The sequence below is a fragment of the bacterium genome, assembly GCA_035945995.1.
Lineage (GTDB): Bacteria > Sysuimicrobiota > Sysuimicrobiia > Sysuimicrobiales > Segetimicrobiaceae > DASSJF01.
In genome coordinates this window covers 1-55677 of the sequence record DASYZR010000033.1, presented here as the reverse complement: position 1 = coordinate 55677, position 55677 = coordinate 1, and the positions used below count along the sequence as shown (strand labels likewise).

Annotated in this window: 55 protein-coding genes, 2 tRNA genes and 1 other RNA gene; 12 read left to right on the top strand and 46 right to left on the bottom strand. The window is 69.3% G+C overall.

The annotated features are described in order from the left end of the window. Positions 1-162 precede the first annotated feature (162 nt). The 18 genes from VGZ23_03115 to VGZ23_03030 form a co-directional block, all read right to left on the bottom strand. The gene (locus VGZ23_03115; GenBank protein ID HEV2356585.1) at positions 163-930 is read right to left on the bottom strand and encodes an aldolase/citrate lyase family protein; all 768 of its coding nucleotides are present in this window, start codon (positions 928-930) and stop codon (positions 163-165) included. Positions 931-968: 38 nt separating this feature from the next. Next, on the bottom strand, positions 969-1961 hold the full coding sequence (locus tag VGZ23_03110; protein ID HEV2356584.1) for a D-glycerate dehydrogenase: 993 nt from the start codon (positions 1959-1961) through the stop codon (positions 969-971). A gap of 18 nt (positions 1962-1979) precedes the next feature. After that, entirely contained in the window at positions 1980-2894 is a 915-nt protein-coding gene (locus VGZ23_03105) for a TIM barrel protein (protein HEV2356583.1), read from the bottom strand. Further along, positions 2894-3796 carry a sugar phosphate isomerase/epimerase family protein gene (locus tag VGZ23_03100; protein HEV2356582.1) on the bottom strand — a complete coding sequence of 301 codons (903 nt, stop codon included), beginning with the start codon at positions 3794-3796 and terminating at the stop codon, positions 2894-2896. The genes VGZ23_03105 and VGZ23_03100 overlap by 1 nt, the downstream gene beginning before the upstream one ends. Further along, positions 3793-4758: a 3-dehydro-scyllo-inosose hydrolase gene (iolN, locus tag VGZ23_03095; GenBank protein HEV2356581.1), complete on the bottom strand. Its 966-nt coding sequence runs from the start codon at positions 4756-4758 to the stop codon at positions 3793-3795. The genes VGZ23_03100 and iolN overlap by 4 nt, the downstream gene beginning before the upstream one ends. Positions 4759-4828: 70 nt before the next feature. Further along, complete coding sequence (locus VGZ23_03090; GenBank protein HEV2356580.1) at positions 4829-5641, bottom strand: alpha/beta hydrolase; 813 nt, start codon at positions 5639-5641, stop codon at positions 4829-4831. Positions 5642-5661: 20 nt separating this feature from the next. Continuing rightward, complete coding sequence (locus VGZ23_03085) at positions 5662-6831, bottom strand: VIT1/CCC1 transporter family protein (GenBank protein HEV2356579.1); 1170 nt, start codon at positions 6829-6831, stop codon at positions 5662-5664. A 10-nt stretch (positions 6832-6841) separates the two neighbouring features. Next, the gene (locus VGZ23_03080; GenBank protein HEV2356578.1) at positions 6842-7702 is read right to left on the bottom strand and encodes a DNA-formamidopyrimidine glycosylase family protein; all 861 of its coding nucleotides are present in this window, start codon (positions 7700-7702) and stop codon (positions 6842-6844) included. Positions 7703-7753: 51 nt separating this feature from the next. Then, the gene (locus tag VGZ23_03075; protein ID HEV2356577.1) at positions 7754-8536 is read right to left on the bottom strand and encodes an LLM class flavin-dependent oxidoreductase; all 783 of its coding nucleotides are present in this window, start codon (positions 8534-8536) and stop codon (positions 7754-7756) included. Between the two features lie 27 nt (positions 8537-8563). After that, positions 8564-9361, bottom strand: coding sequence for a Cof-type HAD-IIB family hydrolase (locus VGZ23_03070; protein ID HEV2356576.1), 798 nt, complete (start codon positions 9359-9361; stop codon positions 8564-8566). A 23-nt stretch (positions 9362-9384) separates the two neighbouring features. Beyond that, positions 9385-10554: a scyllo-inosose 3-dehydrogenase gene (gene iolM, locus VGZ23_03065; GenBank protein ID HEV2356575.1), complete on the bottom strand. Its 1170-nt coding sequence runs from the start codon at positions 10552-10554 to the stop codon at positions 9385-9387. Between the two features lie 53 nt (positions 10555-10607). After that, positions 10608-10957: RNase P RNA component class A (gene rnpB / locus VGZ23_03060), an RNA gene on the bottom strand. A gap of 90 nt (positions 10958-11047) precedes the next feature. Next, positions 11048-11482 (bottom strand): periplasmic heavy metal sensor, encoded by a 435-nt coding sequence (locus VGZ23_03055; GenBank protein HEV2356574.1) that lies wholly within the window; start codon positions 11480-11482, stop codon positions 11048-11050. Between the two features lie 363 nt (positions 11483-11845). Next, a complete protein-coding gene (locus VGZ23_03050) occupies positions 11846-12364 on the bottom strand; it encodes an RNA polymerase sigma factor (protein HEV2356573.1) in 519 nt (172 codons plus the stop codon). 161 nt (positions 12365-12525) lie between these two features. Next, positions 12526-13005 carry a ribonuclease HI family protein gene (locus VGZ23_03045; GenBank protein HEV2356572.1) on the bottom strand — a complete coding sequence of 160 codons (480 nt, stop codon included), beginning with the start codon at positions 13003-13005 and terminating at the stop codon, positions 12526-12528. Then, entirely contained in the window at positions 13002-13763 is a 762-nt protein-coding gene (locus VGZ23_03040) for a C4-type zinc ribbon domain-containing protein (GenBank protein ID HEV2356571.1), read from the bottom strand. The genes VGZ23_03045 and VGZ23_03040 overlap by 4 nt, the downstream gene beginning before the upstream one ends. Continuing rightward, on the bottom strand, positions 13760-14959 hold the full coding sequence (locus tag VGZ23_03035; protein ID HEV2356570.1) for a choice-of-anchor tandem repeat NxxGxxAF-containing protein: 1200 nt from the start codon (positions 14957-14959) through the stop codon (positions 13760-13762). Before VGZ23_03035 ends, VGZ23_03040 begins: the two co-directional genes overlap by 4 nt. Before the next feature lie 98 nt (positions 14960-15057). After that, a complete protein-coding gene (locus VGZ23_03030) occupies positions 15058-16149 on the bottom strand; it encodes a DUF5009 domain-containing protein (protein HEV2356569.1) in 1092 nt (363 codons plus the stop codon). Between the two features lie 127 nt (positions 16150-16276). Here VGZ23_03030 and VGZ23_03025 point away from each other — a divergent pair, with 127 nt between their 5' ends. Then, a complete protein-coding gene (locus VGZ23_03025; protein HEV2356568.1) occupies positions 16277-17233 on the top strand; it encodes an amidohydrolase family protein in 957 nt (318 codons plus the stop codon). Here VGZ23_03025 and VGZ23_03020 read toward each other — a convergent pair. Together VGZ23_03020 and VGZ23_03015 are read right to left on the bottom strand one after the other, a co-directional pair. Further along, positions 17217-18425 carry a geranylgeranyl reductase family protein gene (locus VGZ23_03020; GenBank protein HEV2356567.1) on the bottom strand — a complete coding sequence of 403 codons (1209 nt, stop codon included), beginning with the start codon at positions 18423-18425 and terminating at the stop codon, positions 17217-17219. The genes VGZ23_03025 and VGZ23_03020 overlap by 17 nt on opposite strands. Beyond that, complete coding sequence (locus VGZ23_03015) at positions 18422-19252, bottom strand: class I SAM-dependent methyltransferase (protein HEV2356566.1); 831 nt, start codon at positions 19250-19252, stop codon at positions 18422-18424. Before VGZ23_03015 ends, VGZ23_03020 begins: the two co-directional genes overlap by 4 nt. A 53-nt stretch (positions 19253-19305) precedes the next feature. On the opposite strand from VGZ23_03015, the gene cofG reads away from it, so the two are divergent. Next, complete coding sequence (cofG, locus tag VGZ23_03010; GenBank protein ID HEV2356565.1) at positions 19306-20568, top strand: 7,8-didemethyl-8-hydroxy-5-deazariboflavin synthase CofG; 1263 nt, start codon at positions 19306-19308, stop codon at positions 20566-20568. Continuing rightward, the gene (gene cofH, locus VGZ23_03005) at positions 20546-21853 is read left to right on the top strand and encodes a 5-amino-6-(D-ribitylamino)uracil--L-tyrosine 4-hydroxyphenyl transferase CofH (protein ID HEV2356564.1); all 1308 of its coding nucleotides are present in this window, start codon (positions 20546-20548) and stop codon (positions 21851-21853) included. Before cofG ends, cofH begins: the two co-directional genes overlap by 23 nt. On the opposite strand, the gene cofC is transcribed toward cofH, so the two are convergent. The 15 genes from cofC to VGZ23_02930 form a co-directional block, all read right to left on the bottom strand. Beyond that, positions 21811-22440: a 2-phospho-L-lactate guanylyltransferase gene (gene cofC / locus VGZ23_03000; protein HEV2356563.1), complete on the bottom strand. Its 630-nt coding sequence runs from the start codon at positions 22438-22440 to the stop codon at positions 21811-21813. The genes cofH and cofC overlap by 43 nt on opposite strands. Continuing rightward, a complete protein-coding gene (gene cofD, locus VGZ23_02995) occupies positions 22437-23396 on the bottom strand; it encodes a 2-phospho-L-lactate transferase (GenBank protein ID HEV2356562.1) in 960 nt (319 codons plus the stop codon). Before cofD ends, cofC begins: the two co-directional genes overlap by 4 nt. 10 nt (positions 23397-23406) lie before the next feature. After that, the gene (locus VGZ23_02990; protein ID HEV2356561.1) at positions 23407-24030 is read right to left on the bottom strand and encodes a nitroreductase family protein; all 624 of its coding nucleotides are present in this window, start codon (positions 24028-24030) and stop codon (positions 23407-23409) included. A 77-nt stretch (positions 24031-24107) separates the two neighbouring features. Then, positions 24108-24353 carry a type II toxin-antitoxin system VapB family antitoxin gene (locus tag VGZ23_02985; GenBank protein ID HEV2356560.1) on the bottom strand — a complete coding sequence of 82 codons (246 nt, stop codon included), beginning with the start codon at positions 24351-24353 and terminating at the stop codon, positions 24108-24110. A 210-nt stretch (positions 24354-24563) separates the two neighbouring features. Then, on the bottom strand, positions 24564-26594 hold the full coding sequence (locus VGZ23_02980; protein ID HEV2356559.1) for an amylo-alpha-1,6-glucosidase: 2031 nt from the start codon (positions 26592-26594) through the stop codon (positions 24564-24566). Positions 26595-26597: 3 nt separating this feature from the next. After that, positions 26598-29279 carry a glucosidase gene (locus tag VGZ23_02975; GenBank protein HEV2356558.1) on the bottom strand — a complete coding sequence of 894 codons (2682 nt, stop codon included), beginning with the start codon at positions 29277-29279 and terminating at the stop codon, positions 26598-26600. Between the two features lie 7 nt (positions 29280-29286). Continuing rightward, positions 29287-30297 (bottom strand): zinc-binding dehydrogenase, encoded by a 1011-nt coding sequence (locus VGZ23_02970; GenBank protein ID HEV2356557.1) that lies wholly within the window; start codon positions 30295-30297, stop codon positions 29287-29289. Between the two features lie 13 nt (positions 30298-30310). Continuing rightward, positions 30311-30715, bottom strand: coding sequence for a type II toxin-antitoxin system VapC family toxin (locus tag VGZ23_02965; protein ID HEV2356556.1), 405 nt, complete (start codon positions 30713-30715; stop codon positions 30311-30313). Beyond that, on the bottom strand, positions 30703-30966 hold the full coding sequence (locus tag VGZ23_02960; protein ID HEV2356555.1) for a hypothetical protein: 264 nt from the start codon (positions 30964-30966) through the stop codon (positions 30703-30705). Before VGZ23_02960 ends, VGZ23_02965 begins: the two co-directional genes overlap by 13 nt. 36 nt (positions 30967-31002) lie before the next feature. After that, on the bottom strand, positions 31003-31281 hold the full coding sequence (locus VGZ23_02955; GenBank protein HEV2356554.1) for an ATP-binding cassette domain-containing protein: 279 nt from the start codon (positions 31279-31281) through the stop codon (positions 31003-31005). A 91-nt stretch (positions 31282-31372) separates the two neighbouring features. Further along, the gene (locus VGZ23_02950) at positions 31373-32698 is read right to left on the bottom strand and encodes an alkaline phosphatase family protein (GenBank protein HEV2356553.1); all 1326 of its coding nucleotides are present in this window, start codon (positions 32696-32698) and stop codon (positions 31373-31375) included. Beyond that, positions 32695-33090, bottom strand: a complete 396-nt coding sequence (locus tag VGZ23_02945) for an arsenate reductase ArsC (GenBank protein HEV2356552.1) — start codon at positions 33088-33090, stop codon at positions 32695-32697. The genes VGZ23_02950 and VGZ23_02945 overlap by 4 nt, the downstream gene beginning before the upstream one ends. A 213-nt stretch (positions 33091-33303) precedes the next feature. Beyond that, positions 33304-33579 (bottom strand): aquaporin, encoded by a 276-nt coding sequence (locus tag VGZ23_02940; protein ID HEV2356551.1) that lies wholly within the window; start codon positions 33577-33579, stop codon positions 33304-33306. Between the two features lie 83 nt (positions 33580-33662). Then, a complete protein-coding gene (locus tag VGZ23_02935; protein HEV2356550.1) occupies positions 33663-34055 on the bottom strand; it encodes a hypothetical protein in 393 nt (130 codons plus the stop codon). 203 nt (positions 34056-34258) lie between these two features. Beyond that, the gene (locus tag VGZ23_02930) at positions 34259-34978 is read right to left on the bottom strand and encodes a glycosyltransferase (GenBank protein HEV2356549.1); all 720 of its coding nucleotides are present in this window, start codon (positions 34976-34978) and stop codon (positions 34259-34261) included. 197 nt (positions 34979-35175) lie between these two features. Here VGZ23_02930 and VGZ23_02925 point away from each other — a divergent pair, with 197 nt between their 5' ends. Then, complete coding sequence (locus VGZ23_02925; protein HEV2356548.1) at positions 35176-36738, top strand: hypothetical protein; 1563 nt, start codon at positions 35176-35178, stop codon at positions 36736-36738. Between the two features lie 139 nt (positions 36739-36877). Next, complete coding sequence (locus tag VGZ23_02920; GenBank protein HEV2356547.1) at positions 36878-37105, top strand: hypothetical protein; 228 nt, start codon at positions 36878-36880, stop codon at positions 37103-37105. 31 nt (positions 37106-37136) lie between these two features. On the opposite strand, the gene VGZ23_02915 is transcribed toward VGZ23_02920, so the two are convergent. The 6 genes from VGZ23_02915 to ubiE form a co-directional block, all read right to left on the bottom strand. Next, positions 37137-37211: transfer RNA gene (locus tag VGZ23_02915), tRNA-Val, on the bottom strand. A gap of 22 nt (positions 37212-37233) precedes the next feature. Next, the gene (locus tag VGZ23_02910; GenBank protein HEV2356546.1) at positions 37234-39414 is read right to left on the bottom strand and encodes a hypothetical protein; all 2181 of its coding nucleotides are present in this window, start codon (positions 39412-39414) and stop codon (positions 37234-37236) included. Positions 39415-39449: 35 nt separating this feature from the next. Beyond that, positions 39450-40490: a GDP-mannose 4,6-dehydratase gene (gene gmd / locus VGZ23_02905; GenBank protein HEV2356545.1), complete on the bottom strand. Its 1041-nt coding sequence runs from the start codon at positions 40488-40490 to the stop codon at positions 39450-39452. 40 nt (positions 40491-40530) lie between these two features. Then, complete coding sequence (gene murA / locus VGZ23_02900) at positions 40531-41772, bottom strand: UDP-N-acetylglucosamine 1-carboxyvinyltransferase (GenBank protein HEV2356544.1); 1242 nt, start codon at positions 41770-41772, stop codon at positions 40531-40533. A 34-nt stretch (positions 41773-41806) separates the two neighbouring features. Beyond that, complete coding sequence (locus VGZ23_02895) at positions 41807-42088, bottom strand: IreB family regulatory phosphoprotein (GenBank protein HEV2356543.1); 282 nt, start codon at positions 42086-42088, stop codon at positions 41807-41809. Then, positions 42075-42878, bottom strand: a complete 804-nt coding sequence (gene ubiE / locus VGZ23_02890; protein HEV2356542.1) for a bifunctional demethylmenaquinone methyltransferase/2-methoxy-6-polyprenyl-1,4-benzoquinol methylase UbiE — start codon at positions 42876-42878, stop codon at positions 42075-42077. The genes VGZ23_02895 and ubiE overlap by 14 nt, the downstream gene beginning before the upstream one ends. A gap of 222 nt (positions 42879-43100) precedes the next feature. Here ubiE and VGZ23_02885 point away from each other — a divergent pair, with 222 nt between their 5' ends. From VGZ23_02885 to VGZ23_02855, 7 genes are all read left to right on the top strand, one after another. After that, the gene (locus tag VGZ23_02885) at positions 43101-44411 is read left to right on the top strand and encodes an ABC transporter substrate-binding protein (GenBank protein ID HEV2356541.1); all 1311 of its coding nucleotides are present in this window, start codon (positions 43101-43103) and stop codon (positions 44409-44411) included. A 107-nt stretch (positions 44412-44518) separates the two neighbouring features. Further along, on the top strand, positions 44519-45445 hold the full coding sequence (locus VGZ23_02880; protein HEV2356540.1) for a sugar ABC transporter permease: 927 nt from the start codon (positions 44519-44521) through the stop codon (positions 45443-45445). 2 nt (positions 45446-45447) lie between these two features. Then, positions 45448-46287, top strand: a complete 840-nt coding sequence (locus VGZ23_02875; protein ID HEV2356539.1) for a carbohydrate ABC transporter permease — start codon at positions 45448-45450, stop codon at positions 46285-46287. Between the two features lie 56 nt (positions 46288-46343). Beyond that, a complete protein-coding gene (locus VGZ23_02870) occupies positions 46344-47768 on the top strand; it encodes a DUF2079 domain-containing protein (protein ID HEV2356538.1) in 1425 nt (474 codons plus the stop codon). 112 nt (positions 47769-47880) lie between these two features. Continuing rightward, complete coding sequence (locus tag VGZ23_02865; GenBank protein ID HEV2356537.1) at positions 47881-48978, top strand: glycosyltransferase; 1098 nt, start codon at positions 47881-47883, stop codon at positions 48976-48978. 48 nt (positions 48979-49026) lie between these two features. Then, positions 49027-49100: transfer RNA gene (locus tag VGZ23_02860), tRNA-Ile, on the top strand. Positions 49101-49287: 187 nt separating this feature from the next. After that, positions 49288-49737 carry a MaoC family dehydratase gene (locus VGZ23_02855; protein ID HEV2356536.1) on the top strand — a complete coding sequence of 150 codons (450 nt, stop codon included), beginning with the start codon at positions 49288-49290 and terminating at the stop codon, positions 49735-49737. On the opposite strand, the gene VGZ23_02850 is transcribed toward VGZ23_02855, so the two are convergent. The 5 genes from VGZ23_02850 to VGZ23_02830 all read right to left on the bottom strand — a co-directional run. Then, positions 49738-52728, bottom strand: coding sequence for an MASE1 domain-containing protein (locus VGZ23_02850; GenBank protein ID HEV2356535.1), 2991 nt, complete (start codon positions 52726-52728; stop codon positions 49738-49740). Positions 52729-52845: 117 nt separating this feature from the next. Next, on the bottom strand, positions 52846-54135 hold the full coding sequence (locus VGZ23_02845) for a DCC1-like thiol-disulfide oxidoreductase family protein (GenBank protein ID HEV2356534.1): 1290 nt from the start codon (positions 54133-54135) through the stop codon (positions 52846-52848). Continuing rightward, positions 54132-54842, bottom strand: a complete 711-nt coding sequence (locus VGZ23_02840) for a DUF5819 family protein (protein ID HEV2356533.1) — start codon at positions 54840-54842, stop codon at positions 54132-54134. Before VGZ23_02840 ends, VGZ23_02845 begins: the two co-directional genes overlap by 4 nt. A 105-nt stretch (positions 54843-54947) precedes the next feature. Beyond that, positions 54948-55316 (bottom strand): GGDEF domain-containing protein, encoded by a 369-nt coding sequence (locus VGZ23_02835; protein ID HEV2356532.1) that lies wholly within the window; start codon positions 55314-55316, stop codon positions 54948-54950. Between the two features lie 144 nt (positions 55317-55460). Continuing rightward, on the bottom strand, positions 55461-55677 hold a 217-nt coding region (locus tag VGZ23_02830), incomplete at its 5' end, for a hypothetical protein (GenBank protein HEV2356531.1).

Sequence of the window (55677 nt, the reverse complement as noted above, 5' to 3'; positions counted from 1 at the left end):
TTGCCGCACGCGACGCAGTAGTAGCCCCGCTCCGGGACGAACGCCCCGCGGACGTGGGCCCAGCGGATCGTTACGTGGCTCACGACGTTGGGACGGCCGCACTGCGGACACCGCATCTCCATCTGCCGCGCGGTCACCTGTCCTCCACGACGAGTGGCGCCATTATAGCATCTCGGGCGATCGGGCCTCGCGCGCGGCGCGCAGCACCTCGCCGCCCGCCTGCGCGAGCAGCCGCGTCAGGTGCGTGTACGTGTAGCGAACGCCCCGCGCGATGAGCCCGGGAATCGCCTCCGGCGGCCCGGTCGAGCCCGCGGTCCGCCCGGCGGCGAGGATCGCGCGGAGGGTACCGTCGATCGCCGCGCGCACCTCGGGCACGTCCGTTCGCCCGGGATGGCCCATCGCCTGGGCGAGATCCGAGGGGCCCACGAAGAACACGTCGACGCCCGGTACTGCGAGAATCTCGGGAAGCGCCGCGAGCCCGTCGCGGTCTTCGATCTGCACGCAGACGAGCGTCTCCCGGTTGGACGCCTCCACGTAGTCGGCCGTCGACCCGCCGAAGCCGTAGCGGGCCGGCCGCGTGCCCGCGGCGAGGCCGCGGGTGCCGAGCGGATGGTACTTGACGGCCGCCACCGCGCGCCGCGCGTCGGCGGCGCTGCCGACATGCGGGACCTGCACGCCGAGCGCGCCCGCCTCGAGGACCGCGAGAATCGCCTCGGGGGTGTTCGCGGCCGGCCGGGCGATCGGCGTGCTCCCGGCCGCCTCCGCCGCCATGGCCATCAAGGCCACGGTTTCGGCGGTGAGGGTGCCGTGCTCGCAATCGATCAGCACCCAATCGAAGCCGAGCCGGCCCGCCATCTCGACGATCTGCGGCGACGGAATCATCACCGACAACCCGATCGCCGGCCGCCCCCCCAGAAGGGCGGCCTTCATGCGGTTCGCCATCACGATGGGATCGCCCCCGCCCGGGTTTAGCGCCGGTCGAGCGCCTCGCGGTTGACGACGTTCGGCGGCACCTCGCCGCGGACGCCGGCCAGGCAGTTCTCGACGGCCGTCCGCGCCATCTTGATCCGCGTCGCGATGCTGGCGCTGCCGAGATGCGGCGGCATGACGACGTTGTCGAGCTTGAGCAGCGGCTCGTCCATCGGCACCGGCTCGGTTTCGAAGACGTCGAGCCCGGCCGCCCAGATCTTGTTGTCGACGAGCGCCCGGTACAGCGCCCGCTGGTCGACGATGGGGCCGCGCGCGATGTTGACGAGCACGGCGGTCGGCTTCATCAGTCCCAGCTCCCGCTCGCCGATGAGGTGGCGGGTCTCCGCGTTGAGCGCCGCCGAGACGACGACGAAGTCCGACTCGCGCAGCAGCTCGTCGAGCGCCACGTGCCGCGCGCCGACGGCCCGCTCCTCGTCCTCCGGGACGCGATGACGGTTGCTGTAGAGCACCCGCATCCCGAACCCCGTCGACCGCCGCGCGAGGGCCCGGCCGATCCGGCCCATCCCCACGATGCCGAGCGTGGCGCCCCAGACGTCCTGGCCCGTAAACCCCATGATCTCCCACGTCTTCCAGCGGCCCGAGCGCGTGAACTTGTCGCCTTCGACGACGCGCCGCGCGGCTGCCATCAGAATCGCCCACCCCATGTCGGCCGTGGTCTCCGTCAACACCCCGGGGGTATTGGTGACGAAGATGCCCTTGCCCGTCGCCGCGGCCACGTCGATGTTGTCGTAGCCGACGGCGACCTGCGCGATCACCCGGCAGCGGGTCATGCGCTCGATCAGCTCGGCGTCCACCTTCTCGGTGATGAGACAGACGATGCCGTCGGCGTCCACGACTTCCCGCAGCAGGACGTCGCGCGCGACCGGCGTGTCGCCGCGGTCCCACCCGCGGACCTCGACCGGCGCCTGGCGCAGCACGCGGTCGGCCGGCTCCGGCAGGGGACGCGTCACGTAGATTCTCGGTGTGGCCATGGCCTCAACCTCCCTTGACTACAACAGCGCCCACGCGTCCGTGAAGACCCGCTTCGTCCCCGCGACGACCGTGGCGGTCGCCTCGCCGGGCAGCGGCTTGACCTCGAAGCTCAGGAACGGCCGTGCCCCCGCCCCGCCGAGGTAGCCGATCTCGAACAACACGCGCAGAAACTCGAGCACCTCCGGCGTGTCGTTCTCGCCGCCCTCGATGCCGAACCGCGGATGCACGTCGCCGTACGCGGGATGCGCACGGTCGCGCACTGCGCAGTTGCCGATGTGGGCGTGGACGAGATGGTCCCGCGCCGCCACCAGCGCGTCGCGGGTCCGTTCGCCGAGCAGCGGCAGATGGCTCAGGTCGAGCATCAGCCCGAACTCGGGCGCGGTCTCGCGCACCCGCTCGGAGATCGCAACGCACAGCGGGGTCGGCCCGGCGAGTGCTCGCTTCTCGATGGTCCGGTCGAAGGTCTCGAGTGCGATCCCGACGCCGCGGCCCCGCCCGTAGGCACAGATCTCGCGGAGGGACTCCACCAGCCGGTCGACGGCCCGGGCCAGGCCGGCGGGACCCGGATACGGTCCGCTCAACACGGCGACCCGGCGGGCGCCGAGGTCCACCGCCTGATCGATGCATCCCCGGACCAACGCCACGGCGCTCTGCCGCGCCTTCTCGTCGGCCGCGTTGAGATCAGACTTCGTCGTCAGCAACGCGGACTGCGCGCCGAACACCACGTCGAGATGCGCCTCCGCCAGCAGCACCGCCGCCTGCCGGCGCTGTTCCGCGTCGTGCACCCATCCCACCTCGACGGCTGTAAAGAACGGGTCCGACGCGAGCTCCCGCAGCGTCTCGACATACGGTCCGTCGCCCTTCATGACCGCCGGGTAGGCCATCGAGTGCACGATTCCCAGACGCAGATAGCGGCTCCATGGTTCCTGCATCACGTCACCTCCCGCGAATCCCCCGGGCCGGAGCGGGGCGTCTGGCCGTTGCCCGGCGCGCGGAGCGCCTCCACCGACCGCACCTCGGGGGCGGCCCGCGGGACGAGCCGCCGCAGCGCCCCGATCGTCTGCCAGGCGGCGTCGAGGACGCCCGGCGTCTGCAGAATTTCGGCCGACGCAAACCCGCCGTATCCCATTTCGCGCAGCGTCTGCACGACCGGCGCGAACGCGAGATGCCCCCATCCGGGCGCCCGCCGGTTGCTGTCGGCCATGTGAACGTGCCAGACGCGCGGCCCGCCCCGGCGCAGGGCGGCCGGGAGATCGGCCTCCTCGATGTTCATGTGAAAGGTATCCGGCAGCACGCCGACGTTGTCTTCCCCGAGACGGTTGAGGAGGTCGAGCACCTCGTCCACCGTGTTCAGCCAGTTGCTCTCGTACCGGTTGATCGGTTCGACGACGAGCCGCACGCCGGCCGTGCGGGCGGCCCGGGCGACCGTGCCGAGGCCCTGAACGACCCGCTCCTCCGCGACCGAACGATCGGTGCCGGCAGGAATCGGCCCGTGGATGAGCCCCACGATGAGGAGCGCCCCGAACCGCCGGGCGGCCGAGACCTGGCCCAGCAGCCGCGCAACGGCGCGAACGCGCACGTGTTCCTCGGGTGCGGTGAGACCCAGGCCTTCCTCTATGTAGGCCTGGCCCGTGCCGATGGCCGGCACGGCCACCCCCGCCCGCTCCGCGGCGGCCGCGAGCGGTTCGAGGTCGACCTGGGCCGGATCGCGGATCGCCAGCTCCACGCCGTCGAACCCGAGTCCGGCCAGCGCCGGGATGGTCTCGTAGACATCGGTCGACGCGACGGCCTGAAACTGTGTCGGGGACGCGGAAATCGCGTACGCGAGCTTCACGGGGGATAGCCGAGGCTGTAAATGCTCTTGCCGCCGGCCCGGGGGCCTTTGAGCACGGCCTCCAGTTCCGCGGGATCGCGTTCCGTCATCATCTCGATCGGCGGCAGCGTGCCGGGCGGGAACGTGCGGTGAACGTCCGTCACGAGGCGCTCCAGGTAATCGAGGAGCTGCTCCACCCCCGCGTACGCCTTCTCCGCGCGGGCGAGACTGCTCCGGCCGACGACGCCTTCGATGTACGCCTTGACCTCGATCGGTCCCGCGCCGACCTGACTGTACCAATTGATGGGACGGTTCAACAAATTGCCCGCCTTGTCCACGTGGTCCCCGGGCAGAAAGCCCTGCACGCGGTTGTCGGGCGCGTACCGCATGTCGATCAGATCAGGGAACAGCGCGAGCGACCAGGAGGTCTCGACCTCGTCGCCGTGGATGAACGGGGTCTCGTACGGTCCGCCTTCGCTCGTCAACCGGAAATGGTCCCGGATCGGATGGTACCAGTTGACCAGCAGCAGGAGGCTCGGCACGCGATACTTCTTGGCGAACTGGTGCATCGCGGTCGGGATCACGTACTCCTGGCCGTGGCCGTTCAAGAGAATCTGCTTGCGGAATCCGAGGTTCCAGAAGCCGGCGATCATCGCGCGGACGTAGCCGGCGAAGATCTCTTCCGGGACGACAATCGTGCCCTGCATCCCCAGGTGGTGATAGGGGTGCGAGCCGTACCAGACCGGCTGCGCGACCGTGCAGCCCGTGCGGGCCGCGACCTCCTCCGCCATCCGGCAGACGAGGAAGACGTCCTCGCCGAGCGGCGCGTGCGCGCCGTGGGTTTCCGTCGCGCCGAGCGGCACGATCAGGATGTCGTTCTTCTGGAGCCGTTCGTCGACTTCATGGCCGGTCATGTTCTGCAGGTAGATGCCGGTGCGCTTGTCCATGTGCCCGCCCGCCGGCGGGATCGTCCATTTGGCCACGCGTGACCTCCACGGAGATGCGTTTACCGCAAGACTTCGGGACGAACCCAGGGTTCCCTGGACGCGTCCCTCACGGGTCCGACGGCCGACTGCCCGCGAGCAGCGCGACCAGCGCGTCCGGATTGTCGGCGTTGAGCCAGTGTCCGCCGTCGACGCGATGGAGAACGACACGCCCTCCTGTCCGTCTGATCGCCTCGAGGCGCGCGGCGGATGATTCGCCGATGACGCTCGAGCGCGTCGCCGCTACGAAGTGCAGGTCGACGCCGGCGGGGGCGTGCTCGACCACATTCCAGAGGTCCGACCGGAAGAAGTCCCGCAGCAACTCCTCGAGCGCGGCGAAGTCGAGCCGCCAGCGATACCCGCCGCCCGCCCGGTCGAGGTTGGCGGCCATCCATTCCGCGACGCGGCGGTCGAACCCGAAGCGCCCGAGGGCCGCCACGAGCTCATCCCTCGAGCCAAACCGGCGCGGCAGGGCGTCGACCGCCCGCAGCATGTCCCAGGCGGCGCCCTGAGGTGCCGAGGCGGACGGATCGGCGTCGACGATCCACATCCCGCGCAGCTCGGGCGGACGGCGTTCGAGATACGTCAGCGCGACTTTGCCGCCGAAGGAATGTCCCAGCACCGCGCCCACCGGCGCATCCAACACCTCCCGGAGCCCGACGAGATCCGCCGCGCAACTCTCCAACGTGTGCGGCGGGGCCAGGCCCTGCGACGCGCCGTGCATCCGGAGGTCGACGAGGACGATGCCCCAATCGGGGCGCGCGGCCGCGAGCCGGCGGGCGACGGTGGCCCAATTGCGGCCGGCGCCGAAGATGCCGTGGAGCATCAGGAGCCAGGACCGCGGACGGGCGGCGGGATCCGCGACGAGGACGTGGTTGAGCACTGGACCCGCAGGGCGCGGGTTCAGGGCGAAACCCTGAACAACACCCCGAGGACGTACGTGGCGCCCCCCACGATCAGGCCGGCGGCGGTCATCTCCAGGCCGGACGACCACCAGCTGCGGAGCGTAAAGAGCGACTTCGCCGCCCCGACGAGAAAATGGGCCACGAGAGAAATCACCGCGGCCCACACCACCGCGGGGATGCCGTGGAGCCAGAAGAACGGCAGCACAGGAATGAACGCGCCGAGCCCGGTGCTCAACCCGGCGGCGATCCCGGCCTGCGTAGGATTCCCGCCTTCCCCCGTGCCGCCCAGTTCCTCGGTGACGAGGGTCCGGAGCATCGTCTCCGGCTGTTCGCCGAGCCGCTGGGCCAGCTCATCCGCCTCGCGTTCCGGCAGGCCCTTCAGCTGGTAGAACAGCGACAGCTCCTCGCGTTCTTCCGCGGGGTTTTCTTCGATCTCTCTCCGCTCGCCGGCAATGTTGGCCGCGGCCACTTCTGACGCGGACCGCTCGGCGAGGAAGGCGCCGACCGCCATGGACAGGGCCGAGGCGACCGCGCCCGCGAGCCCCGCGGTGAGCACGAAACTCGAGCCGCCGGTCGCGCCGGACACCCCGGCTACGATCCCAAAGACGGCGCCGAGCCCGTCGTTCGCGCCGTACACGGCGCCGGAGATCCAGCTGGCGCCGGTTTGATGCCACCGCTCGCGGCCCAGGATCCGCCGGAGGCGGCCCTCCGGCGTTTCCGCGCCGGCGACGGCGCCCGAGCGCATCTCGTCGGCGGCCAGCGAATGGGCGAGCTCGTCCTTTCGAATCTCACCGAACAGGCCGTCGGTCGCGGCGTCGCCGGTCGGCCGGCCGTAGAGGTCCGCGGCCTCATCGTTTTCGAGAGACTCCCGCCAGGCGAGGACTTTCTCCGTCGGCGCCAGCCGGATCTGGAGGCGCGTCCACAGCCGGAGGCGCACCGACGCGGGATCGGGGATCGCTACGCCGAGCTCCTTCAAACGGGCCTCGATACGCTCGCGATGCCCGCGTTCGCCGTCCGCCATCCGCCGGAGCACCGCCGCCCGCTTGGGATCGCGTTCCCGCGCCGCGAGCGCGTCGTAGGCGGCGCGGGCTTGGATCTCTCCCCGCCACGCGGACAGGAGACGGGCGACCGCCTCCTCGCGGTGGGCGCCGGACTCAGGCTGACTCATCCCCACCCTCCTACGCGAGCAACCGGGAGCGCCGGCGGTCGGCGTACACCTTGCCGCCGGCCTGGCACGCGGGACAGTAGTAGGTCTCCCGGTCCTCGTAGTAGATGACCGCGATGCGGGTGCCGCACCGCGGGCAGGACTCGCCGCCCCGACGATGCACCGCCAGGTGCGCCGGCGGCTCTTTCATCGGAAGCGCACCGGCGGCCGCGGCCCGGTGTGATGCGATGCCGCGCTCGAGCGTGGAGGTCACCGCTGCGTGGAGCCGCTCCACGTCGTCGCGCCCGAGGGCGGTCGTCATCGCCTGCGGGGAGAGGCGGGCCTCCCAGAGAATCTCGTCCGCGTAGGTGTTGCCGATCCCCGCGACGTACCGTTGAGTCACCAGAAACGCCTTGAGACGCATTCCGGCGGCGCCGAGCGCCCGCGCGAGCGCGTCGCGCGTCCACTCGGGGGACAAGGGCTCGAGACCGAGGCCGGCGAGCGGGGCCGCCGCGTCCAGGCGATCCGCGGGGTACACCCACAGGGCGGCGGCCTTCTTCGGGCCCATCTCGATCATGTGCAAATCCGGCCCCTGATCGAACGCGAGGACGAGCGCAAGGTCACGGACGGTGCGGCCGCCGCCGCGGGGGACCATGCGGAGCCGGCCGTTGCGCCTGAGGTGGATGACGGCCGCGAGGCCGCCGGAGAAATGCAGCACCAAGAGTTTGCCGCGCCGGCGCGCGCCCACGACCTGCCGTCCGCGAAGGTCCGCCACCGGTGGCGAGACGGTCTTGAGCACCGAGACGCCCCGGACGATCACGTCTTCGACGGTCCGGCCCGCGACAAGCGGCGCCAGGTTTTCCGCGACGATCGTGACAAACGGCAGCTCAGGCATCCGCGCGCACCGGACTGCGGCGGCCCGCGGACCGCATGCGGCCCAGGCCGGTCACGCCTCCGGCGGCCGCGCCGCGCGGACGACGGCGAGGTGATCGTCGACCGTGTCCGCGGCCGGCATGACGCGGACTACGACGTCGTCGACGACGCCGTCCCACGCCGCGAGCGCGTCGGCGACCCGCGCCGGCTCGTTGACCGCGATCGCGGTGTCGAGCGGAGCGGCGCCCATTCGGGCAAAATTCGCCGCGTACGCGGGAATGGTACCGTACCGAGCCGCCTCGCTCCGCAGCCGGTCGCGGGCGGAGGGACCGATCGCCACACGGACATACGCCAGGACGCGCGGCGCCGGACGTGGCGCCGCGGCGGCGCCTTCACGCACCCACTCCGCGGACCGGCGGGCGTGCGCGGGCGTCAACCAGTTGAGGAGCACGCCGTCGGCGAGTTCCCCGGCGAGCCGGCACATCTTCGGACCGAGGGCCGCCGCGATGACGCGACAGGACACGGCACCCCGGAGCTTGGCGATGCCTTCGCGCACGCGGCGCAGCGCGCCCGGGCCGGCGCCGCCGACGCCCAGCAGCAGGCGGTCGAGCGGCAGCGCGTTCGAGCGGACCCCGTCGATGATGCTCTCCGGCGGGCGGCTGTGGACCGGAATCACGCCGACGCCGAGGTCCGGTCGGCGCGTGTCCCGGGCGGCGAAGGCGAGCGCGGCCAAGCCGTCAATCGCCGGCGGGTGGTTCACCCAAAACGACCGATAACCCAGCGCCTCCGCCTCCCGGGCCGTGGCGCGCACCACATCCGCGCCGACACCGGCGAAGACCGCGATCCCCCGTCCCATCGGCCTGACCTCCCGGTCCTCACGACGTCAGTCGTGAAAGAACAGCCGCTCGATCACCACCCGCAGCCCTTCCTCTTCCGGGGGCGGGCAGGTCCAGGCCGCCGCGGCGATGACGTCCGGCGGACTCGTCTCCACCGCCACCCCGAGGCCCGCGGTCTGGATCATCGCCAAGTCGTTGTGCGCGTCCCCGACCGCCACGGTTTCGCCGACGGGGACGCCGACCGCCTCGGCCAGCACCGGCAGCGCCCGGCCCTTGTTGTTGCCGATGGGCAGAATCTCGAGATAGTCCTTCTGCGAGAAGACGCGGTTGACCGGCATCGGCAGCGCCCCGAGCGCCTCGTCGATGGCGCGCAGGTCCGGCGGCTCGCCGACGATCAGCATCTTGAGAGGATCTTCGTCCGGGGAGGCGTCGAGCAGCGCCTGAAAACTCGGCGTGTGCTGGATGACGAGCGGGCGATCCCGATGCGCGTACAAGGCGGTCTCGGGCGTGATCCGCTCCGCGTACACTTGACCGTGGAGGAACAGGAGCGGCGAAGTCTGAGGGAACCGCCGCAACACCGGCAGCACCGCGCGGGCCACGGCCTGCGGGAGCGCCGTCCGCCAGAGGACCCGGTCGTTCGTGAAGTCGTACACGAGGCCGCCGTTGTAGATGATGACCGGCGGATCGGCGCCGACGGCCTCGACGAACGGCTGCGTGGCCTGCCACGGCCGCCCGGTCGCGAGGCATACTTTTATCCCCCGCCCCTGCGCCCGGCGGATCGCGTCGATCACTCCCGGCCGGACGATCTTGTCCTCGGGGACCAGCGTGCCGTCGATATCGGTCACAAGGAGCCGGTAGCGGGAGGCGCTCAGATGCGGACCATCACTTTGCCGTCCTGACGCCTGCTCGCGCGCAGCACCGCGTCGCGGGCCTCGGCGAGCGGGAACCGGCTCGTGATGATCGGCCGGAGGTCGACGCGGCCGGACGCCATCAGGCGGATGACATTCTGAAACGTCCCGTAGCCGGAGTGGCCCTGCGCCCCGAAGACCTGGCCGGCGTGGGTCTGCAGGTGCTCCAGGTACATCGGCGCCCGCTCGGCCGCGCGACCGATAATCACGATCCGGCCGCCGATCGCAAGCGCCTGCTCCATCTCGGGCACGGTCCGCGTCGGCGCGCCGGCCGCTTCCACCAGCATGTCGGCCCCCCGGCCGCGGCTCGCCTGGAGGATGACCTCATGCGGACTCGAGCCGGCGCGCTCCACCTCGACGGGGCTGTGCACCTCGTCCGCGCCCACCTGCCGCGCGAGCGCCTGCCGCATCGGACTGACTTCGAACGCGACGACGTGGCTCGCGCCGGCGGCGCGGGCCAGCGCGATCGCCGCGAACCCGATCGGACCGGTGCCGAACACGGCGACGATGCCGCCCGGCCGGAATCCCCCACCCCGGACGAACATCCCGTTGTACGCGACGCTCGTCGGCTCGCACAGCGCCCCGGCTTCCGAGGCGGCGTCCTCGCTGCCGTACGCTTCCGCGAGCGCGCCGAGGGACCAGCAGTACTTCGCGCCGACCACCAGTTGATCGGCCATCGCGCCGTTGATCGTGAAGCCGATCTCCTCGAGATTTTCGCACTGGTTGGGCCACCCGTTGCGGCAGGGGATGCAGTGGCCGCACCAGATCATCTCCTCCACGGTGACGAGGTCGCCGGCGCGCAGATCCGTCACCTCGGCGCCGACTTCGACGACCTGGCCGCTCGTCTCGTGCCCGATGACGACGGGGAACTTTGTCAGCCCGGGATAGAGGATGTAGCCGTCCCGGTCGGTTTCGAGAAAGTGGACGTCGGACCCGCAGACTCCGCACGCCCGCGGCCGCAGGCGCACGTCCTGCGGGCCCAGCGGCGGCTCCGCGACGTCGACCAGTCCAAGCGAGGGATGCCGCCACACGCTCGATCCGGTAACGGCCTTGCCGGTCCGCTCCTCGAACTCGGACACGCGATAGTCGGGGCGGGGGGCCCACTCAGCCGCAAACTGCAGTCCCTTCACCGGACACCCTCCTCGGCCCGCGGCGCGGACACCGCGCGTGCACGAAAGATCACCATGGGAGCAGGCCGGTAAGCCGGGTTCTGTCGAGGGCGGCCATCTCTCTAGGACGCCGGTTGCCCGGCGCCTCCAGCAGTCTACCCGGGGATCGGCGGGCCGCCTCATCTCCCCCTACGTGACCTTGCTCCGGGTGGGGTTTGCCGAGCCGGCCGGTCACCCGGCCGCTGGTGCGCTCTTACCGCACCCTTGCACCCTTACCACCGCGCCGATCGAGCCGCGCGGCGGCGGTATGTTTCTGTGGCACTGTCCTCGGGGTCGCCCCCACTGGGCGTTACCCAGCACCCTGCCCTATGGAGCCCGGACTTTCCTCGGACGATACTCCGCCCGCGGCCGCCTGGCCTGCTCCCGGCCCACATGGTAACACGCTGCGGCTGGACGTTCAACCAACGAAGAGACCACGCGCCGGTTTGGCGCGTGGCCACGACCGGGACGCTGGTTATTTCCCCTGCAGTTTCTTCTTGATTTCTTGAAGGCGCCCTCGCTGCTCGGGAGTCAACGTATTCTTAATGCGGACCAGCAAGGTAATTTGAGCCCGTTTGATCTCGCGCTCGAGACCCAGCACCCTGTCGAGTTGCGCCTGAACCCTTTGCTCATCGACGCGGTCCTGCTTCAGGAGAGAGGCCATCGTCTCCATCTCACCCTGGAGCCGCCACTGCAACTCAGGAAACTGGGATTGCGCTTTGTGGATCTCTGCAATGATGAAGCTCTTTTGATCGTCGGTGAGCCGGATCGCCTGCTGATTTTGCATCACCAACTCCGGGGCGAAAAGGGCGTCACCGATCGGGTCGGGGGATTGTTGCCCCCAAAGAGGGGTCGCAACGAAGAAGAGCAGCGCAAGGCAGGACGCCACAACTTTCGATCGATTTGTCATCTTGAGCCTCCGCTCCCTTTCTCTGGTGTAACGAGTTTGATCTCTACCAAAGGCTCGTCGAGGCGTGGGACCGTTTTCAGCAGCGGGTCATCGAGAGATTTCAGTAGAGGCGCTGTAGGTGACTGCCACCCGGAGACAATATTCAGTTCCGGCGGCCTCGTGGGGTGCATGAAGAAGAACCCGAACACGCCAAGCAGACCAAGCGCGGCGGCGGCAGTAACTCGAGCGAGGCGCCGAGATCGGGAAGGCTTTCGCATGCGAGCCAACGCGCCTTCGCAGCTCCTGGAGAAGGGTGGTGCGATGCGCTCGTCCCGCCGCTTGAGCGCGTGGAAGAGTTCTCTCATTTCCCTTTCGTGCCGGTCGTCATTCATCCAAGATCTTGGATTCCTCCAACCACTGGCGGAGTCGTTTCTTGCCCCGGTCGTAATGCGTACGCGCGGAGCCGATTGAGATCCCCATCACATCCGCGGCTTCCTGCAGGCTAAAGCCATGATAGAAGACCAACTGCAAAACCTCTCGCTGCCGTTTCGGAAGCGCGGCAAGGGTGCTCCGCAACAGTGCGCGGATTTGCGACTGATGGGCCGCTTCGTCAAGATCTCCTTCCACGACGTGGTCGGTGTTCTTCCGACATTTGATCCACAGCAGCCTGCGCAGGATGGTGCGCCGGCGCTCTTCGACGGCCGTGTTGCGAATCACCGAAAAGAGCCACGTCTTGAACGTCGCCCTTCCATCGTATCTCGCCTTCCCGTCCAAAACTTTCAGGTAAACGGTCTGGAGCACGTCTTCGGCCTCTCGAAGATCATGCGAACAACAGCTGAGCGCCCACCCGTAGTTCTCACGATGGCTCCGCTCCAGGAGGGCCCGCAGCCCCCAAATATCCATTTACGGTCCTGTCGGATTCATTTGTCGACACATTAGTCGTCTCGCCCGGTCAATTGTATGACAGGGTCATCCTCGAAGTTTCTGGCGCGTGGTCAAATCGGAAATGCGGCGCCTGGGCCGCCTCGCCACTGGCGGTCCGGCCGCACTACCGGGAATCCGACTTAGCGCGGCGCGTCCAGCGCGCGATTGGCGAGCCCGTCCGCGGCCGCGTTCCGTGCCCTGGGAACGTGAAAGACGTGCACGCGGCTGAACCGGCGCATGCGGGCGAGCGCCTCCCGATGCAGCGGCGCCAGGGTTTCGTTGCGCACCTTGTACTCCCCGAGAATCTGCCGCACGAGCAGCTCGCTGTCGCTCTGCACGTGAACGGTGGACGCGCCCAACGCGGCCGCTTCGTCGAGGCCCCGCAGGAGAGCCTTGTACTCGGCCACGTTGTTGGTCGCGACGCCGATGCGCTCGGCGATCGTCTTGAGCGGCTCGCCGCCGGCCAGCACGAGAACGCCGATCGACGCGTGCCCCGGGTTGCCCCGCGAGGCGCCGTCGATGCAGATCGTCACGTCGGACGCCGCGGCGGGGACGTGCCCGGGTGCAGACGGCCGCCCCGTCTTCCGGCCGGCGGGGCGCCGGCGCGATCCCCCCGTCACCGCGCGCCGTCGGGCAGATACAAGATCCGGTGGCAGCGTTCGCAGGTCACCACGTCGCCGCCGCGCACGCGGGAGACGAACCGGGCCGGCACGTCGTTGTGGCAGCCACCGCAGAATCCGCCGACGATCGCCACCATCCCCACGCCGCCCTCCTGCGCCGCGATGCCGTCGTACTTCTTGAGCAGCCGGGGCTCGACGGCGGCGGCGAGCCTGGCCCGCTCGGCCTCCCGGGACCCGATCTCCGCCTCGAGCCGCCCGCGCTCACGGTCGTACACGGCGAGGTGCGCGGCGAGACGCTCTTCGAGCGCCCGTGCCTCCGCCTGCCGCGCCGCCAAATCGCCCTTGAGCCTCTCGACCTCGTCGAACAGCGCGAGAATTCGATCCTCCAGGTGATCGCGGGTCCGCGCGAGGATCGCGAGCTCCTCTTCGAGTCCGGCGAGCTCCTTGGGGTTCGAGACGCGGCCTCCGTAGAGGTCGCCGGACGCCTTCTTCTGCTTCGTCTCCGCCGTGGCCAGCTGCAGTTCGTGGTCGCGGAGCGTCGCGTGCGCGGCATGCAGCCGCGCGGCGGCGTCGTCTGCCGCCTGCCGGGCGGAGGCGGCCTCCGCCCGCAGCGCCGTACCGTCGTCCAGGGCGGCCCGCTCCGCGCGCAAGGCCGCCAGGCGCGCATCGACCTGCTGCACGGCCCACAGCGCGGCCAGGGCCGCCGTCCCGTCCGACGCCTCGACGGGCGGCCCCGACGGCGGTTCGGCGGCGCTCATCGCAGCGTCACCAGATAGATGCCGTGCCGGCCGTCGTCCGTCTCCGCGACGAACGCCGCCGCGCCGCGGCCGTTCACCACCGGCTGGCTGAAGGCGGCGAACCGGCCGCCGCCCGGCGCCGGATCTCCGGCCCGGGCGATCACCGCCACGCCCGACCGGCGGGCGAGGTAGATGCGGTGAGGAAACACGTCCGGAACACCCGGCTCAAAGATGACATCCTCCGCATTGTCCATCGCCGCGTTGACAAACGTGGTGAGCGACACGCCGGCCACCGTCTCGCCCTGCCGTGCGAGGGTCACCAGCACCGCGCGCCCGGTCGCGTACAGCGCCTCGCGGACCGCACTGTGCGCCGTGCGCCCGACGAACCCCACCGTGCCGGTGCTCGTGAGAGTCACGAACCCGAATTCGGTGAACGGACCGCCGACGGGCGCCGAGTCGTCCGTCGTCACGACGGGGACGACGCGGCCCTCGCTGAGCACGTACACGCCCTGCGTCGCGCGGTTGGTGGTCGCGGCGACGAACGCGATCTGGCCGCGGTCGTTCTCCGCCGGGGTGCCGTCCAAAAAGAACTGAAACAACCCGCCCGTCGGCGCGGGCTGCCCGCCCATCACGGCGGCGCTCGTCGTGCCTTCGATGTTCGTGAAGATTCCTTCCTGCCCCGTCCCGTTCGTGCGGCCGACGAATGCGATCACGTCGCGCCCGTTGATCGTGGGATTGGCGAAGTCGGTGAAGACGCCGCCGGTCGGGGCCGGCTGCCCTGTCGCCGCGATCGACGCCACCGTCCCGCTGCGCGCGGCGTAGAGGCCGAGCCGGGCATTCCGGTCGGTCGTCCGCCCCAGGAAGATCACGGTGCCGCGGTTATTCAGCACCACATCGCTGAACGTGGAGAACGTCCCGCCGGTCGCGGCCGCCCGGCCGGCCGCGACCAACGGGGACACGCGGCCGTCATGTCGCAGGTACAGCGCCTGCGCGGCCCGCCGCGCGCTCGTTTGTCCCCCGAAGGCGATGTCGCCGCGGTCGTTGAGCGCCGGATCGGACAGGACCGTGAACGTGCCGGCGCCGGGGGCCCGGTCGCCGGTCCGCACCAGGAGGCGGATACCGGCAACGGGACCCGGCACGGCTCCGCTCTGCGGCGCGGCCGCGGCGAGCACGGCGGCTCCGAGCACGACGAGCACGGCCGCGGGGAAACGTCGCATCGTTCCTCTATTCTATCCTAAGCTGAAGGTCCGCGCGGCGCCCGACGCCCGGGACGGCGCGATCCCCCGCGCCCGCGGCGAGAAGAGCGGGGACGGAGTTAGACGCGGACGAAGATGCGGGCGCGATACAGCGGCAACAGCACGAGCCACCAGAGGGCGGCGTAGATGCCGGTATAGACCCACAGCGTCGGCACGGTCCCCAGGCGCGCGAGGAGCGACGAGATGATCGCACTCTCGAGCGTGACGAACGCGCCGGCCGCCGTCCGCGCGTGCCAGGCGTCGAGGATCAGCACCTTGAACAGGACCGGCACCACGTAGGCGACGATCGCGTTCGCGCCGAGCACCGCGAGCGGGGCGGCGATCACGCGCCACCCCGCCACGTCGGCCAGGACGTAGAACAGCATCAGCAGGACCAGCCCGAGCCCGCCGGCGAGCAACGCGTAGGACGGGGTCCACAACGGCTTGCTGAGCGGGAGCACGGTGCCCCACGCCGACCCGCCCGCGGCGAGGACCAGGCCGCCCAGCCCGACCACGGCCACCGCGACCGCGGCCGGGATCTCCCGCCGGACACCCCGGCGGAGGACTTCGCCTGCCGCGCTCCCGATCAAGGCGAGCGCGGACGCCGGCGCGACCGACACCAGCCCCGCCAGATGGTAGTGCGTGAGATAGGTGTCGTTCAGATACTGGATGATGTTATGGCCCTGTTGGAGGACCCCGGGCGCCGACCCGGGCACGGGCACCAGGATCAGCAGGGCTGCGTGCGCGGCCAGCAGCGTGCCTGCGACCGCGAGTCGCGCCGCGATCGCGAGCCCGCCGAGGGCCGCCGCCACGAGATACGACAGTCCGAGCAGTTGCAGCACGTCGATGTTGAACGTCAGTTGGCGTGCCTCCAGGGAATTGAGCAGCACGCCGAACGTCACGAGCAGCGCGGCCCGGCGGACGATCCGCCAGAGGCGGAGCCACGCGCTTCCTCGAACGGCATGCCCCTGGGGCACGGCGATGCCCATCGCGAGCACAAACCACGGCAGGATCATGTCGGTGAACGTCACGCCCTGCCCCCAGGGCGCATGCATGAGCTGCCGGGGCGTCGCGGGGGTCCACGGCACGTTGTTGACGACAAGCATCCCGGCGATCACGGCGCCGCGGAACGCATCCAGAGAGAGGAGCCGGCGGGTCTTTGCATCGGGCATGCGCGTCGTCCCCCTGCTGCAATCCAACCCCAATCCGCTTCCATTATCCCCGCGTCGTGTGAAGGCGCCGTGAAGGGCGGCGGGGCCGTCCAGGGCCGCCTGTTGGTGGAAGCGCCGGCGCGCCGGCATCGTTCTCCGAAGCGAACCGATCAGTCTCGGACGGGAGGGTCACGCCACGTCAATCGTCGACGCCCACCTTCACCTCGCCACCGCTTCGATGTTCCATCGGCTGCGCGCCCGGCCGTGGGCGCTGCGGCCGCGGGCACGGGAGGCGCTCATGGGTGATGCGGGCCGCATCGCGCAGCGATTTGCCAAACTGGAGGGCATCACGCTTGCCGTCCACGCCGCGCGCTGGAAGGAAGCGTTCGACCGCGCCGGCGTGGCGACGGGCGTGTTCATCGCCATCGGCGAAGGCAACGAGGAACTGGCGGAGTTCGTGCGGCTGGCGCCGGACCGGTTCCAGGCCTGGGGCAGCGTGGCCGACCCGACCGCGGCGGACGCGGCCGGCGTGGTCCGCCGGTTCCGCGCGTGGGGGCTGCGGGGCCTCAAGCTGTATCCGCCGGTGCAGCGCTTCCAGGCCAACGACCGCGCGGTCTACCCGGTCTACGAGGCCGCCGCCGAGCAGGGACTCCCCGTCCTCTACCACTTCGGCATCACGGTGGCGCCGATCTACGATCTGGCCTACGCGAATCCGCTGCCGCTCTCGAGTGTCGCGCGGGACTTTCCGGAGATTACCTTCGGGATTGCGCACTGCGGCGCGGGCTTCCTGCGGGAAGCCCTGTTTCTCGCCTATCACACCGAAAACATCTGGACGGATACCTCCGGCACCAACAACTGGCGCGAGTTCACCCCGGGCGCGCCCGGACTCGATCAGGTCTTCCGCGACCTGCTGCGCGCGTACGGACCACGCCGCATCCTGTTCGGAACGGATTCCACCGCGTCCGACGAGTACCGCGAGGGGATCCTACGAGAACAGCGGCAGCTGTTCGAGGGCTTGGAGGTCTCCGACGCCGACCGGGCCGCCATCTTCGGCGGCAACGCCCGCCGCCTGCTGGGCCTGCCCGAGACTACCGCGCGAGCGTGAGGCGGGCCAGCGCCGCTCTGACGGACCCCGGCCCGAACGGCTCCCGGTGGCCCAGCACGACGTTGACCAGCGCCATCCTGAAGTCGTCGCGGTGGGAAGCCGCGCGCACGAGACGGTTGAGCACCGCCGGACGGCCGGAGACGTCGCGCAGCACCCGGCAGACCGCGAAGAGCCGCTCGAACCGGCGGCGCAGCGTGCGCTCGTACGCCGCACCGGCGGCGGCGAAGGCACCGGGCGATCGGTCGCCGTTCATGAGAAACGCCGCGGCGTGATCCGCGGCGATGCGTCCCGACTCGAGCGCATAGTCGATCCCCTCGCCGGTCAGCGGATTCACCAGGCCGGCCGCCTCACCGGCGAAGAGCACGCCGTCCGCCCACACCGCCGACGCGGGAAAGTCCACGCGGAGCGGGTAGCTCCGGATCGCCTCGACGGGACGGCTTCGGTCGAGACGGTCCGGCGCTTCCACCGTCTCTAAGAAACGCTCGCAGGCCTCGCGGGCGGACGATGCCCCTCGAGCATGCCGGCGCCGCGCGGCAAAGCCCACGCCGGCGTTCGCGGACGACGCCGTGACCGGGAAGATCCACCCGTACCCGGGGAGCGGAACGCCGGCGAATCGGATCTCAACGCGGGGGGCGTGCCGGGCGACGTACGTCCGCGCCGCCAGCATCATCGCCGGAAGGCGGGGCACGGCCCCGAGCCCGCGCGGCAGCACCAGCGACGCGCCGGTCGCCACGATCGCCATGCGCGCGCGATACGTCGCGGGGCGGCCGCCGCGCGCCGCGCGGAGCGTGACGCCGCCGTCGCCGCGGACGATGCCGTCCACCCGCACCCCGCCGTCGAACGACGCCCCGGCCTCGACCGCGCGCCGCCGAATTGCGTCGTCGAGGTGGACACGGGGAACGACCGCCATGCCCGGCGCGGGCACGGCCGCCGTCACCGCGGCACCGTCCGGTGCCACGACGTCGACGCGGGCGATCGGCTCCGCGGCGTACCGCAGCCGGTCGAACACCCCCATCTCGCGCAGGGCGGCCACGGCCCGCGGGGTCAGTCCGTCCCCGCACGTCTTCTCCCGCGGGAACTGCGCCTTGTCGAGCAGCAGGACGCACAGTCCGCGCGCGGCGAGTGCCACGGCCGCGCTCGACCCGGCCGGACCGGCGCCGACGACGACCGCGTCGTGGGTCCCGGCGGTCACCCGCGGTCCGCCGGCTTTGACGCGGTCACCGAGAACATTAATGGAAGGACGACGGTGCCTTCCGGAAACTGCCACAACCCGTCCGGGCGCGTCTCCATCCACGGGAACATCGCCCAGCCGGCGTACGGGTACTCGTCGAAGGACTCGAGGCGCAGGCCCGCGCGAAGCAGGGCTCCCAGGACCTCGGAGAGCGGATGGACCCACTGGTAGGTGACGCTGTCGAACGGCCCGTCCGGGGCCGCGTACGATCCCCGCCGCTCGCAGCGCAACGGCGCATCCCCGGGAAAGTACGGGAACGAGATCCGCAGCTCACGATCCGCCCGGGTGTCGTCGAACAGGAGCGGCAGCGGGTGGCCTTCGATGAGGCAGAAGCGACCGCCCGGACGCAGGAAGTGTGCGATCATCCGCCCCCAGCGGTCGAGATCGGGCAGCCAGCTGAGCACCCCGTGGGACGTGAAGACGACGTCGAACTCGCCCGGCAGCCGATCCGGCAGATCGTAGACGTCGCACTGCACGAATGTGGCCGGCACGCCGATCTCCGCCGCGAGCGCGCGCGCCGTTCCGATCGCCTCTCCCGAAAAATCCGCGCCGGTCACCGCCGCGCCGCGCCGGGCCCAGGTCAGTGTGTCCAGCCCGAAACGACACTGCAGGTGGAGCAGCGACTTGCCGGCGACGTCGCCGACGAGCCGCGTCTCGAGCGCGTCGAGCCCGCGCCGGCCCGCGCGCTGCCCCGCCCTGAACCCTTCGACGTCATAAAATGGCGACGCCACGTGATGGCGCGCCCAGACGTCCCACATGGCCTGGTTGGCGCGGAGATGGGGGTTCACGCGCTCAGTATACCGGAGTGGAGATCGCCCCGGCCGAAGCGTATGATGCTCGCGTGGACCGCGCGTTCGCATCCTACGCCCCCACCGCCGAGGTCGACCCGCCCCGCGCCGCGTCCGCCCGGGCCGTCGGCGCGATCTTGGATCGCGTGCTCGCCGGCGCCGCTCCGACCCGCGACGACGCGGCCCGCCTGATGGTCTGCGCGGCCGGCGATCTCGGCGCCGTCTGTGCGGCCGCGCGGCTCCTCCGCGCGCGGGGCACGGGACGCACGATCACGTTCTCGCCGAAGGTCTTTCTCCCGCTCACGCGCCTCTGCCGCGACACCTGCGGCTACTGCACGTTTCGCACCGATCCGCGGTCGGATCCCCGGCTGTACATGACGCCCGAGGAGGTGCTCGACCTGGCCCGCGCCGGGGCGCGCCTCGGCTGCACCGAGGCGCTGTTCACCCTCGGCGAGCGGCCGGAGCAGCGATTCCCCGAAGCGCGCGCCTGGCTTGCGCGGCGCGGCCACCGCAGTACGCTCTCCTACCTCCGCGAGGTGGCCGGGCTCGTCCTCCGCGAAACGTCCCTGTGGCCGCATCTCAACCCGGGCACGATGCGCCGCGACGAGATGGCGCCGCTCCGCGAGGTGAGCGCGTCAATGGGCCTCATGCTCGAGAACACGAGCGAGCGTCTGTGCCGGCCGGGCGGGCCGCACGAACACGCGCCGAGCAAGCGGCCGCGGGTACGGCTGCGGACGCTGGAGGCGGCCGGGGCGCTGAGGATTCCGTTCACGACCGGCCTGCTCATCGGCATCGGCGAAACCCTCGCCGAGCGCGTGGACACGCTGCTGGCGATCCGCGAGTCGCACGCGCGCTGGGGCCACGTGCAGGAGGTGATCGTGCAGAACTTCCGCGCCAAGCCGGCGACTCCGATGGCGGAGGCGCCGGAGCCGGGCGCGGACGACGTCGCGCGCACGGCGGCCGTGGCGCGCCTCATCCTCGGCCCGGAGATGAACATCCAGGTGCCGCCGAATCTCACCGCGCCGGGGTACGAGGTGTATCTCGAGGCGGGAATCAACGATTGGGGCGGGATCTCTCCGCTGACCATCGATTTCGTGAACCCGGAAGCGCCGTGGCCCCAGATCGGAGCGCTCCGCGCCCGGACCGAGGCGGCCGGCCTGGCGCTCCGGCCGCGCCTCGCCGTCTATCCGGAATACGTGCGCCGGCGCTCCGAATACATCGCGCCGCCCCTGCTCGAACGGCTGCGCGACGCCGCGGACGCCGACGGCTATGCCAAGGGAGGCCCCCTCTACGATGGACACCGGCACGGAACCTGACCCCGGCTCCTCGCTCGCGCGCCTCCTTGCGCACACCGGGCCCGCGGTGGCCCGTGCCCTCGACCGCGCGCTGTCCGGCGGCGACCTGACCGCCGAGGAGGCCGAGACCCTGCTTCGGGCCTCGGGGCGTGATGCGACCGCGCTCACGGCGGCCGCGGACGCCCTGCGCCGCGACACCGTCGGCGACGTCGTGACCTACGTCGTCAACCGCAACATCAACTTCACCAACGTGTGCATCAAGGGCTGCGGCTTCTGCGCCTTCAGCCGCGACTTCCGCGAAGAAGAAGGCTACTTCCTACCGGAAGAGGAGATCGTCCGGCGCGCGCAGGAGGCCTGGGACCTTGGCGCCACCGAGGTGTGCGTGCAGGCCGGCCTGCCGCCCAAGATGGACGGTGACCTGTACATCCGGCTCACCCGGAGGATCAAGGCGGCGCTCCCGGACATTCACATTCACGCGTTCTCGCCGGAAGAGGTGCTGTACGGCGCCGTCCGCTCGGGCCGCACGGTGCGCGACTACCTGCGCGAGCTCAGGGCCGCCGGCGTGGGCAGCCTGCCCGGGACGGCCGCCGAGATTCTGGACGACGAACTGCGGGACCGCCTCGCCCCCGGCCGGATCCGTACCGCGCAGTGGATCGAGGTCATCAGGACGGCGCACGAGCTCGGCATCCCCACGACGTCCACCATGATGTTTGGGCACGCGGAGACCCCGGCCCACCAGGCGCGCCACCTCGTGCTCCTGCGCGACCTGCAGCGCGGCTCGGGCGGATTCACCGAGTTCGTGCCCTTGAGCTTCGTCCACACGGAGGCCCCGATGTGGCGGCGGCGGCTCGTGGCGGGGCTCCGCCCGGGGCCGACGGGCCTGGAGGTCGTGCGCGTGCACGCGGCGGCCCGCATCGTGCTCGGCCGCGCGATCCCGAACCTCCAAGTCTCCTGGGTCAAGGAAGGCCCGCGGATGGCGCAGCTGCTGCTGGGCGCCGGCGCCAACGACGTCGGCGGGACGCTCATCAACGAGAGCATCTCCACGTCGGCCGGCGCCGGCTTCGGCCAACTCGTCCCCCCCTCCGAGCTGCGCCGCTGGATCCGCGATGCCGGCAGGATTCCGGCCGAGCGATTCACGACCTACAGGCTCCGCCGCGTGTTCGATGGGACGGAGCCGGATGCGCCCGAACCGCTCGACGCGGCCGCCACCGATCCGGCCCGCTTCGGCAGTTATCAGGCGCTCATCAAGATGGACCGATACCGCTATCGCCACCCCGGCCGCGACGCGGCCGGCGTCACGCCGTAGCCTCCACGACCGTCGAGCGCGAGAAGATCCGACTCGGTATCGAGGTCAAACGCGAGCCCCGGCCGTCGAATCTCGAGGGCCTCGGGGCCGAGGGCGCGGGCGGCCCGCCGATGGGCCGACAGGCTGCCCGGACCGTACGCGGCGTGAAACGTGAGTCCGGGCGGCACGACGACCGCGTTGGTCCCCGTCCCTTCCTTTGACGGCGCGAGCACCAGGCGGCCGTGGTCTCCCGCGGCGAGCAGCGCGGCCACATCGGCCGGCCGAAGCAGAGGAAGATCCGCCGCCACGACCACGACCGCGTGCAACCGCGCCGCCGTCGCCCGGATCACCTCCGAGAGCGCCCGATTGAACTCGGGCCCAGGATCCGGTCGCGTGGGGACGCCCCACCGGGCGGCGTGGGCCCGGACGGCGGGATCCGGCGTCATGATGACGATCCCTTCGACGTCCGCGGTCGCCCGCAAGGCCGCGCAGACGTGTCGAAGCAGCGCGAGGCTCAACTCCGCGCGCCGCCGCGTGGAGAGGACGCGTCCAAGCCGGCTCTTGGCCTCGGACAAGGCGTGCTGCGGGACGATGACGCGGGCTCTCACGCAGGCCTGACGGCCACCTGCACGCCGCGGGCGCGGGCGATGCCGAGGATGTCGCGCGCGAGGCGCCGCCGTCCGGCCGCGTCCGCCATCAGGGTATCGGCGCATTCGACCGAGAGGCCCGGCGCCGCGACGGTCTCCGCAAGCGCCCGATCCCGCTCATCCAGCAGAAAGATGTCGATGCACCGCCGGTAGAGTGATGCGATCGCGGCCGGGTCCGGCCGAAGGCCGGTCCCCCGCAGCATTTCCACGGTCGGCCCCTTGACCGCCGCTCCCCCGATCAACGGCGTCACCGCGATGCGCAGGGCGGCGCTGTCGCGGAGCGCCGCGTCCATGCCGCGGAGGGCCAGGATGGGGCCGAGACTGACGAGCGGGTTGCTCGGCGCGAGAACGATCAGGGCGGACTCGCGGACGGCTTCGAGCACCTCGAGCGAGGGCTCGGCGCTCTCGATACCGTCGAGCTCGACGCCCTGCACGGGGTCCCGCGCACCCCGCCGGACGAAGTACTCCTGAAACGGCAGGCGGCCGGCCGGCGTCAGGACGAACGTCGCGACGCGGCCGTCGGTCATCGGCAGCACCCGCGGGACCACGCCGAGTGCCCTGGCGAGCGCCGCGGTCACCTCCGTCGGGCGCCGGCCCGCGCGCAGCCAGAGCGTCCGGGCGATGTGCGTGGCGAGGTCGCGGTCCCCGAGACGAAACCATACCGGCAGCCCGTAGCGCTCCAGCATCTCGAGCGCCGCCCAGGTCTCGCCTTCGAGGCCCCAGCCGCGCTCCCCGCTCACCAGACCGGCGAGCGTGTAGAGGACCGTGTCCACGTCCGGCGAGATGTGCAGGCCGAGATGCTGCCAATCGTCCGCGGTGTTCACGATGACGGTCAGCGCCGAGGGATCACGCAGGACGGCGGCGAGCCCGTCGACCAGCTTGACCCCGCCGACTCCGCCGCAGAGGACCGCGATCACCGCGGACCGCCTACCGGAACGCCACGATCTCGTGGAGGGGCTTCCGCGGCGGCACCGGCGGCGTGTGGGCGGGATAGCCGATCGTCAGCAGGGCCTGCGGGGCGAAGTCGCGGGGGAGACCGAGCGCGCGCCGGACAATCCCCGGGCAGAACAGCGGCGCGCAGCACCAGCACGCCCCGAGGCCGTTCGCGGACGCGGCGAGCAGCAGGTTCTGGATCCCGGCGGCGGCGCTCTGCACCGCCATGACCTGCTCGGCACCGCGGCGCGCGCGGTCCGGGTAGACGTCCATCCCGGCCAAGGTGTACCCGACGAGAATGAGGACCGGCGCTTCGCTGAAGCGCCGCGTCGAGAACCGGAGCTCCACGCGAACGGCGGTGTCGGGCGTGCCGCTGCGTTCGAGATCCCGCCGCCACCGGCCCGCCATGCGCTCGGCGAGCCGCCGCTTCACTTCGGGCGACCGGATGACGACGTACCGGGCCGGCTGCGCGTTGTGGGCGGACGGCGCAGCGGCCGCAGCCTCGAGCAGCGTGCGGACCAGATCCTCCGACACCGGATCGGCCTTGTAGAATCGGACGGTGCGCCGCGCCGCCAGGATCGCGGGCACTTCACCGACGGCCGCATCAGACACCGTCACGAGGTGCCTCCACCACCAGCGCCGCTATGCCTCAGATCGCCGCGTCACGTCCGCGGCGATCGTTGCCCAACCTGCGATCACGCGTCCAGAATTCTGCGTCGATGGTCGATCCACACGGAGGTATCGACGAGCGTCATGCAACGCGGCCGCCTGATGGGTCTGAGATGCGGCTCGGATCCACCGAGTTTCGCGAGTCGCCGGGCGCTCTCGCGGGCCGCGAGCGCCTCCAGACCGAGCCGCACGAGGGCCGTCTTCTTCGAGACGCCCGTCAACCGGGCGGCACGCCGCAGCAGCGACGCGTCGATGTTCAACGTCGTCCGCATGTATGCATTATGATGCACGATTTTTGCGAATGTCAACGTCCGTGTCCCCCGAATGCGCCGCCGGGCGCGTGGGGGACTACGCGGAGTCCGACGCGTTGCCGACCCTCATGTAGGCTCGGCCACCCGAGATGGCGGCTGTTGTCGATCAACCGCCGGCGCGGCATCCTTGAGCGCCCGGAGGTACAGCAAGAATGCGGCCGTGAACGGGGCTCACGGCGGTGGCGATGGCTGGGCTCCGGTTTCCTCCATGTGCCGGCGAAGGTTGCGCCACACCCGCAGTACCTCCGCCACGCTCCAGGCCTGGGCGATGCACCCGCGCGGCCGGTGAGGCGGGTCCCCGTCGAAGATCTCCGAGATCGTTCCGAGGCCGGCGTCGCGCAGATGATGCTCGAACGAACGCAGCAGCGCGAGCGCGCCGGCGGCGTCGCCGGTGACGCGATGATACGCCTCCGCGTACGGACCGAGCAGCCAGGCCCACACGGTGCCCTCGTGGTAGGCGCGGTCCCGGCTCACCGGATCGCCGTCGTAGGTCCCGCGGTAGCCCGGCGCGTCGGAGGCCAGCGAGCGGAGCCCGTAGGTCGTCAGCAACGCCCGCCCGACCGCCCGCACGACGCGGGCGGCCGCCTCGCCCTCGAGGAGCGGGTGGGGCAGCGACACCGCGAAGATCTGGTTGGGGCGCACGGTCAGGTCGTCGTCGTCCGGACCATCGACCACGTCGGCCAGCGCATCGCGCCCGGGCCGGACGAATTTCGCGCGGAAGGCGCCGCGCACTCGCTCCGCAAGGGCGGTGCACCGCGACGCCGCGGCGCCGTCCCGTTCCGCCAGCAGCGCCGCCGCGGCCCGGAGCGTGTTGTACCAGAGGGCGTTGATCTCGACCGGCTTGCCGGTGCGTGGGGTCACGACCACGTCGCCGATCTTGGCATCCATCCAGGTAAGCTGCAGCCCGGCCTGGCCCGCGTGGAGCAGGCCGTCGCGGGGGTCCATCCCGATCCCGTACCGGGTGCCGGCGACGTGCCGGTCGATGATCTCCCGGACGACCGGGCACAGATCGTCCGCGAGTCCGTCGCCGGGGCCGGCCGCGTGGTAGGCGCGGAGCGCGAGGACAAACCACAGCGACGCGTCGGCGGTATTGTACGCCGGCTCTTCGCCTGCGCGATCTGGAAAATTGTTGGGCAGGAGGCCGTCCCGCACGAACGCGGCGAAGGCGGAGAGAATCCGCGCGGCGTCCGGGTACCGCCCCGTCGCGAGCGTCAATCCCGGCAGCGCGATCATGGCGTCGCGCCCCCAGTCGTTGAACCAGTGGTAGCCGGCAAGCACGGACCGGCCCCCGCCCCGCGCCACGATGAACTGATCGGCGGCGAGCGTCAACTGCCGGCCGAGCGCATCCCCCTCTTCGACGCCGGCCCGGCGCAGCAAGGCCTGCTGGCGCGCCTGCGCCGTCGCGAGCGCCCGGGCCGCGTCCAGATCGGGGTCGTATTCGGTCGTCGCGACCAGCGCCCCGTAGCCCTCCGGCCGGAGCGGCAGCACAAACTGCCCCGGCGCATAGAAGTCCTCCCGGTCGTCGAAGCCGCGCGCTCCCTCTTCGCGGTGAAGGAAATTCCACCACCACGCACCCTGTGGACTGAACCCGCCGGTTGGGACGATCAGCCGGAACGGCGCGGCTGCTCCGCCGGCGCGAATCGTCACGCCCGCCGGCCGCGGCAGGAGGGCCGGCCGCCAGTCGCGTCCCGACCGCAGCGCGTGGACGCCGCGATAGGTGACGAGCGGCGTGATCTCGAGCGTCACCGGCCGGTCGCCGCGGATGACCCGGTAGGCGACATAGGTGGTATTGCCGCCGTCGGCCATCCAGATGCGCCGCTCCAGCAGCACGTCCTCGAGGGCGTACGTCCAAACCGGCAGGATGCCGTCGAGCGCGAACGCCTCCAGATACCGGTAGCCGTGCGGATCGATCGTGCCGTCGCCGTACTCATGCGCCGACAGCGGGTACCGGCGGTCGTCGAGACGCGCCCACTCGACCAGGCCGGCCACGAGCACCGTGCGGTCGACCGGCGGCGCCAGCGCCGCGACGAGCAGGCCGTGGTAGCGCCGCGTGAGGACTCCGGCCACCGTTCCGGACGCATACCCGCCGAGGCCGTTGGTCACGATCCACTCGCGCCGGAGCCCGGGGCCCAACTCGCCGCACACCTCGCGGCCGAACGCGACGCTCGCGATGGCCCCCCCGGCGTCGGGCGCGCGCGCCACGGGCTACGTGTCCGGCGTCTCGGCGAGGAGCGTGGCGACGAGCGCGCTCCAGCCGGTCTGATGACTCGCCCCGAGACCGGCCCCGGTGTCGCCGTGAAAATACTCGTAGAACGGCACGTGATCGCGCCAGTGCGGATCGGTCTGGAACCGCTCGTTCGCGCCGAAGACCGGGCGGCGGCCGTGCTCGTCCCGCAGAAAAATGCGCGTCAGGCGCCGGGAGAGGCCGTCGGCGATCCCGCGCAGCGTCCGCAGGGTCCCCGAGCCGGTCGGGCACTCGACGAGGAAATCATCGCCGTAGTACCGGTGAAATCGCCGCAGCGCCTCGATCAGCAGGAAGTTGATCGGAATCCAGACCGGCCCGCGCCAGTTGGAGTTGCCGCCGAACAGCCCGTTTCGCGACTCGGCCGGCTCGTAGTCGACGCGGTACGTCTGCCCGTTGATCTCCAAGACGTACGGGTGCCCGGCGTGGTAGCGGCTCACCGCGCGCACGCCGCAGTCGCTCAGGAACTCGTTCGGGTCCAGCATGCGCTTGAGCACCCGCTTCATTCGATGCCCGCGCGCGAGCGCGAGGAGGCGGCGCTCTCCCACCCCCGGCTCCTGCCACCGGGAAACGAGGCCGGCGAGATCCGGGCGGTTGGCCAGGAACCATTCCATGCGCGACCGGAACTCGGGCAGCATCGTGAGCAGGTCGGGCTCGATCGTCTCCACCGCCAGGAGCGGCAGCAGCCCCACCGCGGACCGCACCGCGAGCGTGCGGTAGGTGTCGTCGGGCAGGTGGAGCACGTCGTAGAAGAACTCGTCCTGCTCGTTCCACAACGGGATGCCGGTCCCGCCGAGGTTGTTGAGCGCCCCGGCGATGTAGAGGAAGTGCTCGAAGAATTTGGTCGCGACGTCCTCGTAGGCGTGATCGTGACGCGCCAGCTCGAGGGCGATCGCGAGCATGTTGAGGCAGAACATGCCCATCCAGGCCGTGCCGTCGGCCTGATCCAGGTGGCCGCCGGTCGGCAGCGGCTGGCTCCGGTCGAAGACGCCGATGTTGTCGAGCCCGAGGAATCCGCCCTGGAACACGTTCCGGCCCTCGGCATCCTTCCGGTTCACCCACCAGGTGAAGTTGAGCAGCAGCTTGTGAAAGACCCGCTCGAGAAACGCATGGTCGGGCCGCCCGCCGAGCCGCTGGTCCAGCTGGTAGACGCGCCAGGCCGCCCAGGCGTGCACCGGCGGATTGACGTCGCCGAACGCCCATTCGTAGGCCGGCAGCTGGCCGTTCGGGTGCATGTACCACTCGCGCATGATGAGGATGAGCTGCCGCTTCGCGAACTCGGGGTCGACCATCGCAAGCGGCACGCAGTGGAAGGCGAGATCCCACGCCGCGTACCACGGATACTCCCAGGTGTCGGGCATCGAGATCACGTCGGCGTTGTCGAGGTGCCACCAATCGGCGTTGCGACCGCGCTTGCGCGCCGCGGGCGGCGGCGGGCCGGCCGGGTCGCCGTCGAGCCATCGTTGGACGTCGTAGTGATAGAACTGCTTGCTCCACAAGAGCCCCGCCAGGGCCTGGCGCTGGACACGGCGCGCGTCGCCCGACATCTCGCCGGGCCCGAGCGCGCGGTAGAACGCGTCCGCCTCGGCCTGCCGCGCCGCGAAGATGTCGGCCGCGCCGAGGAAGGGCGGGTGCACGGGATCCTTCGACAGCCGCAGCAGGACCGCGCGGGCCTCCTTCGGCGCCAGCGTGAACGCGTAGTGGGCGGCGACCTTCGTCCCGGCCGGCTCGGGATTGACCGCGCCCGCCGCGCCGGCGACGACCGCGTCGTGGATGCCGTCCTTCACGTAGCGGGACCGGTTCCCGACGTTCCAGAGGCGCCGCGCGTTCGACTCGTTCTCGGTAAACAAGAGCGCGGGGTCGCCCGCGCACGCCAGCCGGTACTCTCCGAGCTCGTGATGCACGGCGCGCACCAGCCGCCACGCCTGGCCGGGGCGGGCCTCCGCGTCCTCGGCGCGAAGTTCGGGCCGGCGGGGATCGCGGCCCCACGCCCAGGTGTTGCGATACCACAGCGTCGGCAGGAGGTGGAGCGGTGCGGGGTCCGGGCCCCGGTTCGCAGCCGTGATCCGGATCACGATGTCGTCGGGCGCCGCCTTCGCGTACTCCATCGTGACGTCGAAGTACCGGTCCTCGTCGAACACCCCCGTGTCGATCAGCTCGAACTCGGGCGCCTCCCGCCCGCGCCGGCGGTTCTCCGCGACGAGGCGCGCATACGGAAAGGCGCGGTGCGGGTACTTGTAGAGCGCGCGCATGTACGAATGCGTCGGCGTGTTGTCGAGAAAGAAATAATATTCCTTGACATCCTCGCCGTGATTGCCCTCCGGACCGCTCAATCCAAACGGCCGTTCTTTGAGGATCGGATCGGCGCCGTTCCACAGGGCGAGGGCGAAGCACAGAAGCCCGCCGTCGTCGCAGATGCCGAGCAGGCCGTCCTCGGCCCACCGATAGGCGCGCGAGCGCGCGTGGTCGTGCGGAAAGAAATCCCAGGCCGCCCCGTCGGCCGAATAATCTTCCCGCACGGTGCCCCACTCGCGCTGGGACAGATACGGGCCCCAGCGGTGCCACGGCGCGCGCCCGGCGTACGCCTCGGCCAGCCGGCGGCGCTCGGCGTCGGGAACCGGCTTCGAGGGAGGCAGACCCGGCACGCGAGCCCTACGCGATTCGCAGCACGATCTTGCCGAATTGCTCGGAGCGTTCCATCCGCCGGAGCGCCCGGCCGGCCCCCGCAAGCGGAAACACCTGATCGACGACCGGACGCACGGTACCGTCCCCGAAGGCCGCCAGCATCCCGCGAAAATCATCCGGAGACCCCATCGTCGTTCCGAGCACGTTCAGGTGTTTCCAGAAGATTCGCCGCACCGTGAGCTCCGGCACATTGCCCGTCGTGGCCCCGTAGCTCACCACACGGCCCCCCGGGCGCGCGGCGTCCAGCGCCTGCTCGAACGTCGCGCCCCCCGTGCCGTCCACGATCAGGTCGGGCCCCTGCCCTCCCGTCGCCTCCCGCACGGCCTTGACCCAATCCGCCGTCTTGTAGTTGAAGCCGGCGTCTGCGCCGAGGGCTTGCGCACGGGCCAACTTCTCGTCGCTGCCCGAGGTCACGAGCACGCGGGCGCCGGCCCGCCTGGCGAAGAGCAGGGCAAACGTCGCGACTCCGCCGCCGATGCCCAGCACCAGCACTGTCTCCCCGCGCTGGACCCGGCCGCGCGTGACCACCGCGCGATATGCGGTGAGCCCCGCGAGCGGGAGCGCGGCGGCCTCTTCATCCGTGAGACCGTGCGGAGCGGGGTACACGCTGGCGACCGGCACTGCGACCTGTTCCGCGAACGTGCCGTTGTCGGGGAGCCCCAGAATCCGCCACCGCGGCCCGGCCGCACGCGGATCGTCGCCCCAGTCCAGGCTGGGATTGATGACCACCGCCGCACCGCTCGCGACGCCGGTCACGCCCGGGCCGAGCGCCGCGACCTCGCCGGTCCCGTCCGAGCCCGGGATGATGGGAAAGCGAAGACCGGCGTACCGGCCGCGGCAGATGTACAGGTCGCGGTGATTCAACGCCGCGGCACGCAGGCGGACAACCACCTGTCCCGGCCCGGGCGCGGGATCCGGCGCCTCCTCGGGGCGCAGCGCCTCCGGCTCCCCGACTCCGTGCAACACGATCGCCTTCACGACGACGCCCCTTTCAGACGGTGAAACACTCGCTCACCACGTGCGGGACCTTTGCATAGTGCGTGTCTGTGGTCAGCAATTTCAACCCGTGCTGCATCGCGCTCGCCGCGATCCAGATATCGTTCGTCGGGATAGGCGCGCCGCTTTTCCACAGGAAGTCGAGAATCGCCGCGTATCGCTCCGCCGTCGCCTCGGTGATATCGACCACGTCCACGCGGGGTGACGCAAGGAACGCCCGCAGTTCTTCCTCGTTCTTCTTCCGCGACCTTCCCCTCAAGAATCCGGCACGCAGCTCGCCCAGGACGATGGGGGTGAGGTAAATCGCATCTGCCAGCTGGAGCGCCCGCTTGACGTCGGGATGGCCGGCCATGAATGCCGAGTAGGCCGACGTGTCTGCGAGGACGCTTATCGTTCCCACAACTCGGCGTCAATCGTCCGCTGCGCCTTGAGCGCCTTCTCAAACAGGCCGGCTTCGTCGCGCGTCCACACGCCCGAGAGATCGTCCAGGTCATGGTGCACCCGCGTCTCCCGGGGCCGCCGGGTGATCCCCACGCTCTCCTCGAGCAGACCGATCACGGTCTTACTGATGCTCGAACGAGTCTCGTCGGCCTTGCGGCGGAGGGCGCGGGCGAGGGCGGGAGAGAGATTGCGCAACGTCACAACCTTCATGGTGCGGCCTCTTCGACACGAGCATCAAAAACTGCATCAGGCATGCTGCAAACGTAGCATCAGCGGTCCGATGCTGTCAAGCACGTTGCTATGTCCGGGCCGCATCGGGGCGCAGCAGCTAATCTTGAAACACCATCCCAAGCCGTCGATGCTCGGGAGCCGGAAACACTCCCGTCCAGCGTCGCTCAGGACCTCGCCATCGACCTCGATGCGCCCCGCGACCGGCTGAAGGGTGCCTGCGATCGCCGCGAGGAGCGTGCTCTTCCCCGATCCGGAGGCGCCGAGGACGCACGTATAGCCCGCCGGGAGGCGCACGCACACGTCGGTGAGTGTCCGGCGTCCGTTCCGCTCAACGGAAAGCTCGGTGATGCGCACCCCCCCGGGCGATGGCCACGTTGAGGATGCGCTAAGAGTCTGTGAAGAGTCGGTGCGGGCCCAACACCGACGGCTCGTCCGGCGCACGGCGCTCGACGTGCTGGAGCGCGCGCCCGTCAGTCCCCTCGCCCGGCAGATCGAGGTGGCGGAGGACCGTCGGGGCGACGTCGACCACCGAGGTCGGCTCGACATGAGTGACACCGGCTTGAAAACCGGCGCCGTCGATCATCAAGAACGGCGCCTGTTCGTACGCGCCGAGGCCGCCGTGCTGGCCGAAGCCGACATGATCCGACTTGCCGTCGGCCGGGAGCGCCTCGAGACTCGATCCGGGCACGCCGTACTCGTTGGCGCCGTTCTCGGCCCGCATCGAGATGGCAAAGGCCAACCCCTCCCGCGCCGCCTGGCCGACCTCGGACAGCCGGTTGGGCGGGACGACCCGCCCGGCCCAGGCGCACCCGGAAAGGAACTCGCCCAGCGCCGGCACCCGCTCGGGGTGGTCGGCATGAACATAGACGAGCGCGGCCGTGCCGCTCGAGACCGACAGGACGTCCCCAGACGACGGACCGGCTTTGAGGCCCGCCGCGATCAGCTCCGCCTCGACGTCCACGACCCCCATGACCGTCTGGTGCCCGTGGTCGGATCCGATGACGAACAGGACGTCGTCGCCGGCGTCGCGGAGGCGGTCGACCGCCGTGATGACCAATCCGGCATGGGCATCGGCCTGGCGGAGCGCCACGAGGTGGGCCGGCGAGCCGAGCGGCACCCCGTGTTGCACGTGGTCCGGTTCATGCAACCACAGCACGGCCAGCGCCGGGCGGCGCTCGGTGAGGACCTCGGCGATGAATCGCTCCGTCATCGCCCTGTCGCCGGCGAGACCGGGCGGCACGCGGAGTTCGTCGCCGGCCGGGACCCGGACGCGCCCGGGACCGAACGACCCGGCCCGATTGTACAAGAAGCCGTGTCCATCCGGGTCATGGGCGTACGCGGCACCCGGGGAGGCGTTGCTGAACGTGATCACGCCGCCGTGCCCCTCGACGCGCTCCGCGAGCGTCGGCACGGCGAGCGCGGTACCCGTCATCCGGCGCTTGTGCTGGAGGAAGTCCGGTCCGCCGGCGTCGTGGCGTACGAACACGCCGTCCTCGAGCAGCGCGACCGAATTCCCCTGAAGACCGTGCCGGGCGGGATGGCATCCCGTGGCGAAGCTGGCCGAGACGACCCGCGTCGCGGACGGAAAGACCGAGCGGTGGGCGCCGAAGTCCTCCGCGCGCGCGCGGAACGCCGCGAGCGACGGCATGTACGCCGCGGTCACGAGATCCCGCCGCAGCCCGTCGAGGATCACGACCACGACGCGTTTCATCCGTCGCCGAGCTCGTCGAGAAGGCCCTGCACCCGGCCGCGGATGTCATCCCGGATGCGCCGCACCCCGGCCGGCGGCAGCCCCTTCGGATCGGGCAGGTCCCAGTCGAGATACCGTTTGCCGGGAATGAACGGACACTGGTCGCCGCAGCCCATCGTCACGACGATGTCCGCCCACGCCGCCAGCTCGTCGGTCAGCGTCCGCGGGATCCGGGCGCGCAGATCGAGGCCGGCTTCTTGCATCACGGCGACGACTTCCGGATGCACGCGCTCCGCGGGCGCCGTCCCCGCGGAGCGCGCCTCGTGCCGGCCCGCGGCGTGCGTTTCGAAGAAGGCCTGGCTCATCTGCGAGCGCCCGGCGTTGTGGAGGCAGACGAACAGCACGCGCGCCATTACTCGCGGAGCCTCCCATCCCGCGGTGGGTCGCCCTCCCCCGCCCGAGCGGACGCGCCACGGCGGCCGCGAGGGCACCCTCCGCGACGCCGGGGTACAGGATCCGTATCGCCGCAGCGGCCAAGAGACTCCCCACCACCTGCGCGGCGATGAAGGGACCGGCCGACCCCGGCGCGATCCCGGCACACGTGTCCGACAGCGTGCGGGCGATCGTTACCGCCGGGTTCGCGAAGCTGGTCGACGACGTAAGCCAGTACGCGCCGCCGATGTACGCGCCGACTCCGAAGGCCCCCGCGGACCTTCGCCGAAATCTCCACGGCGCGCAGTCCAAACATCAGGCTGGCGACAAACCGCACCGGCGACGGCACCGCCGATCTGGGCGAGCCCGTAGGCCAGCCCGTCGCGCAGGCCGATTCCGCCCAGAAGGCCGTCGGCGAACGTCACAGTCGGGTTGAGGTGCGCCCCCGAGACCGGACCGACGGCGAGGATGATGGCGACAAGGGCCGCGGCGGTGTCACAACCCGCTCAAGTGATATGCGACCACTTTCAGCGCCGCCGCCGGAGACGCCTGCTCAAGGGCCGCCGCGGGCAGGGCGGGCCGGCACGGTGGCCCTGGCGGGCATGACGAGCAGGGTGACCCGGTTCGCATTTTGCTGCGCTCCGGTATCGGCAGAAAGCACGGTAGTCGTGACCCCGACGAACTTGTCGAGGTCGCGAAACGCGATTCGCTCGGTGCCGCCGAGATCCATGACGGTATCGGGAGTCACGAAGAATTCCTGCGTTCCCTGGGGCCCGGCGATGGTAAACGAGTTCGCGTTGGAGTCAACTGACACGATGACACCCTGCGCTTCGACCGTCGGCCCCGCAGTCGAACTCACCGGCGCCCCGGGAGATCTCAGCCAGGCTGCGGCCAAGGTGACGGCGGCAATCAGGATCCCAGTGGCTACGGTTTTCCCACGAATCATCCGCGAGGTCCCATCCGGCAATCGGCTCCCTCGGGCATCGCCGTCGGAGTTCCCTGGTACCACATCTAACCCACTTTGAACACCCAGCGAAAGAGTGCCGGCACGTATTTTTCACGCGGCACCGCGGGGAGAAGTCCCGTTCGAGGTGCGCTTCCACCAGGCCAGGGGTGCTAGCCCCTGGAGGCCGACGAAGATCACGCGTGTCACATTCGGAAGGACGTTCTTCTGATGAGCCGGGCATAGTCCCGTATCGTCGCCATGAACCGCATCTTGCTGGAACCCCTCTTGAGATCGTACCGGAGCACCAACGGCACTTCCGCGATGCGCGGCCGCAGAGGCCGGGCCTTGACCAAAATCTCCGTCATGACCGAAAATCCCGTCGTCTCGATGAGACGCTCGTCATGAAGCGCCCACAACCTCTTCAGCACGTTCGCGCGGTAGGCTCGAAACCCGGTGGTGTAGTCGCGGATGCCCCGGATCCGCCAGATCCCTCGGAAGATCAGGCTGGCTGCGCGGCTCAAGAACCGCCGGTGCCACGGCACCCCGACTTCCCTGCCGCCCGGCGCGAACCGTGACGCGATCACAATCTGACACCCGAGGTCGAGTTGGCGGACCATCACGGGCACAAGCTCGGGTGGGTGCGAATCGTCCGCGTCCATGATCACGACCGTATCATCATCCGCGGCCCGCCGGCACACTTCCCGAATGCCGGTCTTCACTGCGGCGGCCAATCCACGATTGTGATCGTGCCGAACGACGTCCACAACCAAGCGACCCGCCGCCGCTCTGGCCACGGCCGACGTGTCGTCGCTGCTGCCGTCATCGATCACGAGCACCCGGGGGGCCGGCGAGGTCCCCCCTGCCGCGGCGATACGCTTGAGAAGCGAGGGGAGATTCAAGGCTTCATTGTACGCGGGAAGCACGAACCAGACGCTGGACGACCCCGTGACACGGCCCCTTTTCGTCGAGAAGAGGTGATGGCGATGCGCCTAGGAATGCATGTTCATGGCCAAGTCTAGCACACTCCCAAGATCGCGTTAGAGTGCGGTTGCAAGTCCGCGACGAAGGCCACGAACAGGGCTCCCCGTCCCGGGTGGCGGAACGCACCGGCCCCGGGCCGGTGAAACGAAGTCCGCTGCCGGACGGCGGGGACATCGTCTTCTTGTGCGTGTTCTACCTGTTGATGGTGGTCGTGCCGGATCTCGTCTTGAGCGACGGGTCCACGGGCTGGCACCTCGTCACCGGACAGTACATCATCGAGAACCTGCGCATCCCTCACCGGGATCTGATCTCCTACACATTCCCGAACAAGGCTTGGGTGCCGTATGAATGGTTGTTCGATGTCGTGGCGGCGCTGCTGGTCAAGCTCGGCGGCCTCAAGCTCTTGGCACTGGCGGCCGCCGCGGCGATTGCCGGCCTCTTTCTTGCCCTTTACGAAGACATGCGCCGGACGGGGTGTCACTGGTTGATCGCGCTCGCGCTCACGGTGATCGGGGCCCTGGCGTCCTCGCCGCACTGGCTGGCCCGTCCGCATCTCTTCACTCTGTTCGGCGTGTACATGGTCTCCCGCACGTTGGAGACGTTTCATCGCGACAGACTCTCGGCGTCCCGCACCATCTTCACGCTCGGACTGACAATGCTCGTGTGGTCAAACGCGCACCCCGGATTTCTCTTCGGGTTCGCGATCGTGCTGATTTATCTCGCGAGTGAGACCGTCACGGCGGTCGTCCTGTCGGGGGGGGACGAAAGCAGACGTGCGACGAAGCGTGCCGGAACGTTGCTTGCCGCGGCCGTGGTCATGACGGGCGCCGCGCTGAGCAACCTCAACGGTCTTGCGCTGTACCCGTACCTCGCAAACTACCTGCGTCAAACGTCGGTCCTGAGCCTGATGGCGGAAGTGAAACCTCCGACGTTTCAGGGCCAGCTCTACAGCACGTCTCTCGAGCTGCTGTTTGCCTCAATCGTGGTCGGCCTCGCGACGTCGCGCCGGAGGCCGCGGCTCGGGCAGCTCCTGGTAATGCTGGCATTCGCCCATTTGGCCCTGGCCCATGTCTACACCGTGGAGCTGTTCGTCATCGTTTCACTCCCGGTCATCGCGGGCCTCTTCGCGGAAAGCGACCTGCCCGCATTGACCGGTAGCGGCCGTCTCGGCCACGCCGTTTTGCTCACGCCGCTGGTACGCGGCTGGCAGGTCGCGGCGGAACGGTTCAACGCGGTCGAATCCAGATGCACGATGCATCTCGTCCCAATCACCGTGGTGGCGGTCCTCGCCGTCTCGTGCATCGCCGCGGGGCCGATTCCCGGCGTGCGCCCGCTGGTGGCATCGCAGTTCAGCCCGAAGACGAAGCCCATGGCCACGCTCGAGTTCATCGAGCGCGCCCGGCTGCCGTGGAACCGGGGATTCAACCTCGACAATTGGGGGGGCTACATTCGTTACCGGACCGGGCAGCGTGTCTTTATCGACGACCGGCTCGACTTCTACGGACAGGAGTTCTATTTGGAGTACGTACAGATGATCAATGCCCAGGCCGAGTGGCACAGGCTTCTTGATGAATACCACATCCAATGGGTCCTCACCCCAAAAGACACGCTCCTCGCGGCAAGGCTGGCACAGGAGCCAGACTGGCAGCTGAAGGCCCAAGACCAGGCCGCCTACCTCTTCGTGCGCAGGACCGCGCCGTGATCTGGGTGCAGATTGGACCGGCGGCGCCGACGAGGTCATCCTGGGGCATCCGGCGAACATCATGGAGGGCTTGATCAGCGCCGCAAACGGGGGGGAGCGAACGATGGTCGCCTGGCTTAGGTCACTTCAGAAGCGCACGATGTACGAAGGCGCGCGGAATCTTTTGGTTGCGTGGACGCTGTTGTGCGCGTTTGGCCTGATCGATGGGCTCCTAAAAATACTGGACAAGTTACCGATGACGGCCGCCCAAGTTGCCGTTATGAAGGCGATAACCGTTGGCTACTGGTTAACGGTGTGGGTGTATCCGACCGCGGGGTTGGCTATCATCGCCGTTATTGTAAGGCCCCGGGCGAAGCAGTTATCCTAGTCGCGGGACGTAGGCACGACGGGGGGAAACTTGGTGGGCGAGGCAGGGGTCGAACCCGCGACCTCCTCGGTGTAAGCGAGGCGCTCTACCGCTGAGCTACTCGCCCTCCGGACCATAATACGACACGGCTACGCTCTCCCGCCCGACCGCCAGGCCGACAGCGCATAGAAGCTCATCGCCACCAACACCAGAAGCCGAAAGCCGAGCAGCAGCGAGAATGACTCCGCGAGACCGCCGACGACCGCACCGGCGACGTTGGACCCGAGCGACAGATCGGGATGGCGCGACTGCCGGAACAACCGGGCAAAGATGACACCGGCGAAGAACATCGGGCCGAGCACGAGCGCCGAGGGAACCACATAACGCCCCACGACGCCGCCGCCGAGGAAGATCTCAAGCGGCGCCAGTACGCCGGCGGCCAGCAAGAGGAAGAGGCCGGTGTAGTGCCAGACGAGCCGGACGTTCGGCACCTTGAGGACGTAGAGGTTCGCAAGGAGAATCAGCAGCAGAATAGTCGCAAATACCATCGAGTTGACCACCCAGGTGCTCCCGAATAAGAGCGCCAGCTGCACCACTGCCTTCGTCTCCAGCAGCATGAACCCGGCGCCGAGGAAGAACATCCGCGGATCGATCCGTGCCCCGGCACTCTCCCTGGGAAGAAAACCGTAGACCATGGCCAGCCCCAGCAGCCCCATCCCGACGACCGACCGGGCGGTGATCGCGGGAATCAATCGTTGGCGAAGGTAGAGGAACGGCCAGTCGTCGGTGGCCCGGGGCACGGGGCGGGCGTCATTGATCAAACGGGTAGGCGCGATTTGCGCCCACTGCCATTGCGCAGCCGCAGTGGCGGCCCCGGGCGGCGGAGTGAAGCCGTCCGTATCCACGCGCGTGGGGGCCGCGAGATTTAACCAAAACACGCCGTGCCGGCGAAAAGCCTCCGCCATCCCTTGCGTGTGCCCCACGGCCACGAGCGTGAATCCGGGCGGATCGTTCGCGCGCAGCGTCGGCCGGTAGGGCAGGCTCAGCACGACCGGTGGGCGGCCGAAGGCCGCCTCGGCCATCGCGTCCACGCGCTGGACGACCCACCCCTGACGGAAGTAATTGTACATGACGAAGACTCCGCCCGGTTTGAGCACCCGCCGTACGTCGGCGAACGCCTGGTCGGTGAACAGATAGCTTTCGAGCCGCAGGTTCGCGTAGCTGCTGTGGAGGATCAGGGAATCGACCAGGCCATAGACGACGAGGTCGTAGCGGCGGCTGGTGGTGCGAAGGAAATGCCGGCCGTCGTCCAAATGGCGAACCACCCGCGGATCCTGGTACGGCCTGTCCGGGTGATGATGGATCCCGATGTCGAGGATCACCGGATCGATCTCCACGGCATCGATTCGGCCTGCGGCAAGCCGCAGCGCGTGCGCCACGTCGTTGCCGGTCCCCGCTCCAATGATCAGCACGTCCTGAAACGGCGGACCTCCGCTACGCTGATTGAGCAGGTGAATCAGCGAATACGCGGCGCCGAGCCCCGGCGTCGCGAATGGGACGATTACCTGGTGCGCGATCGTGTTGACCGTGAGGTTGCGGTCGCCCTCATTGTAGGAGACCGCATAGTAGGGCGACCAGCGGGTGGGCGGCCCGAGTGAGAACGACATGGCGATCACCACCGTCGACAGACCCAGCGCAGCGGCGCGCACCCAGGTCAACTCGCCGTCGAGGTGAAGAAGGTAGGCAATACCGGCGAAGGCGATCAGAAACCACGCGGGTGCCGGCGCCTGCGCAAACGAAAGCGCCGAGAAGGCGGCGATGCCGGCAAGGCTTCCCCCGATGTTCAGCGCGTAGCCGCGGACGCGATCGGGGTAGCCGTTGAACGCCCGCCCCAAGACCTGTCCCAGTCCGACAAAGACAAACGCCACGAGCACAAAGAACAGGTCGGTGACCACGTCGATGGGAACGACGAACCGGGCGACATCCGGGTTGCGATATTCCGTCCCGAAGAAGACTTCCTGCGGAGATGCCTGATGGCCGACGTCAATGACGAGTCCTTGCCAGCGCAAGTAGAGGACCAGCGCGCCGAACGCGGCAAGAAACGTCCACAGGGCGAGCAGGGGAAGGCGCGCCAGCCAGTATTCGCGCCGGCCGGCGGCGAGGCAGCCGCACGACATGCCGAGGAAGCTCGCGATCAATACGACGTTTGTGAAGAACTGTAGGAAGATCACCTCGGCGGCGAACCAGCGGATGCACGCCAGTTCCAGGAACAGGACCAGAAAACCGGTAAGGGCGAGCACAAATCCGTGGGGGCGGTCGACGACCGTCATCGGCCGGCTGCGAGCTGTGTCGTTACGCGTCCGGGTCAGGCCCAGAAGTCCAGAGTCCCCTTGCCGGCCCGATCCATGTCGGCACGAACCATCATTTCGACAAGACCCGGGAACGCGACCTTTGGACTCCACCCCAAGGTGGAACGGGCCTTCGTCGCATCGCCGATCAGGGCCTCGACTTCTGACGGGCGATAGTATTCCGAACTTACGCTGACGATCGTGCGGCCGCTCGGAGAATCAACCCCGCACGTCCGTCCGTCGATTTCTTTCCAAACCAGCTTGAACCCCGCCGCCTCGGCGGCTCGGGCGGCGAACTCACGCACGGAGTGCGCCTGCCCGGTGGCCAATACATACGTACCGGACTCGGGCTGTTGTAACATCCGCCACATGCCCTCGACATAGTCGCCGGCGAATCCCCAGTCCCGCGTCGCGTCCAGATTCCCCAGGTCAATTCGTTCTTGCTGCCCGTGACGGATCCGGGCCAGACCGGACGTGATCTTCCGCGTGACGAACTCCAACCCGCGCAGGGGTGACTCGTGATTGAACAAAATGCCGGATGAGGCATGGATGCCGTGTGCCTCCCGATAATTGACGGCCATCGCGTGAGCGTACAGCTTGGCCGCGGCATAAGGGCTGCGCGGATAAAATGGCGTTCGCTCGGTCTGCGGCGTTTCCAGCGCTTTCCCGAACATCTCGGAGGTGGACGCCTGATAAAAATGGATGGCCGGGTTCACGACACGGATGGCCTCCAAGACTCGCACGGCGCCCAACGCATTGACGTCGCCGGTGAAAAGCGGCTGGTCAAATGACGAGGTCACAAAACTTTGAGCCGCGAGATTGTATATCTCGTCCGGTCTGACGAGTTCCAGGGTGCGCAGTATGTTGCTGAACTCCAGGAGCTCGAAGGGTACAAGTTTGACGTCCCGCGCGACGCCCAACTCGTTGAGCCGCCACAGGTTGATGGACGATCCTCGCCGGTAGGCCCCGTGCACTTCGTAGCCCTTTTCAAGCAAGAACCGAGAGAGGTAAGCCGAATCCTGCCCGGTGATACCGGTAATCAGCGCGCGTCTGGCCATGCCTCACCCCTTCGCAGGCGCGGCGTCGGCGTTGCCGCGGTCAGAGCCGCACCCGCTGGACGGCGGCGCCGAGGCTGCGCAGCTTCTCTTCCAGGCTCTCGTAGCCGCGATCCAGGTGTTCGATGTTCGTGATCTCGGTGGTCCCCGTCGCGGTGAGCGCGGCGATGACGACCGCGGCGCCGGCCCGGATGTCGACCGCCTCGACGGCCGCGCCGGTCAGCTGCGGCACGCCGGTAATGATGGCCGTGTCCCCGTCGACGCGCAGCTCGGCCCCCATTCGGCGCAACTCCGCCGTGTATTGGAACCGGTTGTCGAAGACCGTCTCGCGGATCGCGCTCTGCCCCGGGACGGTCGCGAGCATCGCGGCGCACTGCGGATGATAGTCCGTCGCGAACCCGGGATACGGCGCGGTGTCGATCTCGATCGGGCGCAGCTCGCGCTCCACGCGCACCCGGGCGCCGAGGGGATCCGAGTCGACGATCACGCCGGCCTCCGCCAGCTTCGTCAGCAGCGCCGTGACGTGCTCCGAAATCAACCCCTCCACCACGATGTCCCCGTGGGTCGCCGCGGCGGCGATCAGGTACGTTCCCGCCTCGATGCGGTCGGGAATGATCGCGTGGGTCGCGCCGCGCAGATCCGGGGTGCCCTCGATCGTCACGGTGCTGGTGCCGGCCCCGCGCACCCGCGCGCCGAGCAGCGACAGGAACACCGCCGTGTCGACGACCTCGGGCTCGCGCGCCGCGTTCTGTAAGACCGTGGTGCCGCGCGTGCGGGACGCCGCAAGCATCAAGTTGATCGTGGTGCCAACGCTGCTCCGCGGCACGTAGAACGTCGCGGGGGCGAGCCGGCGGGCCTCGGCCTTGAGATACCCGTGTTCGGTGACCACCCGCGCACCGAGCGTCTCGAACCCGCGCATGTGAAAGTCCACCGGCCGGGTGCCAAAATCGTCGCCGCCCGGCAGCGGGACTTCCGCCCGTCCGAGCCGCGCCAGCAGCACGCCGGCCGCGTAGTACGATGCCCGCATCTGCCGGCACAGATCGTACGGCGCCACGTGGGTGGTGATCTCTCGCGCGTCCACCTCGAGCCGCCCGGAGCGCGTAAACTCCACCCGCATCCCGAGCGCGCGCAGAATACCGAGGAGGGTGAAAACATCACGGCAGCGGGGGACATTTTCGATCGTGGAGCGGTCCGCCGCCGTGGCCGCGGCCGCGATGACCGCGAGGGAGCTGTTCTTCGCGCCGGCAACGCGCAGGCGTCCGCGCAGCGGCCGGCCGCCCTCGATCAGCAGGCGCTCGATTCTGGTGTCTTGAGCGGCCTCAACGCTGGCCAGCGGTCTTCCCCCCCAGTTTGGTCTCCACGTAACTCAGGACCAGCTCTTCCAGCAAGCGGCCCCGATCGATCTGCCGGATCAGCGTGCGGGCATCCCGGTGGCTGGTAATATAGGTGGGATCGCCAGACACCAGGTACCCGACAATCTGGTCGGTCGGGTTGTACCCCCGCTCCCGCAGCGCGTCGAAGACGTAGCGCAGAACTTCCCCCACGTCCCGCATATGATGGGCGCCGACCTGGAAGACCCCCGTCTTTTCATGTTCCCCCATGCGTCACCCCTGAGACCGCCGCCGAGGCGGCCGGCCGGATGGCGAGATGGACCGCCGTAACGCCTGAGCCGAAATTCCGGTACTGGACGCCCTCGAAGCCCGCGTGCTGCAGCAGAGCGCGGAAGGCTTCCTGATCGGGCCACGCCCGGACCGACGTGGGGAGATACAGGTACGCGTCGGGATGGCGGGACGCCAGCCGTCCCACCCACGGCATGAGGGTAAACGAGTAGAAGTCGTACAGCCGGCGGATCGCGGGGTTGCGGGGCCGGCTGAACTCGAGGACCGCGAGGCGGCCTCCGGGAGTCAGCACCCGGTGCAACTCCCGCAAGGCGGTCTCGGGCCGGCCGACGTTCCGGATGCCGAAACCGACCGTCGCGGCGTCGAAGCGGCCGGCCGCGGCCGGGAGGGCCTGGGCGTCCCCAAGCACGAACCGGCAGATACCGTCGAGGCCGGCGGCCGCGGCGCGCCGGCGGGCGATCCGCAGCATCTCCAGGGTGAAGTCAACCCCCACCACCCGACCGCGCGGTCCCACCCGTCGCGCCAGCAACAGGGTGAGATCGCCCGTGCCGCAGCACACATCGATCGCCCGGCCTCCCGGCGGGGGGTCCGCGAGCGCCGCCGCGATGCGCTTCCACACCCGGTGGAGACCGGCGCTGATGAGCGTATTGGCGAGGTCGTAGCGGGGGGCGATCGCCCCGAACATCCGGCGCACGTAGCGTACCTTCTCCTCGGGGGACACGCCCCCGCGGCCAACGCTGGCGCCGGACAGGTCCGGCGAATCGATGGGCACGGAAAGACTGTTCGTGGGAGCGGGAACCATTCCTGGGCGCCGGCGCGACGGATCCAGGGGACGCGTCCTTAACCGAGCTTTGATCAGTCCATGCCGGCCGCCGCGCCCGCGATCAAAGGAATGCGGGCACCAAAAGGGAACTCTCCACCCACTCGGCCCTTCGTGATCCGCGGTCGCGGAGGCGTCTGGGACGTCGACAGATCTCGTGGGGGGTGGGATGCAATGAAGGTGCGCGGGCGGTGGGTGGCGCTCGGCCTGGCGCTCGTCGTCGGGATCGCTCTCATGCCCGGAGCGGTCGGGGCACAGTCCTCGGTCACACTCGTCTTCAACTATCCGGTCGGGGTCGCCGGTCCTCTCAATCAATTGATGACGGCGATGGTCAACGACTTCAATGACGGGCACCCGGCGATCAAGGTCGTGCCCGCATTCGCGGGCAACTACGTGCAGGCCACCGCCGCGGTCATCGCTTCGACCCTCGGCGGACGCGCGCCGGCGTTGTTTGTGCTGGACACGCCGGAGGTCTTCTCCCTCCTCGACCAGCACGCCATCATCCCGCTCGACAGTCTCGTCGCGGAGAACTCGGACAAGGCGTGGATGCATGACTTCTACGACAAGCTGCTGCTCAACAACGTGATCAACGGACACGTCTACAGCATTCCGTGGCAACGCAGCACGCCGATCATGTTCTATAACACAGACCTGTTTCGCCAGGCCGGGCTCGATCCCAACCGGCCGCCGACGACCTGGGCGCAGCTCGTCACAGACGCCCAGAAGCTGACGGTCCGCGACGCGAGCGGCCGCGTCACGCAGTGGGGGGTCGAAGCACCCGTCGTGGACACCTCGCCGTGGGTCTTCCAGGGCTTCCTCATCGAGGCCGGCGCCAATTATTTCGACACCACGGCGGGGAAGTGGGTGAAGTACAACTCGCCGCAGGCGGTTCGCGCGCTGCAATTCATCCTGGACCTGCAGAACAAGTACAAAGTCGCTCCGCCCGGCCCCTCGGGGAAGCCGTTCTGGGACCAGGTACCGCAGGACTTTATTCAGCGGCGGACGGCGATCATCTACACGACCACGGGCGGCATGACGTTCATCCGCAAGAATGCGAAGTTCGCATGGAACGCCGCGTTCATGCCCGCGGACATCCAGTACGGGGCGCCCACCGGCGGGGGCAGCTTCTACATCTCCGGGAAGGTGCCGCCGGATCAGGTGAAGGCCGCGTGGGCGTTCATCCAGTGGATGACCGAGCCGGCACAGGCGGCGCGCTGGAGCATCGGAACCGGGTACGTTCCGATCCGGAAATCCGAGCTCAGGGTGCCGATGTTCGCCGACTATCTCAAGCAGGTACCGCAGGCCCTCGTGGCGACCCGGCAGCTCGCGGTCGCCGGCGAGCAGATGACCATCCACGACCAGGACGAAGTGCAGCAGTTCCTGGTCACCGCCGTCCAGGCCGCCCAGTCGGGACGGCTCAGCGTCCAGGCGGCGCTGGACCAGGCGCAGAGCCAGGCGGATGCCGCCCTCCAGAAGTACCGGTGAGGTAACCTCTCGAGCGGCACGATAACGAACAGCACCCAGGACGCCGGGAAGGCGGGCCGCCCCGCGGCCGCCCTCCCGGCGTCCCTTCGGTAGTCTCTCCGGGCCCGATGTCGCTCGCTTCCCGCGTCCGGCACGCGCCGGCGACCGCACGACTCAGACGTGCGCGGTCCCGCCCGCGCCTCCGGCCGTACGCGTTCCTCCTGCCCTCGTTTGCGTTTCTCGCTACGTTCACCTACTATCCGGTCCTCTCATCCCTCGAGATGAGCCTGTTCCGCAGCACGGGTGCGCAGGGCCAGCGGTTCGTCGGCATCGCCAATTACGCGCAACTGGCGGCCGATCCCATCTTCCGCCAGGTTGTGCGAAACAGCGCGGAGTACTTGGTCGGCACGGTTCCGGTGACGGTGGCGCTCGCGCTCGCGCTGGCACTGCTCCTGAACCGCACCGGCGTCCTGACCACGGCGTTCCGGACCGCGTTTTTCTATCCCACGCTCCTCCCGCTCGTCGGCGCCGCGGCGATTTGGTTGTTCGTCTATACGCCGGGCTACGGCCTCGCCGACGTCTATCTCCGGGGGCTCATCGGCGGCGGCGTCAACTGGCTCGAGGACCCGTCCGCGGCGCTCCCGGCGGTGATGATCGTCACCATCTGGAAGAACGCGGGGTACTACATGCTCTTCTACCTCGCCGGGCTGCAGACCGTGCCGGGCGAATTGTACGAGGCCGCACGCCTGGAAGGCGCCTCGGCGTGGCAGCAGTTCCGGGCCATCACCTTCCCGCTGCTGGCGCCGACGACCCTGTTCGTGCTGGTGATCGCCAGCATCAACGCGTTCCAGGCCGTCGACCAGATCTGGCTCATGACGGGCGGCGGACCGGACAACACGACCAACCTGCTGCTCTTCTACGTCTATCAGACCGCGTTCATGTTCTTCGACTTTCACAAAGCCGCGACGCTCACTATTTTCCTCCTCGTCGTCCTCGCCGCGATCAGCTCGCTCAGCTTCAGATTTCTCGAGCGGCGCATCTACTACGAGGTATGAACGTGACCCCGCGGACGGCAGGGCGCATCACGGCCAGTCTGTGGGCCCTCGGCGTCGGCGCGATCGCGTTCATCTGGGTGTTTCCGCTTCTGTGGGTGATCGCGACCTCGGTGCGCGCCACGGGACAGTTCGGCGGCCAGGTCGCCTCGCTCTGGGTACCCCACCCCACCTTCGCCAACTTCCAAGAGGCGTGGTCCGACGCGCCGTTCCTCCGACTCTACTACAATACCGCCGTCGTGGTGTTCGGGATCCTGGGCGTGCAGCTCGTCACCACGACGCTGGCAGCCTACGCATTTGCGCGCCTGGAATTCTGGGGCCGGGACGTCCTGTTCCGGATTTTCCTCCTGCAACTCATGATCGCGGCGTCGGCGCTGATCCTGCCCAACTTTATCACGGTGCGCACGCTGGGTCTCATCAACACCCGCCTCGGGGTGATGATCCCATACTTCGCGTCGGCCTTCGGCACGTTCTTGCTGCGGCAGGCGTTCCGGGGCGTTCCGCAGGAACTCGAGGACGCTGCGGCGATGGACGGGTGCAGTGATCTGCAAAAGATCTGGCACGTCTTCGTGCCGCTCGCGCGTCCCACCCTGGTGGCGTTCTCGATCGTGAGCGTGGTGTACCACTACAACGAGTTCCTCTGGCCGCTCATCATCACGGAGACGAATCAGGCGCGGACGGTCACCGTCGGCCTGGCGTCCTTCACGCAGTCGGCCGAATCGGGCGCCCAGTGGAACCTGATCGCCGCCGGGACGGTGATCGTGATCCTGCCGCTGCTCGTGCTCTTCATTGTCTTCCAGCGGCGCTTCGTCGAGAGTTTCATGTACTCGGGCCTCAAGGGTTGAGTGCGAACCGTGACCCTCGTCGCGGGCGCCACCCTCCGTGGACGGCGGACCATCCCATGGAATGGGGCGAGGCCGCCGGCTACACCGCCTTGCTCTTCGGTTTGTCCGTGTTGCGCTACCGCCTGTGGTATGCATGGGGTCTCGACCTCGCCCTGTACGGGCAGGGTCTCTGGCTGCTCACCCACCGGGGCATCAGCGCCGTCTCTTCCTTTACGGGCCATCCGATTCTCGCCAACTCCGCGAACTACATCCTCTTGCCGCTCGCCCCACTCTACAACCTTGGGGGAGTATACGTGCTCTTGTTGGTCCAGGCGTGCGCGTACGGCCTCGGCTATGTGTTCATTCGCGGTATCGCGCGCGAACTCGGAGTCGGAGATGGCTGGGCCCACCTGACCGGCATCGTCTACTTCGCGTATCCTACGATTCTGGCCGCAAACATCTCCGATTTCCACCCCGATGCGCTCGGCGTCCCCATACTGTTTGGGCTCGCGTTGGCGGCGTGCAAGGGGCATCGGGTGGCGTACGGGACGCTGCTGGCGGCGGCGTTGCTGGTCAAAGATACCGTGCCGATCGTGCTGTTAGGCTTGAGCGTCGCGCTTCTCTTGCAGGGCAGAGCGGCGTGGAGCGCGCTCACGGGCGTCATCGGCTTGACCAGCGGCTATCTGGACGTCGAAGTGATCATTCCCGCAGTCCAGCACGCGCCGTTGGTACACTGGCAGCCCTACTACGGCTCCCTGGGCGCCACGCCGTTGCAGGGTGTCGCTACCCTGGCGCATCATCCGGCGTTGCTGTTCGCTTGGGCCGCCCGCGTGGGGGCGTGGGCGTCTCTGGGTTTCCTTCTCGGGCCATTTGCGACGCTCGCGGTTCTTCCCCGAGCACGAATCATCAATTCATGGTGGCTTCCAGGGCTGGCTCTGTGCGAGGCAAACCTCTTGTCACCAGAGCCATTGCTCTCGAACCCGTTCAACGAAATGTACGTTCTCGCCGTTCCATTTTTCTTTGTCGCAACCCTCGCGGGTCTCAGGCGAGTGCGCCCGTCGCTGAGCCATGTGCCTGCCGTGCGGGGAGCCGTCCTCGCTCCCGTAGCCGTGTTTCTAACCCTCTATGTGTGGGTGGGGGCATACGGGTATCTGCGAAGCGGTCATCCGCCGAGCCCGAGCGCGGCGGCGGCCGCGATCGCAGCGGTCCCACGGAGCGCTCCCGTGTTGGCGCAAGATATCGTCATCGCGCATGTGCCGCCCCGGCCACAAATGTGGGCGACGCCGGTCCTCCTGGACGGCGTCGACCTGCCCGAGGGGACCTACGTGATCCTCGACCCGTCCCTGACGATGGCAGAACTTATCCCGCAGTCGCTCCTCGAGCAGCTTCTGTCGCAGCTGGCGAACGATGGGCAGGCCCAGATGACCTTTTCGCAAGACCACGTGATCGTGTACCGGTTGCTGCGTCCACTCAGATTCTCACCGGCGCATGCGCCCAAGTAGCCGACGCTGAAGGCTTCGTGGCGGCACCAGGGTGGTGGCACCTACACTTCTCGAAGGAGGTCCGGGGGCTCGTTCTCTTTCGTTTCACGCGAAAGCCGAGCAGGATGAGTGTGTGATCTCAGTACTAGTGCCGACGTTGAACGAGCGACGGGGTCCGCCCGAGCTCGTCAGGCGCGTGGCGGAAGCCCTCGATCCTCTCGGGCCCTGGGAGATCCTGTTCATCGATGACTCGGACCCGACGGACGAGGCGTCGCGCGGGCTTCGGGACCTCGCCGACGGCCTGCGGGTGCGCTACCTCGCCGGCCCGGGCACCGGGCTCGCCGCCGCCGTTGTCGAAGGGCTTCGCCGGTCCCGCGGTGACCTCTGCGTCGTGATGGACGCGGACCTGCAGCACCCCCCGGAATTGCTCCCGGCCCTCGTGGCCGCGCTCGATCGGGGACACGACGTCGCCGTAGCCAGTCGCTTTGCAAACGGTGGTTCGGAGAGGCTCTCGGCACTCCGGCAGGTGAACGCGCAGGGCGCGCGGATGCTGGCGCGGGTGGTGCTCGTCGAGGCGCGGCGGACGGCGGACCCGATGTCCGGCTTCTTCGCCGTCCGGAAGCCGGCAGTGCCCGTCGCAGCACTCGCGCCGCGGGGCTGGAAGATCCTGCTGGAGATCCTGGTGCGTGGCAATCTCGCGCGGGTGGCCGATGTCCCGTACGCATTCGGCCTCCGCGCGGGTGATGAGAGCAAACTCACCTGGCGGACGCAGGTCGCGTTCCTGCGGCATCTGCTCGCGCTGTTTCTGGCCAGCGCCCCCAGCCAGCGTCTCGCGCGCTTCGCGCTCTCCGGACTCGGCGGCGTCGCGCTCAACATGTTGACGTACACGGTCCTCGTCGGGCGGGACGGGTGGCCGCCGCTTGCGGCCGGCCTCGTCGCGCGGCACGTGCCGATGCCGCTGACCTTCCTTCCGGCGCAGTGGTGGACGTGGTCCGACCGCGCCGCCGGCGCGCCGTGGCCCCGGCTGGGCCGGTTCCTCGCCGTCTCCGAGGCCGGCACGGTGATCAACATGGCCGTTATCGTGGTGTTCCAATATCTGGGCCGGCGGATTGCGCCCTGGGATAACCTGATCGGGATTCTGGCGGCGTTCGCCTTCGCCTATCTCCTCAACGACCGGTGGACGTTCGTGCCGATGGAAAAGGCGGTGCGTGTGGAAGGCGCGGGAGACTAGCCGATAGGCTCCCAAGCATACGGACCGGGCGTGCTATAATCTGCTCGCGGGCCCGTAGCTCAACGGCAGAGCATCCGGCTCATAACCGGCGGATCTAGGTTCGATCCCTGGCGGGCCCACCAACGAGCCGTCGCACCCCTCCGGCCAGATTCCAGACAACGTAACGGGTATTATGGACGAGCAACGCTGCAACCCGAGCAGCAGGCTCGCGGGTCAGGTGGGGCAGAGCCCCACGCACCCGCCGGATTGACGGTGACGCCGGGCAAATAATTCTAGTAGAATTATCGTACTGGTGGCGGACTCTCGCTCATGCAAGATCCCGCGAACGATCTCATTGGACCGCTGAAGCTGCGGGTCGGCCAAGCCGCGCGGCTGACGAAGACCGTTACCGACGACGACCTGCGCCTCTTTGCGGAGATCACCGGGGATTACAATCCGCTGCATTTTTCCGACGATTTCGCCGCGCGGACACGGTTCGGCCGCCGGGTCGCGCAGGGCGGGATCGCGGCCGGCCTCTTGAATGCCTTGGTCGCGATGAACCTCCCCGGCCCGGGTACCGTGTTCATGAGTCAATCCCTGAATTATCGCCGTCCCGTATACGTCGGCGATACGCTGACCGCCGCGGTGGAGGTTCGGGCTCTCAAGGCGGACAAACCCGTCTGCCACCTGGCCTTCGTGGTGACCAACCAGGACGGCCAGACCGTGTTGGACGCCGAGGCGTGGACCTACACTCTGCGGCCCGACTTGGAGCAGCCGTAATCAGCGCCCGGACTGCGCTTCGGCGAGGGCTTGGGCGAGCGTCTGCACGACGGTGACGTTGACCGCGTTCCCAAGCGCATCGAGCACGGCCTTGAGCGGGTGGTGCCACGGCACCACGACGACGAGCCGCCGCCGGCTGATCTCCAGCCGCCGATTGAACCGCAGCAGCATGTGCATCCCCTGGCTGTCGAAGTAGGCGCTGCCCCCCAGCGACACCACTACGGTCCGCTGTTCCGTCCGGGACGCCTGCTCCAACGCCGTCTGCAGCATGTGCGCGTTGCTCAAATCGACGTCGCCGGCCACTTCGACCACGGGAATGCCGTTCACCCGGCCCACCTGGAACGGCCCCGTCTGGGCGACCGGTACGTCCGCCGGCATCCCGTCGGGTGCCGGCGCCTCCCCCGCCCCGCTCGCGACGGGACCGGTCCGCACCGCGCCGCGGACCCCGTCCGGCACCGGCTCCGCCGACGCACGCGCCTCGTCCGGGCGCTCGGCGAGCGACATCCCGAGCCGCACCAGCGTCCCCGACGGTGAGCGGTCGATATCGACCGTGTCCATCATGGCCCGCATCGTCGGAATTCCGTATCCCCGTCCTTCGTCCGGCCGCGGAGCCCGCCACTGCCCCTCGTCCTCCACCTCCACCCGCAGCCACGCTCCCTCTTGCCACGCCCGCACGCGCACCGTCCCGACGCTCGCCCCGTACGCGTGCGCCACCACGTTGGTCATCGCTTCGCTCAGCGCCACCCCGGCCCGCCGCCCCTGACCGTCCGTCAAGCCCAGCCGCGCCGCAAACTGCCGCAGCGCCTCCCGCGCCAGCCGCACGCTCCGCGGCTCCGCCCGAAACGCCAACTCCAGCCGGTCTGCCGGCACCGCCTGCACCGCCACCGTGATCACCGCGATGTCATCCGTCGCCGGCCGCCCCTGCAACATCCCCTCCAAAATCCGATGCGCGTGGTCTGTCCCCCCCTCCCGCGCCGCCGCGCGCACGGCGCGGTGCAGCGCGGCTTCCTCCCCGGGGATGTCCCGCGCCGTCTCCACCAGCCCGTCCGTGTAGAGCACCAGCAACGCGCCCAGCGGCAGCGAGAGGCGCCGCGTCGTCCGCGGTATGTAGCCGTCGATCCCGAGCGGCCCTTCGCCGGGCGGCATCGCCTCGATCGCCCCCTCGTTCGTGCACAGCAACCCGAACGGATGCCCCGCCGCCGCGTACGTGAACGCCAGCTCCACCGGATCGAACACCCCGAAAATCGCCGTCGCCATCGCTTCCGTGTCCGCCCCCATTGCCAGCAGCTCGTGCGCGCGGTCCAGCACTGCCGCCGGCTCGGCCTCCGCCATCGCCGCCGTCCACATTGCCTGCCGCAACTGCCCCATCACGACTGCCGCCGTCAGGCCGCGGCCCACCACGTCTCCGATCGACAGCGCCACCCGCCCCTCGTGCAACTGGAACACGTCGTACCAGTCCCCGCCGACCCACGCTTCCTGCGTACCGGGCAGATACGCTGCGTCGACCTGCGCCCCCGGCACCTGTGGAATGCCCCCGGGCAGGAACGCACGCTGCAGCGTGGCCGCCGCCTGCCGCTCCCGGTCGTACAGCTGCGCCCGCTCCAGCGCCTGGGCGCAGACGCCGGCGAGCGCCAGCATGAACTCGCGTTCCTCCGGCGTGTGGGAATGGAGCGTGGTGAACGCAAAGAACGCGACGCCGATGGCGCGTTCCCCGATCATCAAGGGGATCGCGGCCTGGGCCACGATCTGAAACGCCTGCCAGACGCGCTGCAACCGCTGGTCCTGCGTCTCACCGTCGTCGAGGAAGATCGGCGCGCCGCTCCGGACGGCATCCGCGATGAGCGCCGGCGTCGACAGAGGCACGCGGCTCCATTTCTCCACCAGCGCGTTGTCGAACCCGACGTCGCAGACCGCCCTGAGAGCCGCGCGGTCCGGGGTGACGAGCGCCAGGCCGCCGGCCCGCGCGCCGAGAATTTGCATCCCATGCTCGACCGCGACGCGCGCCACATCCTCCGTCCCGACCGCCCGGGCAAGCGCCGCGGTCACCGCCTGGAGCCGGGCCGCGCGGCCGAGCGCCTGGTCCGCCTGCCGGCGGGCCACGCGCTCGGCGCGGTAGAGCCGCTGCCGCTCCGCGACGACGGCCGAGACCGGCAGCGCCACCAGCATCATGATCCCCAGGAAGACCCGGAGCAAGAGGAGCGACTCGTTCGGCCCGGCCCCCACGAGCGGGCCCCGGCCGTTGGCGGTCCCCCAGATCGCGATCGCGGACAGCAGGACGACGACGGTCACCGCTTCTCGCGGATCGAACCGGAACGCCGCCCAGACGACGAAGGGCACGACCGCGTACGCGAAATTGAACCGGCCGTCGAACACGCCCCACGCGACCGCCACGAATACGGCCAGAAACAGCACGCGCTCGCCGAGCGCCCAGGCGTTCCAGCGGGGCAACGGCAGCCGGCTCCACAGCACAATGAGCGGCGTGACGACGAGGACGCCGGTTGCGTCGCCGAGCCACCACGTCAGCCAGACGGGCCCATGGCCGGTCCAGGCGGCTAGGCCGCTCGCAGCGAGGCTCGCGACGCCGACGGTTGGGCTGACGGTCGTGCTGAGTACTGCCGCGACAAACGCAAACATGAAGACGTCCGCCGGCCGGTCGAAGGCGTCGGCGCCGTTAGCGAAGCGGCGCACGAGGTAGGCGCCGGCGATCCCCTCCAGAGTGTTGCCCGTCGCGACGCCGAGGGACGTCCACACCGTTCCGATCACGGTCAGATTGACGAGGAAGGCGCCGAGGAAAATGCCAGGCCAGGCATAGTACCCTGCGAGGAGGAAGACGGCGAGCGCGATCCCGCTGGATGGCCACAGCGCCGCGGCATTCGGATAGATGACGGCGAGGCGCAGACCCACTTCCGCCGCCAGCAGGTACGCTACGGCCGCGAGCACGGTGATAGTAATTTGGCGCCGCCACTTGAGCGGCCACACAGGCTGTCCCACGCGCGCTGGGCCCCCTATCTGGGCACCGAGGTCGCCCAGCCCCCCCGAATCCCATCCGAACCTACGCCAGCGGTTAAATACCGGCTCTTAGGGGAAGTTCCTCCCGCGCGCGGATCGTCACACGTTGGCCGAGCGTTCGTCACCCGGCACGGCGCACTCTGCGTCGCCGAGATGGCACGCCCGGGGATCGGGAATGATCTTGCGATTCTCCGCGAGGTAGCGGTAGGCTCGGTTGCCCCAACCCGACCACGCGATCGCGGCGAGCAGCGGCCGCGAAGGCCAGAGGAGCGGGAGATGCCCGGCGAGCGCCCGGACGGCGTCGAACCCGCCGGCGACGGTGCCGGTCCGGAGGTCGGCCAGTTTCATCTCCGTCTCCAGATCCGGGAGCGTGAGGCCGGCCGGAAGGGCGGTTGCCGGATCGCGAAACGAGACGATCTCCAGCCGTCCGCGCCAGTCGAGCCTGGCCAGCGCCCGCGCCGTCGCGCGGCACGTCGGGCAGAAGCCGTCGATGTAGAGCCGCGCCACGGGAGCGCGCGCGACTCCGCGGACCCGCGCCCCGATCCACCGCCGCAAGGTGGCGTACTCCCCGTCGGTGATGAGGAACAGGTCCATGCCGATCATGAGCCCCCCGAATGCCCAAAGCCCCATGAGGACCGCGGTGAGGAAATGGAAGAGCATCCCCCAGACCAGCCAGGAAACCCTGAACGGTGAGAGGATCGCCACAGGGAACAAGATCGGATAGATGACCGAGATGAACGTGCCGGTGGCGACGATCCACGGGAACTGGACGAGATGGTGCAGCAGCGGCGAGGAGAAGAGCTCCGATTGGCTGCCGTAATACAGCGCGGTGCCATGCTGCCATTGCTCTCCGAAGGCCTTGGCGAACCCGGCGATGAAATATAGGATGGCCACCTGCGCCGCGATCGCGAGCACCCCAACGTTGTGGAACCACACGCGGAGCGCCCCCGACCGGACCCGCACCCCCGGCGGCAGCGTCAAGAGCATGTACGCGAGCGCGAACCGGGCCAGGTCGTCGTCCCCCTGGGCGAAGGGGAGCCGCCAATACAGCAGGGAAAACCCGGCCAGCGCGAGACCTACGGAGAGGTAGAACTCCCGCCCGGCGACGAGGCCCAGGGCGCCGAGGCCGATCGCTACCAGCACGACGTGCGCGCCCGCGCTAGTTTGAAAAATCCGATCGAGGACCCCGCCGGCGCCCGGGCCGAACAGCGCGGCGAACGATTGTCCGGCCGCGACGCCGTGGGGTCCCCACAGCGCATCCGCAAGCGGCCAGTAGACCGTCACCTTGAAGAGCAGCGTGGCCGCGAGCAAGATCTGCATGATCCGCAGCCCCACCCGCTCGCGGGGTTCGTCGGCGAGCCATCCCCACCCGGCGCGGACGAGGCTCACGGTCGGACCTCCGACGCGGGCGCCGGCGACGGGGGTCTCGAGGGATCTCTGGCGTACACGCCGATCACGGTGTCACGGACCGAACGCCGCCCCGATCCCCGGTCGGGCCACGGTGTCGCAAACTCCTGCCGGATCTTGAGGGCCATCGCGTTGTATGTCGGCCCGGGGAAGCGGGCGTTCACAAATTCGGAGGCCAGACGCCAGAGATAGAGCGTGGCCCGCTCGCGTGCGCCCGCGTAGGACGCCTTGGCGTCCCGGCAGGCCTGCTCGCCTTCCTCCCGGCACGCGTACAGCGACGGGAACGTGGCGGGATCTCCCCCCAGGTAATCCGTCATCATCACGACGTGAAAGTGGCCCAAAGCCTCGTCGTACGAAAACGGCATACGCTGCCGGTGCTCCCACAGCGCACGAGTGAGATCGTACCACCCGGTCGCCGGCACGCCGAGCCGCGCCACGTCGGCGGACTCGGCCGGGGTCAGCGGGCGAACCATCAGCGACACGTTCGCCGACAGCGGATTGGGCGCGAACAACCCCCAGTCTTGCGAGAAATACTTGTCGGTGTAACGATCCAGCACCGGAGCCAGCGCCTGGCTGAGCGGATTCCGGTCGAGCACATACACGCCCGTCAACGCGAAATGGACAATCAGCCAGGCGAGGGCGATGACGCGGAGCACATTCGCCGCCCACGTGCCGATCCGAGACGTCATCCGGGGGCCAGAACCATGCCGAAGCACCTCGCCACGTGCTGTGAGGCTATCATCGCCCATCGTGTGCGTCAAGGTGAAGCCGTAGCGGAGGACGAGGGTGTGCGGCTACGACGAAAAGGCGACGCCGCGGCCGCCCGCCTGCTTGGCGCGGTACATCGCCTGGTCCACGGCCGCCAGCAGCGCATCCTCGGCTTCGCCGTCGTCCGGCATGCTGGCCACTCCGATGCTCACGCTCACCTGAATGTCATCCACGAAGGATATCTGCTCGAGACGCTGCCGCAATTTCTCGGCGACGCGGATGGCATTGGGCTTGGTGGTCCGCGGCAGCAGCAGCATGAACTCGTCTCCGCCGATCCGGGCCGGCAGGTCCCCGGTCGAGAGCGGAGTGCCGAACCGCCGGCCGAGGCTGATCTCTCTTCGCAGTTCGAATTCGACCGCCCGCCGGTTGGACAGCTGGGTCAATGCGTCCGTCATGGGCCAGCTCGTGGTTCTGGCGCTTGCGAACCAAGCGCTCCACATCTGCGGACCCGATCGCATGATTGCACCCGCATGTGACAAGGGCACGGGCCCGCGGCCCGTGCCCTCATCGACGCTGCTAGCGCGCGCGACCCGAAGTCTCTAGTGTTTCTCGAAACCGCCGCCGTTGTTGTTCTGGTCCGGCTTACCAGACTCACCGTGTTCGCCGCAACCCTTTTCGCATGTGCCGCCACCGGTCGTCGTGCCGCCACCGGTGGTCGTCGTGCCGCCACCGGTCGTCGTGCCGCCACCGGTCGTCGTCGTGCCGCCACCGGTCGTCGTCGTGCCGCCACCGGTCGTCGTCGTGCCGCCACCGGTC

Excerpts from the sequence above, each read along its gene's own strand:
- VGZ23_03115 (HEV2356585.1), bottom strand. The coding sequence starts at position 930 with ATGAAGGCCGCCCTTCTGGGGGGGCGGCCGGCGATCGGGTTGTCGGTG.
- VGZ23_03110 (HEV2356584.1), bottom strand. The coding sequence starts at position 1,961 with ATGGCCACACCGAGAATCTACGTGACGCGTCCCCTGCCGGAGCCGGCC.
- VGZ23_03105 (HEV2356583.1), bottom strand. The coding sequence starts at position 2,894 with ATGCAGGAACCATGGAGCCGCTATCTGCGTCTGGGAATCGTGCACTCG.
- VGZ23_03085 (HEV2356579.1), bottom strand. The coding sequence starts at position 6,831 with ATGAGTCAGCCTGAGTCCGGCGCCCACCGCGAGGAGGCGGTCGCCCGT.
- VGZ23_03080 (HEV2356578.1), bottom strand. The coding sequence starts at position 7,702 with ATGCCTGAGCTGCCGTTTGTCACGATCGTCGCGGAAAACCTGGCGCCG.
- VGZ23_03075 (HEV2356577.1), bottom strand. The coding sequence starts at position 8,536 with ATGGGACGGGGGATCGCGGTCTTCGCCGGTGTCGGCGCGGATGTGGTG.
- VGZ23_03055 (HEV2356574.1), bottom strand. The coding sequence starts at position 11,482 with ATGACAAATCGATCGAAAGTTGTGGCGTCCTGCCTTGCGCTGCTCTTC.
- VGZ23_03050 (HEV2356573.1), bottom strand. The coding sequence starts at position 12,364 with ATGGATATTTGGGGGCTGCGGGCCCTCCTGGAGCGGAGCCATCGTGAG.
- VGZ23_03040 (HEV2356571.1), bottom strand. The coding sequence starts at position 13,763 with ATGAGCGCCGCCGAACCGCCGTCGGGGCCGCCCGTCGAGGCGTCGGAC.
- VGZ23_03035 (HEV2356570.1), bottom strand. The coding sequence starts at position 14,959 with ATGCGACGTTTCCCCGCGGCCGTGCTCGTCGTGCTCGGAGCCGCCGTG.
- VGZ23_03030 (HEV2356569.1), bottom strand. The coding sequence starts at position 16,149 with ATGCCCGATGCAAAGACCCGCCGGCTCCTCTCTCTGGATGCGTTCCGC.
- cofH (HEV2356564.1), top strand. The coding sequence starts at position 20,546 with ATGGACACCGGCACGGAACCTGACCCCGGCTCCTCGCTCGCGCGCCTC.
- VGZ23_02985 (HEV2356560.1), bottom strand. The coding sequence starts at position 24,353 with ATGCGGACGACGTTGAACATCGACGCGTCGCTGCTGCGGCGTGCCGCC.
- VGZ23_02960 (HEV2356555.1), bottom strand. The coding sequence starts at position 30,966 with ATGAAGGTTGTGACGTTGCGCAATCTCTCTCCCGCCCTCGCCCGCGCC.
- VGZ23_02950 (HEV2356553.1), bottom strand. The coding sequence starts at position 32,698 with ATGAAACGCGTCGTGGTCGTGATCCTCGACGGGCTGCGGCGGGATCTC.
- VGZ23_02945 (HEV2356552.1), bottom strand. The coding sequence starts at position 33,090 with ATGGCGCGCGTGCTGTTCGTCTGCCTCCACAACGCCGGGCGCTCGCAG.
- VGZ23_02935 (HEV2356550.1), bottom strand. The coding sequence starts at position 34,055 with ATGATTCGTGGGAAAACCGTAGCCACTGGGATCCTGATTGCCGCCGTC.
- VGZ23_02920 (HEV2356547.1), top strand. The coding sequence starts at position 36,878 with ATGTACGAAGGCGCGCGGAATCTTTTGGTTGCGTGGACGCTGTTGTGC.
- VGZ23_02910 (HEV2356546.1), bottom strand. The coding sequence starts at position 39,414 with ATGACGGTCGTCGACCGCCCCCACGGATTTGTGCTCGCCCTTACCGGT.
- gmd (HEV2356545.1), bottom strand. The coding sequence starts at position 40,490 with ATGGCCAGACGCGCGCTGATTACCGGTATCACCGGGCAGGATTCGGCT.
- VGZ23_02895 (HEV2356543.1), bottom strand. The coding sequence starts at position 42,088 with ATGGGGGAACATGAAAAGACGGGGGTCTTCCAGGTCGGCGCCCATCAT.
- VGZ23_02885 (HEV2356541.1), top strand. The coding sequence starts at position 43,101 with ATGAAGGTGCGCGGGCGGTGGGTGGCGCTCGGCCTGGCGCTCGTCGTC.
- VGZ23_02880 (HEV2356540.1), top strand. The coding sequence starts at position 44,519 with ATGTCGCTCGCTTCCCGCGTCCGGCACGCGCCGGCGACCGCACGACTC.
- VGZ23_02870 (HEV2356538.1), top strand. The coding sequence starts at position 46,344 with ATGGAATGGGGCGAGGCCGCCGGCTACACCGCCTTGCTCTTCGGTTTG.
- VGZ23_02855 (HEV2356536.1), top strand. The coding sequence starts at position 49,288 with ATGCAAGATCCCGCGAACGATCTCATTGGACCGCTGAAGCTGCGGGTC.
- VGZ23_02840 (HEV2356533.1), bottom strand. The coding sequence starts at position 54,842 with ATGACGTCTCGGATCGGCACGTGGGCGGCGAATGTGCTCCGCGTCATC.
- VGZ23_02835 (HEV2356532.1), bottom strand. The coding sequence starts at position 55,316 with ATGACGGACGCATTGACCCAGCTGTCCAACCGGCGGGCGGTCGAATTC.